This is a genomic window from Solihabitans fulvus, from assembly GCF_008386585.1.
GTDB classification, from domain to species: Bacteria; Actinomycetota; Actinomycetes; order Mycobacteriales; family Pseudonocardiaceae; genus Solihabitans; species Solihabitans fulvus.
Map to the genome: position 1 here is coordinate 404 of NZ_VUOB01000042.1, position 55,190 is coordinate 55,593.

Below are 55,190 nucleotides of genomic sequence, written 5' to 3' on the forward strand. Positions count from 1 at the left end.
GGCCCAATAAACACAGGTAGTCCAGAAACCGGGCAGGGAGCGAAGCGAGTCGCCGGCCAGAGCGTCCCCACCTGCCAAGCGGCCCTAACCGCCTCCACCCATCAAACGGCCAGAGCGTCATACCTATCGACACGACACAGTGGCGCACCACCCACACCGCGTGCTACAACCGTTTACACCGCCGCATCGTCCGATGTTCACCCCCTTGAACAGGGGTGTCACACGCAGGAGGACGTTGTGGATTCACTGTCACTGCGCCACATTCGCTGGCTCCCAGCCGTACTAGGCACCATCCTGCTGGGCAACACACTGCTAGCCAGCCCAACGCTCGCCACACCCCAGAACACCGCGCCCCAAAACACCGCATCCCAGAACGCCACACCACAAGCCCAATGGATTCAGCGTTGGAGTCCGCAAGCGGCCAAGGACGGTCTGGGCGCGTTCGAGGGCGTCGAGGACCACGGCAAGACCAAGGAGATCTACGTCCAGGGCAACAACTATCGGTTCGACATGCTCACGACCGACCGGGACGGCTCCGACCGGCAGCGCAACGAGGTCAAGGGCATGGTGACGGCCGGTCAGCAGCTCACCATCGGCAAGGGTGACACCTGGCGCTTCACCTATTCCATGTATATCCCGAGCACGCTGCGCGCGACCACCTCGTTCACGCACATCATGCAGATGAAGGAGCCTGGCCTCGGATCGGCTCCGATCGTCACGCTCGATCTGCGCAGGCGCGGCAGCGCTAGCTCGCTGGAGCTGGTCGTCAACAAGACGAACACGGTGGTGGGCGGCACCGATCTGCTGCCGCTCCAGAACAAGTGGATCTCCATCGACGTGTCGTTCCGCTACGACAACGCGCCAAACGGCACCGCGCACTTCATCGTCAACGATGGCACCAGAAACGTCGTCGACGCGCAGAAGTCCGGCGTGGACACCTGGCTGGCCGACCGAGTTCGCCCCAAGTGGGGCATCTACCGATCCATCAACGACAAGGCCGATCTGCTGAACACCTACCTCCTGCTGACCAACCTGAAGGCGTATCAGTTGAGCTGACGCCAGCAAGGAACACACCTCGGCCACTCCTGCCCACCGTTTCGTAGGCTGGCGGCGTAGCCCGTGTCGCCAGCCAGAAGGAGTGCCCCCATGTCACTCGACCTCGACCGGTTTCCGCGCGTCAAGCTCGGTACCTGGCCGACCCCACTCGAGGATGCGCCGAGGCTGAGCGAGGCGCTCGGCGGGCCAACGGTCCTGCTCAAGCGCGACGACGTGAACGGGCTCGGGGCCGGCGGCAACAAGCTGCGCAAGCTGGAGTTCCTGCTCGGCGCGGCGCTGGCGGACGGCGCGGACACGGTGGTCACCTTCGGCGCGTTGCAGACCAACCACGGCCGGCAGACCGCGGCCGCATGCGCCCGCCTCGGCCTGCGCTGCGAACTGGTGCTGACCGCGAAGGTGCCGCGCTCCGGCGAGGCGTACGAGCGCTCCGGCAACGTGGCGCTCGACCGCCTCTTCGGCGCGCGCGTGCACGTCTGCGCCAACGCGGACGAGACGGCCGCGACCTACCAGCGGCTGCTCGACGAGGCCGCGGCCGACGGCAGGACCGTGACGACCCTCCCGGTCGGCGGCTCGAACGGCCTCGGCACGCTCGGCTACGTCGCCGCTGCTATCGAGCTGGTCGGGCAGCTGACCGAGCGAGGCATCGAGTCGGCGCGCATCGTCGTGCCGCAGGGCAGCGGGGCGACGGTGGCCGGCCTCGCGCTCGGTACGGCGCTGCTCGGCTGGCCGGGCCGTGTCGAGGCGGCCAGCGTGTCCCACCCAGCCGACGAGGCGCGGGAGGAACTCGGCCGCCTGGCCAGCGACGCGGCGGCCCTGCTCGGCGTCGGCTCCCCGACCCCGAACGACTCCCCCGCCCTGAACGTCCGGGTGCAGGACGGCACCATCGGCCCCGGCTACGGCGTGCCGACCGAGGCCGTCTGGGCCGCGCTGCGGTTGTTCGCCTCGACCGAGGGGGTCGTGCTCGACCCCGTCTACACCGGGAAGGCCGCCGCCGCGCTGGTCGAGTGGGCTGGCCGGGGCGAGTTCGCGCGCGGCGAGCACGTGGTGTTCGTGCACACCGGCGGGCTGCCCGGCCTGTACGGCTACGCGCCCGAGCTGGTCGCCGCCTCGAGCTGAGTCGGTTTGCCGACCATGCCGAGCCTGCGGGTGATCCAGCGCGAGACGGGTCGCGCGAGGATCCCGACGACGGCCGTCACCGTCCACCACCACGGCGCGAAACCCGGGAACACCGTCAGCACAAGGATCACCAACCCGAACCCGACCGCCGCGTAGGCGGGGCCGAGCAGCAGCACGCCGAACCACCAGCCGCCCGAGCCCCGCCGCACGACGCCCTGACGCAGCGCGACGAACCCGATCACGGCCTGTACCAAGAAGATCACGGCGACGAGGCTCGCGTAGACCTTGATGGCCAGCGCCTCCGACTGGCCCTGGCCGAACCGCGACATGAGCGAGGTCGGGAAGGGCAGCACGGCCACCAGGCCGAGGAAAAGCAGGTTGAGCCAGGACACCGGCGAACTGATCCTGCGCAGCAGCCGGAACTGGCGGTGGTGCCCGACCCAGAGGATCGCGATGACGAGATACCCGATCACGTACGCCTGCGCGGTGCCCCGAAACGCTTCGCTGGCAAGGAAGTCGCCGAGGTGGTCGCTGTCGAAGCTCTCTGGCACGCGCAGGTCGAGCGCGAGCAGCGTGCTGGCGATGGCGAACACGCCGTCGGACAGGGCGAACAGCCGTCCCGCGTCGACCTGGCGGCGGGCCGCCGCGGGCTCGGCGACGAAGTCGGCATCGGCGTCGGCGTGCTCGTCGCCTTCGGTGATCTCGTTGGACACCGCGTCATCCTGCTGGGCTGCGGCCCCCGAAGCAATCCACGCGGGCCAGGTATCGAAAAACCTTCGCCGACCATGTCGAGAAGCCGGATTCGGCTCCGACGTCTCTAATGAGAAGCGCCCGAGGGGCGCTGAGAGCACAGGGAGACCATCGTGAGGTACCTGCTGATGATCCACGGCAACCAGGAGGTCTGGGAGGGCGACGGCCTGCCGACCTGGTCCCGTGACGACGTCAAGACGATGATCGACTTCATGCGCGACCTGGACCGGGAGCTGACGGACTCCGGGGAGCTGGTGCGCGCAGAGGGGTTGAGCGGCCCCGCCGACGCCAGGACCGTGTACGCGCGGCCGGGCGAGGAGCCCCTGGTGACCGACGGCCCGTACGCGGAGGTCAAGGAGTTCCTGGCCGGTTTCTGGCTGGTGGAGGTGCCCACCGAGCAGCGGGCGTTCGAGATCGCCGCGCGGATCTCCGCGACGCCGGGGCCCGGCGGGGCGCCGGTGAACCAGCCTGTGGTGGTGCGCCCGATCGGCGAGCCGCCCAAGGTGTGAGGACTCGGCTCGTGCGCCCGCACCACCGAACGAGACCGTCGGTGGTGCGGGCATTCACTCGAACACCTGTTCGATCGACGGTGTAAGCTGCCGATGTGGACGTCGCGTTGCAGGGGTCGCTGCTGGACGGGGTCGAGGTCGGCATCGGGCCGCTCTCGCGCCTCCGGCGCACCGTGCTGCGCGACGGCGCGTGGATCGATGTGCTGCCCGGCTGGCTGCGCGGCGCGGACACCCTGTTCGAACGGCTCGTCACCGGAGTGCCGTGGCAGGCCGAGCGACGGCAGATGTACGACCGGGTGGTCGCGGTGCCGAGGCTGCTCGGCTTCTACCGCGAGGGCGACCGGCTGCCCGATCCGGTGCTGGACGACGCGATGTCCGCGCTGGGCCGGCACTACGCGCCGGAGCTTGGCGAGCCGTTCCGCACCGCCGGCCTGTGTTTCTACCGCGACGGCCGGGACAGCGTCGCCTGGCACGGCGACACCATCGGCCGGGGCGCCACCGAGGACACCATGGTTGCGATCGTCTCCGTCGGCGCGCCGCGCGCCCTGCTGCTGCGCCCAAGGGCCGGTGGGCCGACGATCCGGCATGCCCTCGGGCACGGCGACCTGATCGTGATGGGCGGCTCGTGCCAACGCACCTGGGAGCACGCGATACCCAAGACCGCCAGGCCCGTCGGCCCGCGCATCAGCATCCAGTTCCGGCCGCGCGGCGTCCGCTGACCGGCCACGCCGACGCCGTCCGGTCCCAAGCGCGTCCGCGAGATCGCGAACCCCGTGACCACCCGCTCCAGTCGGAGACCGGATCGCCATCAGTCCACAGTGGACGTTTCGAGGTTTCGCGTAATGGAGGCGTAGAGCGCCGACCGATCACCGAAGAGGCCGGCGATGACGTAGTAAATGTTGGTGATCACCATGACCGCCAACGAGGTCCCGACGTACAGGGCGGTACCCAGCGCGGGCACCGCGTCGACGGGCAGCGTGTAGGCCATGATCACCCTGAGCACGGCGTCCGCCAGCAGCGCCACCGCCCACAGCACGCTGGAGACCCGCCAGATCCGCCGGAAGCCCGGCACCAGCTCCCACAGCTCGTCCCAGGACAGGCCAGGCGGGCCGATCTTGACCCGCCGCTCCAACATGGGACGGCTGAACAGGAACGTCAGCGGGCGCCGCGCCCACACCGAGGCCCCGAACCACAGCCCGGTGACCCCGGTCGCCACCGCCTCCTTGGCCAGCAGGAACCTCTCGTCGCCCGCGACCAGCGAGACGGCGGCCGCCAGCAGCACCATGACGGTCATGTACACCGCCAGTCCGTCGAGGCGGCGCTGCCGCACCAGGCGGTACCCGGCGAACACCGCCGGGACGGCCGCCGTGATCAGCAGCGTGAGGTACACGCTGACGCCGACCGCGCGGAGCACGTAGTAGAGGGCGAGCGGCAGCACGAGATCGCCGAGCACGCGCAGCACGGCGCGGGCTCTCGTCCGCCGGGCGGTCACCCCTGGCTCCTGGTCGCGAGGTCGAACAGCGTCACCAGTTCCTCGGCGTAGCCGCGCAGGTCGAGGTCCGGTTTGGTCTGGAGCAGGAACGGCAGCCCGTCCACCGAACGCTGGATGGTCGCCGCCATGACGAACGTGTCGAACTCGCGGAACTCGCCGCTGGCCTGCCCGGCGCGCAGGATCTCCTGCACGTGCCCGAGCGCGTCGCGGTCGCTGGCCGCGTCGTAGCTGCGGCCGCCGTCCTCGGCGCGGAAGTCGAGGAACACCGCCATCAGCGCCCGCATCTGCGTCGGGTGGCCCGCGATGAACTCGACCACGCCGCTGAGGTAGGCCCGCAGCGCGCCCCTGGCGTCCGTCTGGCCGGCCATCCGCTCCGCCATGAACTGCGCAATGGCGGAGTACACGTCGGCGACGACCGCGCCGATGAGGTCGTCCTTGCCGGCGAAGTGATACGAGATCAGCCGCGTGCTGCTCAGGCCGGCGCGCTCGGCGATCCGACTGAAGGACGCCTGCGCGTACCCCAACTCGGCGATGGTCTCGATGGTCGCGGCCACGATCTGAGCGCGCCGCGCCGCCGAGGTCACCGACAGCCCGTCCCCATCCCCAGTTACTGGCATGAGTAAAAATTAACTCAACCAGGTAAGAAGCGCAACGGTCTCCGCGCTCAAGCGGCGTGCTCGTGCCAGGCGAACGCCTCCAGCTGCGAGTCCAACGGGGCGCCGGTCATCCGGTTGGCCAGCGTGGAGATGGTGTAGGCACCGATGCCCAGCACGACCTCCAGCGCGTTCTGGGTCGTGTAGCCGTGGGCGAGGAAGGCCCTGAGCACGTCGTTGTCGACCGCGCCCGCACTCTCGACGACGGCGATGGTGAACACCCGGATCGCCTCCAGCCGCTCGTCGACCAGCGGCCGGCCGTCGCGCAGCGCGGTGATGAGGTCCGCGTCCGCGTCGAGCTTGGTGAGCTTCCCGGTGTGCATGGCGACGCAGACGTGGCAGCCGTTGCGGGTCGCCATCGTGAGGATCAGGACCTCGCGGGCGAGGACGTCCAGGGTCGTCGACTCGAACAGCGCGCTGGCCTTCAGGAAGCCCTCGAGCAGCTGCGGGGACGGCGCCATGCGCGCGACCGGCGAAGGCAGGTAGCCCAGGTTCTTGGCGACGGCCTCCATCGACCGACGGGCGGCGGGCGGGGCCGACTCGACGGTGTGCTCGACGAACAGGTTCTCCGACAGGTTTTCCGACATGACGCTCCTTGCTCGTGGGCCGCCCTCGTGAGGCGCGGCCGGAAACTCGACAACCCGATTGACCATAACCGTAAACGAGGTTGTCGAACTTGGCAACAGCTCTTCCACGAACGTGTGACGGTCACGTGATTTTGCGACGATTCAACGCAGCTGAGCGTTCACAGGCCACCCGTGCAGGTGGCAAGATGCGGCATTCGGGTGACGCTTGGGCGCGCCCAGCGCGGTGGCAGGAAGGACCCAGGTGGACTCCCACACAGCACAGGTCGACGACCTACGCCTCGTCGCGCTGCCCAACGCGGTGAGCTGCGCCGACATGTTCGTCCGGTTCTCGCTCGCCGAGTGGTCGCTGCGTCTGATGCAGGACGAGGCCATTTACGTGACGTGCCATCTGGTCGCCGCGGTGGTGGACCACAGCGACCCGCGCGCGCCGGGCTTCATCACCGTGCGGCTGCGGCTGCGCGGCGACTGCCTGGTGATCGAGGTCGAGGACGACCATCCGTCGCCGACCATCCCCTCCCCCGTGCTCAACGGCCGGCGGGCCGGCGTGCTGCCGGTGCGGGGACGGGGCACGCTCGTCTGGTGCGAGCTGCCGCTGCCCGCACACCTGACCGCCGCGGCGGTGCCGCTGCCCCAGCGCGAGCCCCGGCGGTCGCCGGCCGCCGAGGCCGAGCGGCTGGCCGGCGAGCCGACCGGCGTCGACCCCGCGATCATGGAGCGCATCCTCTACGGCCTGAGCCGCCCAGCGGGCCATTCGCTGGACTAGGGCGTGACCTGGCGCGCCTGGCCGAACCAGCGGGTCAGCGCCGCGCGGAGTCCGTCGTCCACCTCGGGTCCCACCCAGCAGACGTGGCCGTCCGGACGGACCAACACGGCGTCCGCGCCCTCGGCGTGCGCACCGTCCACGACCGCGTGGTCGACGCGGTCCCGCCACGGCCGCGCCGCATCGCCGAACTCGGGGCGGGGCACCAGAAACAGCCCCCGCCCGGTCGGCAGGTCGATCGCCGGCAGCCGGGATCCGAGCAGTGGGTGCACGGGTGCGTCTGGCATCGGATAGCGGATGTCGAGGCCCGAGATCATGCCGGCGATCCGACGGTTGGCCTCTGGCCCCGTCAGAAGATCGGCCAGGAGCGCCCGCATGGCAAGGACATCCGGGTCCGGAATCATCAGCAGGCCCTGTGCCCTGGTGTTCCGCAACACCGCGGCCCCAACGGGATGCCGCTCGTCGTGGTAGCTGTCCAGCAGCCCGGCCGGGGCCGCGCCCCGCACTTCGGCGGCGAGCTTCCAGCCGAGGTTGAACGCGTCCTGCATACCCAGGTTCAGGCCCTGCCCGCCGGCCGGGAGGTGGATGTGCGCGGCGTCCCCGGCCAGCAGCACCCGGCCCGACCGGTACCGCTCGACCTGCCTGGAGGCGTCGGTGAACCGCGACGCCCAGCGGATCTCGCGCAGCTCCGGTTCGCCGTCCTCGGCCCGCCGCAGCGCCGCGCGGACCTCGTCCTCGGTGACCGGGGCGTCCCGGTCGACGCCCTGTTGGCCCGGCCCGCCGAACAGGATCCGGTGCACCCCGTCGCCCAGCGGCAGCAGGAAGATCGAGCCGCCTTCGTGTGGTTCGAAGGTCGGCAGCCGCCACTCGCCGTCCGTGTCTCCGTTGCGCAGCACCACATCCGCGACCACCATGGACACCCGACCGCCCCGGCCGGGGAACCCGACACCGAGGTGCTTGCGCACCACGCTGCGTCCGCCGTCCGCGCCGACCAGATACGCGGCGCGCAGGTCCCGCACGCCGGCCGGGCCGGCGACCGTCACGGTGACCCCGTCCGCGTCCTGGCGGAACCCGGTCAGCTCGTGCCCGCGCAGCACCGGGACGCCGAACTCGGCGAGGTGACTCTCGAGGAACTCCTCGACGCGGGCCTGCGGAATGCCTACCTGGTAAGGAAAGCGAGTGTCGAGGGCCCGATAGTCCAGTGGCGTCCCGCTGAAGTGTCCTGCCGGCAGCGTGGTGACCGCCCGATCCATGATCGGATCGAGCCAGCCGCGCAGGTCCAGCACCTCGGCGGTGCGCGGCTGGAGGTTCAGCGCCTTGGACTGCCCGGTCCGTACCGGTTGCCGTTCGAGCACGACGACGCGGACGCCGGCCAGGCCGAGTTCGTTGGCGAGCAGCAGCCCGGTTGGGCCGCCGCCGGCCACGATGACGTCGAAGTCCATATCCCGCTACACCTTCAGCCCGTGCCGCGTGACGTACCTCATGTGGAAGACGAGCAGCCCGGCCAGCACCGCCAGCCACTGGGCGGTGCTCACCGCGGGGACGGCGTCGACGGGCAGCGTGTAAGCCAGCACGACGCGAACCCCGGCGTCCAGCGTGAAACCCGCTCCCCACACCGCGGTGATCACTCTGATATGCCGGCGGAACGCGGGTTCGCGGTCCCACCGGGACTCCCATTCGACCGCGCCGGCCTCGCCGATCTTCGCGACGACGACGGACCGCGCGGCGACCAGCATGAACGGTCGCCGGGTCGCCAGCGTGCCGAGCAGCCACAGGCCGAGCACGCCGCCGAGCCAGCTGTCCCTGATCAGCAGCACCCTCGGGTCGCCGGTGACCATGGACATCAGCGCGCCGATCAGCATGATGCTCAGCGTGAACACGCCGAGTACCTCGACCTTGCGCTGTTTGACCATGCCGTGCACGAGCCACGGCACGATCAGCAGGCCGCCCGCCGCGACCGCCAGCCACTCGCTCGCGCCCGCGGCGCGCAGGCCGTAGTAACCGGCCAACGGCACGCCTAACTCGAAGACGAGCTGCCGCGCCAGGTGCTTGCGCATCGCGGCCGTCTTCCGTTGCCGCTCAAGCCTTTCCGCATCCGTCATTGCCTGGTCCGCCTCGATCCGCTTCCCCTGCCGCACCACAGCTGTCCCCCTCATGTCGTGTTCCGTGTCGCGCGGTCGAAGAGGTCCGCGAGTTCCCTGCCGTTGGCCACGAGGTCGAGATCCGGATCCGTTCGCGCGCGCCCGACCACCTCGTCGATGGCGCCCCGGATGGCGTGCACCATGACCGTCACGTCGAACTCCCGGAACTCGCCGGTGCGCTGGGCGTCGCGCATGCGCTCCGCCTGAAAGCTCATGATCGAGTCCATCGAGGCCGCGTAGCCGAACTGGTCGGGGCCCTCGTCCCGGAGGTTGGCCAGCACCTCGACCAGGGCCGCCAGGTGCTTCGGGAAGTCGATCAGCAGCGCGATGTTGGACTCGATGTAGGTCCGCAGCCGGGCGGACGCGTTCGGCTGGGCCTCGATCCTCGGCCGCAGGTGCTCGTCGGCGACGCGCATGACCTCGGCGACGACCGCGCGCATCAGGTCGTCCTTGCCGGCGAAGTGGTAGGAGATCATCCCGGTGCTGCTCAGCCCCGCCTGTTTCGCGATCTTCGCGAACGACGTCTTGGCGTAGCCGAGGTCGGCGATGACCGCGATGGCGGCGTCCACGATCTGCGCCCGGCGGGCGGACTCGGTGAACGTCCTGCGGGGCGGCCCGGCGTCTTGCTCGGTCGAACTGTTTCTTGCTCGCATGAGCAAAACATACCGCGTCTTGCTCAAGTGAGCAAGACTTGGGTCGAGTGAGCAAGATGCGAGCCGCCGAACGACACCGCCCGACGCTGCTCGGCGAGATCCTGTGGACCACGCTCGGCTCGGCCGTCGGCTCGACGGTCATGTACTACCTCGGCGCGCTGCTCGGGCGGGATCGCCTGCGCAGGATGGGCGTCGAGCGGCTTCTCCTTCGGGCCGGGCGACACCAGCGGCGTCGGCATCAGGATCGCGTTCGCCGCAGTCGGCCTCGTGCTGCTGTACCTGGCCGTGTGGGGGCTCGTCGGCGTCGCACATCAACACGATCTTCGACAAGCTCGAACTCGGCGGCACGACCGGCTACAGCCGCCGCGTCCTGGCCATCCTGCGCTACCTAGGCTCCTGATCCGGCGAGGACACCTCCGGCTTGCGAACCAACAGGTGGGCCTGCTGGAACCGCTCGCCCTCGCGCGGCTCGCGCAGCAACCGGGCGACCTCGACGAACCCGGCCTGGCGCAACAGTTCCGCGAGCCTGTCCGGCGACCATCGATAGGCGAGCGAGACCTTGTGGTCGAACTCCTGCGGCAGCGGATCGTCACCGGCGAAGAACCCGAGCAGCAGGTGACCGCCCGGCGCCAGCACCCTGCGGAACTCGGCCAACACGACCGGCAGTTGCTCCGGTCGAGTGTGGATGACGGAGTAGAGCGCGAGAATGCCGCCAAGAACTCCGTCGTCGAGGTCCAGCGCGGTCATCGACCCCTCGTCGAACCGCAGGTCCGGATTAGCCCGGCGGGCCAGGGCAACCATCTCGGAGGACAGGTCGATGCCGAAGGTGGTCGGCCCGAGCCCGTGCAGGTGTGCCGTCACATGACCTGGGCCGCAGCCGATGTCGGCGACCGGCCCGGCGTCGTGGGCCTGCACGAGTTCGGCGAACACTGCCAGCAGCGCACGTTCCAGCGGTAGGACCTCGAGCACGTCGCTGAAGAGCTCGGCGTAGAGGGACGCAACGGCGTCGTAGGCAGCCCTGGTTTCGTGCAGAGCGGATGGCTGGGTCACGACGAAGATCATGCTCGCACGCAGCTCGCCTGGCGCACCGACCCAGCTGGCCGGTAACCGTTGACGGCCGGACGGGCACGGTGTAAACGTTTGTGAGGAAGTTTCAGTGAGCCTGCCGCCGCCGCTCTTCGTCAGTCCTGACGTACGTAGGAGGCAGTGGTGGCAACACTCTCCCGACCAAGACTCGCGATCACCGTCCTGGCGTTGCTTGCCGGGCTCGCGCCCGGCGTGCGAGCGGTGCCTGGTGCGCAGGCGGCGCCCGCGGCCTGCGCCGACCTCGCGCCGATCCGGCTCGCGGCCGACCACTGGATCGCTGGGCACGGCAGCGCGACCGACTCCACCTGGTTCAACGCGCTGTTCATCAAGGGCGACATCGAGACCTACCGGCGCACCGGCGACAGCAAGTACCTGAGCTACGCCACGGCCTGGGCCAACCACAACAACTGGAAGCTGCCGACCAACGCACCCAACTACGACGGGCCGGAGGCCAGCCAGGAGTATCTGGACCTCTACGACCTCGATCCGGCGCACCCCGCCAGGGACATCGCCGACGCACAGGCGTACGTCACCAAGCAGACCGCCAGGGTGCAGGGCGGCAAGGTCAGCGATCTGTCCTATGTGGACGCAGTCCGGCTCGGCGCGCTGTCGGCCTTCGCCCGCCTCGGCGTGCCCAACCACAACCAGGCGGAGATCGACGCCATGGCGAAGATGTTCGCCTACACCGAAGCGCACATCTACGATCGCGCCGCCGCGCTGTGGTGGCGCGACTCCCGGTGGGTCGGCACCACCCAGCACTGGTCCCGGGGCAACGGCTGGATCGTGACCGCGCTGACCGACACCGTCGCGGCGCTGCCGGCCGGCGACCCCAACCGCGCCCACTACGTCAGCCTGCTCCAGGCCATGTTCGCGAAGCTGAAGGCCACCCAGCAGGCCGGCGGCTACTGGACGGCCGACGTCGACCACCCGTCCGCCTATCCCGCCCCGGAGTCCAGCGGCACCTCCATGTACACCTACGGTCTCGCCAGGGGCATCCAGCTCGGCTACCTCGACGCGGCGACCTACACGCCCGTGGCGCAGCGCTCCTGGGCCTGGCTGCGCGACACCGCCCTGCACGCCAACGGGGTGGTCGGCTACGTGCAGGGTCCCGCGTCGCATCCCTCGCAGTACCAACCGATCAGCCCGACGGCCACCAGCAACTACGGCGTCGGCGCGTTCCTGATGGCCGGCGTGGAGGCGTCGAAGTTCACCCCGGGCTGCTGACCGGACCCGGAACGCCCGACGCGGGGCGGCTTTCCTGCCAGGACAGACGGTTCAGTTCGCCGCCGCGTCGGCAAGGTACTGGAGCGTGAGCACCTGCGCCAGCGCCATCCGCTCGACCTCGGCCGGGTCGACGCTCTCGTCGGGCGCGTGGATCCTGGCGTGCGCCAGATCCTCCGCGCCCCACAGGATCACCTCGGCCTTCGGCGCGGCCCGCTTCAGCGTCGCGACCAACGGAATCGACCCGCCAGACCCGATCGTCCCCGAAGGACGGCCGAACGCCGCGCCCAGCGCACGCTGGGCAGCGGCGATCACCGGTCCGGACATATCAACCTCGAAGGGATGGCCCGCCTTGACCTTCGTCACCTCGACATCGACATTCCACGGCGCGGCCCGCCGCAGATGATCCATCAGCAGATCGAGCTCGCGGTCCGCATCGGCTCCGGGGACGATGCGCATGGAGATCTTCGCGGTGGCCTCGGGAACAAGCACGTTCGCCGCCTCCGCCACGGAAGGCGCGTCAATGCCGATCACGCTCACCGCCGGCTTCGACCACAGCCGCGAGGCGACCGTGCCGGTGCCGATCAGCTCGACACCGGGCAGCAGTCCCGCGCTGCTCCTGAAGTCCTCGGCGGGAAAGTCTCCGTCGGACCACGGATAGCTGCGCACCCCGGCCACCGCCACATCGCCCGCCTCATCGTGCAGCGTGGCCAGGATCCTGGCCAGCGCGGTCAACGCGTCGGGAGCGGGCCCGCCGAACAACCCGGAGTGCACCGCCGAGCCGAGGGTGCGGACCCGCACGGTGGCCGACACGTCGCCGCGCAGCGCGGTGGTCAGCGCGGGCTCCCCCACGGTGACGTTGCCCATGTCGGCGATGACGAACGCGTCGCACCGCACCAGTTCCGGGTTCGCCTCGACGAACTCCTCCAGGTGGCTGATCGTCTCCTCCTCGCCCTCGATCAGGATCCTGATGCCGACCGGCGGCGCGCCCTCGAACGCGCGCAGCGTCGCCGCGTGGATGGCGATGCCGCTCTTGTCGTCGGCCACTCCCCTGCCGTACATGCGGCCGTCGTCCTTGGTCACCGCCGTCCACGGATCGCTGTGCCAGCCCTGTTCCTTCGGCGCGGGCTGCACGTCGTAGTGCCCGTACAGCAACACCGTCGGAGCGCCGAGTGGCCCCTTGATGTCGGCGTAGACGGCCGGGTAGCCGCCGGGGATCTCCAGCAGCCGCGCGTCGTCCGCGCCGCAGCGCCGCAGCAGGTCGACGGTCGCGTCGGCCATCCGGTGCACCGGTTCGGCCGGGAATCCGGGAAACGCGACCGACGCGTGTCCGACGAGCGCGCCGAGTTCGCCGATGATCTCCGGCATCATCGCCGACACCCGGTCGCGCGCCGTTGCCTCGTCCATGGGTGATCCTTCCGTCAGACAAAGCGGGATATGACCAGTCCTACCGCCGAGGAGGCCACCCAGGACACCAGCATCGGGATGGTGAAGGAGTGATAGACCACCGCGCGGCCGAGTCGAGTGCTGCCGGTCTTGTCGATGTTGACCGCGGCGATCTGCGCGCCGTTGGCCGGGAACAGCCAGACGCCGATCAGCGAGGGCCACAGCGCGGTGACGGTCGCCGCGCCAAGCGGCCCGAGGCCGAGCGGCACGATGGTGCGGGTGGCGGCCGACTGGCTGGTGGTCACGCCGGTGACGAGGAACAGCGCGACGGCCAGCAGCAGCGGATGCGCCTGCACCAGTTGGCCCAGCGGTCGCACGATCGAGTCCTGGTTGCCGGAGATGAACGTGTCGGCCATCCAGGCGATGCCGAACAGCGCGACGGACGCGACGATGCCCGAGGCGGTCAGCGGCTGCGCGATCACCGACTCCGGCTTGATCCGGTTCCACAGCAGGATGACCAGCGCCGTGCTGAACATGATCAGCTCGATGCACACGGTCATCGACAGCCGTTGGTCCTGGCCGCCGATCGTGACCATCGGCCGCAGCCGGTCGACCAGCCCGAGGACGACGATCAACACCACGGCGACCAGGAAGACGTAGGCGCTGCGCGCCGCCCCGTTGGGCAGTGGCGGCCTAGTGTCGTCGGCGGGCTCGTCACCGGTCGCGGCGGCGGGAACGGGTTCGACCAGCCCTTCCCTGACACGGCGCTGGAACTCGGGGTCGTCGGTCAGCTCGCGGCCGATCCTGGACTGCACCACGGACGTCACCACGCACGCGACGAGCGCGGCCGGCACCGTGATGGTGAGGATCTTGGCCAGCGTGAAGTCCTTGGGCAGCAACGTGACGTAGGCGGCCATCGCGGCGGACACCGGGCTCGCGGTGATGCCAAGCCCCGAGGTGACGGTGGCCGCCGCGAGCGGCCGTTCCGGCCGGATCCCGTTGCGGTAGGCGGTTTCGTAGATGACCGGGATGAGCGTGAAGAAGATGTTCGAGGTGCCGGCGCCCATCGTGAACACGAACGCCACCAGCGGGGCGACGTAGGTGATCCGCCTGGGGTTTCGGCGGATGATCCTGGACGCGACCCCGACCAGGAAGTCCGTGCCGCCGGCCGCCTGCATGGTCGCGGACGCCGTGATGACGGCGACGATGATGAAGAACGCGTCGGTCGGCGGACTGCCAGGGTTCAGGCCGAAGCCGAACACCAGCACCGCGGTGCCCGCAATCCCCCAGAGCCCAAGCCCGATCCCCCCGGTATGCACGCCAAGCCCGATAGCGGCGAGCACAACAAGCGCCTCGGCCACCACCAGCAGCGCGTGCATCCATCCTCCTTCGCCCACCCGCGACCCACCGTCCAGCTTCACCGCCAGACCCAAAACCCGCACGTCGAGCCCCACCCGATCGAGGGACACCGTCACTCGAACACGGCGCAGTGCGCGCAAGTCCCACACCTACGCCCCGCGCCCCACACTCAGCGCTCAGCGCTCGCTTTTTCACTTCGTGACGGTGCGGGGCGTGCGAGTTCGCCGTCGGNNGCGAAGCGAGGCCCAAAAACACAGGTAGCTCAGAAACCGGGCAGCGAGCGAAGCGAGTCGCCGGCCAGAGCGTCGTACTCACCTATCAAACGGCCAGAGCGCCCCCACCTATCAAACGGCCGGGGCGTCAGGCCGGTACCGCAGGTTCACGACCTCCACCGGGTCGACTTCGCCGACTCGACGGAGCCGGATCGGCACACCGTCAGCGTTGTCGTACAACCGAATGCCCTCGCCGAGCAGGACCGGCGCGATGTGCAGGTCGATCTCATCGATCAGTCCCAGTTCGAGAAGCTGCCGGCCGATGGTCGGCGAGAACACCTCGACGTTCTTGCCGCCGGCCGCCGCCAACGCGATCCGGACCGCCTCGGCCGGGTCACAGTTGAGGAACGTGACCCCGTCGACGGGCTCCGCGTCCTCGGGATGGTGGGTGAGCACGAAGAGCGGCCCGGTCCAGGCACCCCCGTACGGCTTGTGGCCCGCAAGATCCCAACCGGCTCGACCGCCCAGCACGGCACCGGTTGTCTCGACGTACTCGCCGATCAGGCCAGGGCGAACCGAGAATCCGGTCATCCAGTCCATACTGTGGTTCGGCCCCGCCACGAAACCGTCCAGCGACATCGTGAAGTGCCAGAGCACCTTCCCGGCTGCGGTCTGCGGTTCCCAGTCCGTCATCGCGTCCCCCTCAATCGTTAAGTCTGTGCCGCAGGATGGACTATTCCCTGCCACCGCGCCAGGTCAGCACTGCCGCGAGCAGAGTGCACACGGCGGCGACCGGTGCCAGCCAGACCGCGCCGAACGCGGTGAGCCCGGCCGCGCCGAGCACGCTGGCCAGCGAGATCGCCAGGTACAGCGAGGACTGGTAAAGCGAGATGACCAGCGAGCGCGATTCTGGTGCGAGCGCGATGATCTGGTGCTGCTGCGGAGTGGTGACAGAGAAGGAGAACAGCCCGGTCACCGCGATCGCGGGCAGCGCCGCCGCGAACGTCCCCCGCACCGAGGGAAGGACCAGGAACACAACCGTCAGCAGCAGCGTCGCCGCGAGGATCACCCTGCGCGGCCCGAGCCGATCGGCCAGGTGCCCCGCGAGGAAGTTCCCGACGGTGCCGGCGACGCCGTACAGCAGGATCAGCAGCGCGAGCCGGTCGCCGTCCCCGCCGGTCGCGTCGGCGAAGATGGCGCTGAGATACGTATAGGGAACATAAATCCCGGTGAACACCACCACGGTACCAACCAGGACCCGCAGCACGCGGCGGTCGCCGAGCGGCAAAAGTCGTTGCCGCAGGCCAACTCTGCCGCTGCCGCCAACCTCGGGCAGCCGAAGCGCGATGAACGGCCCAGCAACCAGCGCAAGCGCCGTAACGAACCACATGGTGGCCCACCAGCCCCAGGCCGCGCCGATCGCGGTGCCCAGTGGCGCGCCGAGCACCAGCGAGGACGTCAGCCCGAGCATGACGATGGCGATCGCGCGGCCGTGCTGCCGGTCGCCGGCGAGGGCGGCCGCCGTTGAGCTGGCGTTCGCCGTGTACAGCGCGGCTCCCGCAGCCGCGACGACCCTGGACGCGAGCACCAGCCCGTAGCCCGGGGTGAGCGCGGTGACCACGTTGCCGAGCGCGAACACCCCGAGGGCGGTGAGCAGCACGGCGCGGCGGGGCCAGCTCGCGGTGAGCGCCGCGAGCACGGGCGCGAGCACGGCGTAGGCGATGGAGAACACCGAGACGAGCTGGCCCGCTGCCGCGACGCCAACGTGCAGCTCGGCGCCGATGGACGGCAGGACGCCGGCGATGACGAAGGCGTCCGTGCCGACGGCGAAGGTCCCCAACGCCAGCACGGCCGCGTGCGGCCGCCAGCGCGTCTCGGCGGCCGGCGCGGTCGTGGTGTGCGTTCCGGTCATGCGCACCTCTTCCAATGATCATCGGAACTTACGAAGTTCATCGTAATAGAACTTCGACGAGTATCGTAAGAGAGGACGACCGTCGAAGGAGCCGAGGCATGACCGACACCACAGACACCTGGCTGCCGCAGCCCGACCTCACCGGGCTGGACGTCGGCGCGGTGCTACAGGCGTTGGCTGACCCCGTGCGGCGGCAGATCGTGCGCCTGCTCGACGAGTGCGGCGAGGCCACGTGCAGCTCCCTCGACCTGCCCGTGAAGGTGTCCACGGTGTCGCACCACATGAAGATCCTGAGGGAGAGCGGCGTGGTGTCGACCAGGCTGGACGGCACCGCCCGGCCGAGCCGGCTGCGCCGCGACGAGCTGGAGCGGCGGTTCCCCGGCCTGCTCGGCTCGATCATCAGCGCCACACCGCCGACGGCCTGAGCGCCGCAGCGCCCACGCCGCACGCCGCACGCCGCAGCGAATTTATTACCTTCGACGTAATCGACCGCGCTACCTGCCCGGTGCCAGGCTCATGCCATCGAAATTCCCCGCTGTTGGAGGAGCGAACGTGAGCGGCGCCGAGACGATTGTGCAGAAATACCTTCCCACCTGGCGGGAACCGGATCCCGAGGTCCGGGCGAAGGCCATCGCCGAACTCTGGTCGACGGACGCCATCTACCGCAACGCGACCACCGAATACGTTGGCCGCCTGGGCATCGAGCACGCAGTGACCGAGGCGTACGAGACCTTCGCCGTGCACGGCTGCACCTTCAGGGTGGACAGTGTGGACACCAACCACGAGGCCATCCGGTACCGGTGGGAGATGCTGCCGCCGGGCGGCGGCGAGCCGACGGCGATCGGCACCCAGGTGGTCGTCCTCGACGCGGACGGCCTGATGGTGCGCGACCATCAGTTCCTCGACAAGGCCCCGACGACCTGACGCCCTAACAATTAACGGCCCAACAGGCCAACGGCCTAACAACCCCGCTGTCTGACACCCGGTGCCGGCGAACCCATCCGCCGGCACCGAGACTTCCAGCGCGCCAAAAACCACGAATCTCTGTCTGGAGAACGAGAATGTCAATCGACACAACCACCCGACCCGCAATTCCGGACAAGGCGCAAGCGGCCAAGCCGGACTCCGACCGGACCGCCCTGGCCAGAATGCTCATCGTGGTCTCGGGCATGTTCATGATCGGGCTGGACTTCTTCGGAGTCAACGTCGCCATCCCTGCCACCCGCGCAGACCTGCACGCCAGCACGGCCGCCGTCCAGTTCATCGTCTCCGGGTTCAGCCTCGCCTACGCGGCCAGCATGCTCACGGCGGGACGACTCGGCGACCTCTACGGCAGGCGCCGCCTGTTTGGGTCGGGCATGGTGCTGTTCACGGTGGCCTCGCTGGCCGCTGGACTCGCCCCGAACTCCGGTGTGCTGATCGCCGCGCGGGTCGCGCAAGGCGTCGGCGCGGCCGTGATGACCCCGCAGATGCTGGCGATCCTGAACACCTCGTTCAGTGGGGCACAGCGGGTTCGCGCGTTCACGGCGTTCGCGCTGTCCATGGGGCTCAGCGCGACGTTCGGTCAGCTCATCGGCGGCGTGCTGATCCACCTGGACGTCGCCGGCCTCGGCTGGCGCGCCATCTTCCTGGTCAACGTGCCGATCGGCGTGGTCGCGCTGGCCGCGATGCGGGCGGTCATCCCAGAATCGCGCGGCACCGGTCGCCAGGGCCTCGACCTGGTCGGCGCGCTGCTCGGTTCCGGCGGTCTGCTCGCCGTGGTCCTGCCGCTGGTGGAGGGTCGGGAGCAGGGCTGGCCGGCGTGGTCCCTGGTGTGCCTTGCCGCCTCGGTCCCGCTGCTCGTCGCCTTCGCCGTGCGGCAGCTGCGACTCGAACGGCACGGCAGGGCGCCGCTGATCTCCCTGCGGCTGTTCCGGGAGCGGGCGTTCGCGGTCGGCATCGTGATGATCCTCGGGTTCTTCGCCGCGATGGCGTCGTTCATGCTGGTGCTCGCGCTCTACCTCCAGGACGGCCGCGGCCTGTCCCCGCTGGCGTCCGGCACGGTGTTCGGCGCGCTCGGGCTCGGCTACATCCCGGCCGCCCTCGCGGCGCCGAGGGTGGCCGCGCGGCTCGGCAGGCACGTGCTCACCGTCGGGGCGCTGGTCGTCGCCGCCGGGTACGGCGTGCTGGTCGGCGCGGTGTCCACGATCGGCGTCGCAGGATCCTCGATGTGGCTGCTGGTGGGGCTGTTCGTGGCCGGCGTCGGCATGGCGTTGTTCATCAACCCCGCGACGCCGACCGTGCTCGCCGGCGTGGCGCCGGCGCAGGCGGCCGCGGCGGCCGGGGTGCTGTCCACCGCGCAGGAAGGCGGCAACGCCCTTGGCGTGGCGGCCATCGGCCTGGTGTTCTTCGGCGCGCTCGGCCACGGCCCCACGAGCGACTACGCGCGGGCGTTCGGCTGGAGCGTCGGGATCCTCGCGGTGATCACGGTCGCCGTAGCGGTCCTCGCGCAGGCGCTGCCGAGGCACGGTTCGCGGGACTGACCGAGGCACGGTTCGCGGGACTGATCGAGGCACGGTTCGCGGGACTGATCGAGTTACGATGCCGGGCGGGTCGACGAGGGGGGATCATGATGACGATGACCGCGCAGCGCACGCAGTCGCTCGGCGACCTGTTGCGGCAGTGGCGCAAGCGCCGCAGGGTCAGCCAGCTCGAACTGGCGACGGGCGCGGAGATCTCCGCCCGGCACCTGAGTTTCGTCGAGAACGGCCGGTCGATGCCGAGCAGGGAGATCGTACTGCGGCTGGCGGAACCGCTCGGCCTGGCGCTGCGGGAGCGCAACCAGCTGCTGATGGCCGCCGGGTACGCGCCGGTCTACGAGGAGAGCGGACTCGACGCGCCGAGGATGGCCGCAGTTCGGGCGATGGTGCGGCGGGTGTTGGCCGCGCACGAGCCGTTTCCGGCCGTGGTGCTGGACCGGTACTGGAACCGGGTGGAGGCGAACGAGCCCGCGCGGCTGTTCAGCGTCGGTGTGGCTGAGGAGTTGTTGCAGGAGCCCGTGAACCTGATGCGGGTGTGCCTGCATCCCGACGGCCTCGCGCCGAGGGTGGTCAATCTCGGCGAGTGGCGGGCGCATCTGCTGAGCCGGTTGCGGCAGCAGGTCGCGACGACGGCGGATCCGGAGCTTTCGGCGCTGTACGAGGAGTTGGCGGGCTATCCGTGTGACCAACCGGAGCCCGAGGTGGAGTTGCCGGGGCCGGGAGCCATTGCGGTCCCGCTGCGGTTGCGGTTCGCCGGGCGGGAACTGGTGTTCTTCAGCACGGTGAGCACGTTCGGCACGCCGCTGGACGTGACCGTCGCCGAGCTGGTGCTGGAGTCGTTCTTCCCGGCGGATGACGAGACGGAAGCGGTGTTGCGCGAGACGACGTGGGGGCCGGACATGGTTGCGGTTGAACGCGAGGCGGTCGAGGTCTAGGTGAAATCGGGGTACCGCAGGGAGTTCCTGCGGTACCCCGATGGGTCTACCTCGGTTCAGTCAGCCGTCGAGACGGCTCGCCTTCACACCGCGCAGAAAGTGGATCAGCGCGGCTTCATCGAAACGCAGGATAGGACCACTGGGGTTCTTGGAGTCACGCACAGCGACCACACCAGGAAGGTGCGCCACCTCAACACAGTTGTTCGCGCCTTGGCCGGAACGGCTGCTCTTGCGCCAGGTCGTAGTGTTCATAGCCCTTCGAGTGCCCTTGTCTGGTGTCGGATCAGCTCCGCTGTGGCACTCTCCGACAGCGCCACGGCGTCAAGTCCATTGAACATGTGGACGTATCGCTGAGTTGCCTCAGCATCCTCCACCCAGGCACCGCCGCCGGCGTGTTCGAGGTACGCGGCGTAGGGATCCTCCAGGTCGTCAAACCCGACGACGGTCACGCCGCCCGACATGGTGCCGTACGCGCCCACACTGACCGGTATCACACGAATCTGGATGTTGTCGTGAGTTCCGATCTCAAGCAGCCGCACCAGTTGTTCGATCATCACGGCAGAGCCACCCACGATGCGACGGATGACCCCCTCATCAAGGAAAGCCCTGAGTCGCAACGGGTTGGCACCGCTCAGGCGATGCTGCCGGTTGAGGCGAGAGGCAACATATCGCTCGACCTCGGCCGGCTTCTCGGCGTACGGAGACGCCGTTGGCAGTTGCACGGCCCGCGCATAGTCGGCGGTCTGGAGGAGACCCGAGACCAAGTACGGGTCCAGCACGTCCAGAGTGGTGGCCTCGGTTTCCGCCTGCAAGAAGTTACGGAAGGCGCTCGAACTCCGCGCAGGGAAGCGGATCTTCGTGGCGTCGTCCTTCGCATCGTCCCACAGCGAGAGAGCCTTCGCGCGTTCCTGCTCGGCGACCTGGTAGTAGCCGAGCATCGCCTGAAGTTCGGCCCGGCGGCACCGCGTGTGCCCGCTCTCGACCCTGTTGATCGTCGGCCGCGAAATGTCGAGAAACGCACCTACGTCCTCAGGCGTGAGGTTGGCACGCTTGCGCAACTCCTGGAGGTACGCACCCAGCTTGCGCCTTCGCCTGGTCTGCGTGTTCGCCATGTCGTCACTCTAGGCGTCTGATCGTTTGCGGGTGAGTCACCCAATCGGAATCCGTGCAAAGCGCACGTGCGCTGCTACCGTTCTCCACGTCGGCGGAGCTGCGACTCCGATCCAGTGCACAGAGCGCTCGGCGATCTGGTGCGCGGCAGCGCTCAGCACCCGCAGCTCCGCTGGCCCACCAATGGAGGTGAGGAATGTCCATCGAAGCAGCACTGCTGCTGATCACTATCGGCTTCGTGGCTCAACTGGCTATCGCCGCCGTCGCCATCGAGTGGATCCATGTCCGCAAGGAGCACCGCATCCGTATCACTGCTTCACAACCCGCGACGGCTTGCGGCCGGCACCGCAAGGTCTGCCGATGATCGCCCGCCACGCCTGGCAGGAGGCCGATGGCCGGCTCCACGCCATCAGTCTCACCCGCTACCCGTTGCCGCCTCGGCCCGACGAACGCATCGAAACCCTGTGCGGCCAGGACATCACGCTCACCCGCGCCGACTTCCGCGTCTTCCCCGAATACCAACCGCACAAAACGACCTGCTGGCACTGCGACGACCAATGGCGCCTGGCCGAGGGCCTACCGGCCCGACCCGTCACCACAATCTCCTGAGAGACAACCCGTGCGCCTCGACCACACCTACCAACAGCGCCAGTTCGGCCGCTCACTCCGCCGACTCCGCGAACAGGCCCGCATCGACACCACCGAGGCCGCCGTCCGCACCAAGATCGACGTCGACAAGCTCAACCGCATCGAACGCGGCCAACCTCCCACCCACCACGAACTCACCGCCATCCTCGACACCTACGGACTGCTCTACGAAGACTGGCAGCCTTACCTCCGCCGCCTCGACCATGCCAGGAAGCGCGGCTGGTGGCGCACTTACGGTCTCCCGCAGAATCACTTCGCCGGCATCGAGGACGACGCCATCCTGGTCCGCGAATTCCAACTCGGCCTCATACCCGAACCACTCCAGACCGGGCCCTACATCCGCACAGTCCTCGCCGCCTCCCGGCGACCGCACCACCCGAACGAACCGGCCGTCCGGCTGCGTCGGCAACAGCGACTCACCGACGACAACCCCCGCCGCTACCACGTGGTCATCGACGAAGCCGCACTCACAACTCCCCTGCCCGACAACGAAATCACGCGCGCGCAACTGCGCCACATCCTGGACATGGCCACCTTGCCGAACATCACCGTCCAGGTGATCACCCGCGCCGCCGGCCCACATCACGGCCGCAAGGGCAGCTTCCAGCTCCTGACCTTCCCCGAACCCGAGACCGACCCGCTGCTCCACGTCCCCCACATCGCCGGCGAGAGCTACGAGAACGACCCGGACGCCACAGGCGCCGCACAACGACTCTTCCGGCAGCTCTCCACGTTGGCGTTGGGCCAGGACGAGTCGTGGCAGTGGATCGCTCAGCTGGCGACCGAGCCACGCTCGGCGAGGTAGCTCCTGCCGACGTCGCGGAGTCGTTGGTGCAGACCGTCGTAGGGGCGCGCGCCGCCGAGGACGGACGTCGGGAGCTTGGCGACCATCGTGTAGTTGGTGTCGACCACGTTCCCGACCGGCGCGAGTCCGGCCTGGCTGACCAGCTGGAGCGCGTCGAGCGGATCCAGGTCGAGCAGGTCCGCCGTCCAGCCGACGAGGTCGTGCTGGCTGATCCGGAACGCGTCCTCCAACGGCCGCACCGAACCGGTGGACATGATGAACTCGTCGTTCTCCAGCCTCGGCCACGCGCGCAGCGCCCCACGGACGACGTCGACGACGATCACCGTCTCCATCGCGGCCTCGACGGCCGTGCCGCACACCTCGCCCTCGCCCTGCCGGCAGTGGCCGTCGCCGATAGCCAGCATCGCGCCGTCCACGTTCACCGGCAGGTACACCGTGGTGCCGGCGCGGAGTTCCGGCGTGTCCATGTTGCCGCCGTGCGCGGACGGGGTGATCGACATGACGACCTCACCGCCGGCCGGCGCTACGCCGACGGTGCCGTGCATGGGATCCAGCGGCAGCTCGACCTCCAGTTCGCTGCGGCGGGCCCGGTAGCGCACGATGCCGCGCTCGACGTCGACGTCGTAGCGCCACACCAGTTCCTCCAGCGGCGCGTGCAGCATGGCGGTGCTGTGCGTGGTGGTGAGCGCGCCGAAGTGCGGGAAGGTCGAGGACACCGCCCAGTCGCGCCTCGGCCGGATGTCCACGAAGTGCACGGCGAGCAGGTCGCCGGGCCGCGCGCCCTCGACGTGGATCGGGCCGGTCACCGGGTTGAGCCTGGGGAACTCGCACACCTGGCTCGGCAGGTCGTCGACTCCGCGCACCCGGCCGCCGAAGCAGTCCTCGGTGGTCAGCTCGATGACGGTGCCCGGCCGCACCCGCAGCAGCGGCTGATGGCCGCCGAACGTGTAGACCAGTTGGTCCGGGGTCGGGTCTAGCCGAACGACTTCGATGGCGCTCACGAGCCCTCCTCGCTGACGCTCGTCGGCCGCGTTCGCGGCGCTGCTGTGCTGACTGGTGAGCTCACAGGTTCGCTCACGTGACAACCTCCTCGTTCGCCGCCACACCGGCGAGGGTCGGCCTGCGGCCGATCAGGGTGAACACGATCAGGACCACCACGCCGATGGCGAGCCAGACGAAGCCGAGCACCTGCGCCGCGACCTTGGCGTTGATCACGACGTAGAGCAGGATCCCGAAGCCGAGAACCGGGAAGACCAGGTGGCGCAACCAGTCCCGGCTCCTGTTGCGGATCACGTAGTGCACGACGACCGACACGTGCAGCACCAGGAACGCCGTCATGGCACCGAAGTTGACCAACGTGCTCATCAGCGTGATGCCGTCGGCGCGGGTCGTCAGGTAGAGGCCTAAGACCAGCGAGACGCCGGCCACCAGCAACGTGGCGTTGACGGGAACCTGGCGGGTGCGGTGCACCCTGGCCAGGAAGGCGGGCAGCTGGCGGTCGCGGGCCATCGCATACAGCAGCCGGGACGTCGCCGCCTGCGCCACCAAAGAGTTCGCGAAGCCCCAGGCGATCGCGGTGGTCAGCGCGGTGACGGCGGCGAGCCAACCGCCGCCCGCGACGCGGGCCGCGTCGTAGAACGCGGTGCCACCCGGGTCGCCCTTCGCGATCAGGCCGTCCGGGTCGGGCACGAGCAGCGACGCGACCCAGGTCTGCACGATGAACAGGCTGCCGGCCAACACCAACGCGGCGATCATGGCCCTGCCGATGGACCGCGCGGAGTCCTTGTTCTCCTCGGCGAGCATGGAGATGCCGTCGAAGCCGAGAAAGGACAGCACGGCTATGGAGACCGCGCCGAACACCACGCCCCAGGAGAAGGTCGCGTTGTTGTACAACGGTTTCAGGCTGAAGCCATGCCCCTTGCCCGAGGCGAGCGCGACCACGCCGACGACGAGGAAGACCACCAGCACGATCAGCTCGCCGAGCAGCATGATCTTGTTGACCTTCGCGGTCATCTCGATGCCGAGGTAGTTCACTCCGGTGTTGAGCACGACGAACGCGATCAGCCACAGCCACACCGGAATCCCCGGCACCAGCGAGTTCATCGCGACGCTGGCGATCAGGTAGAGCAGGCCGGGCACCAGGACGTAGTCAAGAATGATCACCCAGCCGGCCAGGAACCCAACGGGGGCGGCGATTCCCCGGCCCGCGTAGGTGTAGACCGAGCCCGCCATGGGAAACGCGCGGGACATCTGCGCGTAGGAGTTGGCGGTGAACATCATCGCGACCATGCCGACGACGTAGGCGAGCGCCACCATGCCGCCGGAACCCTGGAAGACGCTGCCGAAGATGCCGAACGGCGCGATGGGCACCATGAAGATCAGGCCGTACACCAGGAGGTCGCCGAACCGCAGCGACCGTTTCAGTTCCTGCTTGTAGCCGAACTGTTCAACGCCGTCGACGCTGGTTGCCTCAGCCGCACCCATGTCTCCTCCTTCGCCCCGACAGGGTCGATCTGCGGGAGACTACGAGAAACTTCTTCCATCTGGAAGAAGTAGTTCGCGGAGTGACCACATCGTGACGCAGCAGAGTCGACCGGTTCGGGAAGGCACCGGTTCAGGAAGGCACCGGTTCGGGAAGGCGCTGCGCCAACCGGCTCACGGCACGACGGTGAGCGCCAGTCCGTCCGCTCGCGCCAGGCGCACGCGCGCGGCGGGCGCGGCCCGGCGGTTCGACACGGCACGCGCGGTCAGCGACTCGGCCCGGCCGAGCTCGGCCACGTGCCGGACGCCTTCATAGCAGCCCTGCGCGTACGCGCCGAGCGACGGCGCGGTCGGGCCCCAGCGCTGCTCGTAACGGGCACTGAAGCCGTCCCCGTCCTCGTCCGAGGCGAACCAGCGCATCGCCGCGTACAGCTCGCCGCTGTCGTCGCCGCCCGCCTCAAGCAGCCCGTTCTCCTCCAGCGCACCGGACACCCGCAGCACCGCGCGGTCCAGGCCGGCGTGGTGGAACGCGCGGTTGAAGATGACCAGGTCGCGGCCGACGAGGCTGAGCAGCACGGCCTGCGCGCGGGACCGGCGCACGCGCTCGATCAGCCGCTCCGGCCGCACGCCGCCGAAGGGCACCAACTCGTGCAGCACCACCTCGGCACCGAGCGACCGCAGCATCCGCGCCGCCGTGGTGTGCACGGCCCACGGCCAGATGTAGTCGTTACCCACCAACGCCCAGCGGCGCAGCGACGGCCGCGCGGCGAGCCCTGTCATGACCGGCAACAGCTGTTCGCGCGGGCCCTCGCCGAGCAGCACGACGCCCTCGGCGCGGGTGCCGCCCTCGTGCGGCGGCGTGAAGACGTAGGGCAGCCTGCCGGCCGTCACGGCTTCCAGCCGCCGGTGCACGTCGCTGGTGTGGTAGCCGCAGACGGCGTCGAGCACGCCTGCCCCGACGAGCCTGCCGAGTTCCTCGGCGACCTCGCGCGGCCCGCGGCCCGCATCCACGAGCACGAGTTCGAGCCGTCGCCCGCGCACTCCCCCGGCCGCGTTGACCTCCTCGGCCGCCAGCACCGCGCAGGCCAGCGCGGACGGGCCGGTCAGGCCGAGCGCGCCCGAGGTCGGCACCGCGAGCCCGACGCGCAGGGCGTGCCGGTCGGGACCCTGGAGGAGCGCGTCCAACGGATCGACGAGAACGGCGTCTTCGGTCATAGCCCGCTGAGTATGCTCCCCCGCATAACCCCGGACGAGAGGACTCTGGTGGCCGCCGCCGACGCACGACTGGTCGACGTGCTGACGTCGGCGCAGCGAATCCTGTCCCGCGATCTCGCCGAGCGGCTCGGCGAGGAGGCCGTCAGCGTCGAGCAGTGGCGCGTGTTGCGCACGCTGGCCAACGCCGCAGGGACGTCCATGAGCGAGCTGGCCGAGCAGGTGCAGATCCCCGCGCCCTCGCTGACCCGCCTCGTCGATCTGTTGGTCGATCGGGCGCAGGTCTACCGGCGGCAGTCCGCGCGCGACGGGCGCCGCATCGACGTGCACCTGTCGGAGTCGGGCCGGGAACTGTTGCCTCGCCTGGAGGCCATCGCCGAGGCGCACGAGCGGAACGTCGTGCGGCTGCTTGGCGGGGAGGCCGTCGCGGCGATGCTGGACTCGCTCGAACAGATCGCGCCGCCCGCGTTGCCAAGAGACAGCCCCGTGCACAACTGAGGGCCGCATCCGTTGCGTGGCAAGGGTTTGCGACTGCCGGCTTGACTCTGACACCGGTGTCAGAGTTTAGCGTTGCGGCAGCCAACTGCCACAGATACGGAGCAGCCCCACCATGGCCTTCGACCTGCACGCCCATGTCACCGTCGACGTCCCAGCGCAGCTCGCGCGGGCGCGGCGGGCCGGCGTCACCCGCAGCGTGTTGCTCGGCACGCGCGTCCATCCCGAGGCCGCCAGCACGCTCGACGAGGTGCGGGCCGAGTTCGCTCGGCTCGGCACCGTGATCGGCGGCGTCCAGGCGCCGCTGGCGGACGTCGCCGGGGCGTTCGCCGAGGTGCGCGCCGCCGTGGACGCGCACCCAGAGGAGTTCGTCGGCTTCGCCGGCGTCCCGCTCGGCCTCGGCGCGGACGAGACCTCGGCGTGGCTGGACGACTGCCTCGGCCAACCCGGCATCGTCGGCATCGGCGAGCTGACCCCGGCCCCCGACCGGGCCGAACTGGCCGAGCCCGTGCTGGCCGTCAGCGCGGACCACGGCGGCGTTCCGGTGCTGGTGCACGGGTTCGCCCCCAACACGGCAGCGGATCTGCGCACCTACGCCGACCTCGCCGCGCGGTACCCGACGGTGCCGGTGGTCGTCGGGGCGTTCGGCGGGCTCAACTGGCTGACTCTCGTGGACCTGGCGCTCGCGCGGCCCAACCTGCACATCGACCTGTCCAGCGCCGTCCAGGTCTTCGGGGTGCGGGCCGCGGTCAACGCGCTGCCCGAGCGGTGCCTGTTCGGGTCGAACACGCCCTACGGCGACGTGGTGGCCGCGCGGTCGACCGTCGAGGCCGCCGTCGCCGACCGGGCGGTGCTCGACCAGGTTCTGGCGGGCAACCTGCTTCGGCTGCTTGGCGAGTAGCGGCGTTCCGGCCGTTCCGGAACGCACGCCAGTCAGCGGATCAAACAGAGTCAAACACAATCCCGCGCAGCATTGACGATTGCTGTTCGGAGATGCCTCAATGTGAGCAATGCTGTGTGACATTGCACATAGGAGGATCTCCGTGCGTTCAGTCGCCACACTGACCGTGGCCCTGTTACTCCCCCTGGTCTCGCTCGCCGGAACGGCCACAGCGGCCCCGACCCAGACCGCGAGCCAGACCCCGAGCCAGACCCCGACGGCCGCAGCGCCGAGCACCCTGGCGGCCACCCCGCCGATGGGCTGGAACAGCTGGAACCGCTTCGGCTGTCATATCGACGAGAACCTCATCCGGCAGACCGCCGACAACCTCGTGTCCACCGGCATGCGCGACGCCGGCTACACCTACGTCAACATCGACGACTGCTGGATGGCGCCGGCCAGGGACGCGGCCGGCAAGCTACAGGCCGACCCGACGCGCTTTCCCGGCGGTATCAAGGCATTGGCCGACTACGTGCACGGCAGGGGCCTGAAGCTCGGCATCTACTCCTCGGCCGGCACCGCGACCTGTCAGGGGCTGCCGGCCAGCCTCGACCACGAGCAGGCCGACGCGCAGAGCTTCGCCGACTGGGGCGTCGACTACCTGAAGTACGACAACTGCAACAACCTCGGCCGGCCCGCGCAACCGCGCTACCAGGCCATGTCCGACGCGCTGCGCGCCACCGGGCGGCCGATCGTGCTCAGCCTCTGCGAGTGGGGCGAGAACAAGCCGTGGGAGTGGGGCAAGCAGGTCGGCGGCAACCTGTGGCGCACCACGGGCGACATCTGGGACGCGTGGGGCCGGATGACCGACATCCTCGACCAGCAGGTCGGCCTCGAGAAGTTCTCCGGTCCCGGCGCGTGGAACGACCCCGACATGCTGGAGGTCGGCAACGGCGGCATGACCGACTCCGAGTACCGCGCGCACTTCGCGCTCTGGTCGCTGCTCAACGCGCCGCTCATCGCCGGCAACGACCTCGCCTCGATGGACTACGCGACCAAGCGGATCCTGCTCAACCGCGACGTCATCGCGGTCGACCAGGACTGGGGCGGCGTGCAGGGACACCGCATCGCGCGCACCGGGAACATCGAGGTGTGGGCCAAGTCGATGTCGGACGGCTCGGCCGCCGTCGCGCTGTTCAACCGGGGCGACACCACCGCGTTGGCCAGCACCGACGCGCACGCGCTCGGCCTGCCCGCGACGCGGGACTACGCGGTGCGCGACCTGTGGACGCACGAGGACGCGGAGACCTCGGGCGCGGTCCGCGCCTCGGTGCCCGCGCACAGCGCCTCGGTGTTCCGGGTGTGGCCGAACAAGGGCCACGGACAGACCCCACTGAGCACGTTCTCCTTGCAGGTTCCCGAGTTCACCGAGGTCGGCAAGCCGTTCACCATCACCGGCCAGCTGTACGACGACGGCAGCACCCCGCTGCGCGGCGGGCAGGCGCAGCTCCAGGCCCCCGACGGCTGGGTCGTGGACGGCGGTCCCGTGGTGACCGTGCCGAGGGTCGCCGCAGGGCAGAACTGGTCGCACACCTGGACATTGCGGCCCAGTGCCGCCGCGTTCGCCGCCAACAGCGGCAACGACGTGTCGGTGTCGGCGTCGGCATCCTTCCGCACCATCACCGGTCAGCAGGCGCGACAGCTGGACACGAAGATCGTCGCGGTCACCCTGCCGCCGCGCGGTGACGTGCTGCTCGGCGACCAGCCGTGGATCTCGGCGACCAACGGCTGGGGACCGGTCAAGCGCAACAGCAGCAACGGAGAGCTGGACCCCGGCACCGGCCACACCATCTCGATCGCCGGGGTGAAACACGAGAAGGGCCTCGGCACGCACGCGTTCTCCTCGGTTCGCTTCTACCTCGGCGGGACGTGCACGCAGTTCCACGCCGAGGTCGGCGTCGACGACGAGGCGGGCCCGCAGGGCAGCGTGGACTTCCACGTACTCGGCGACGGCACGGAGCTGGCCGGCACCGGAGTGGTGAAGTCGGGGCAGGCCGCGACCGTCCTCGACGCGCCGACCACCGGGGTGCGGGTGCTCGAACTTCGGGTCAACGACGGCGGCAACGGCAACCGTGACGACCACGCCGACTGGGCGGACGTGTCCGTGCACTGCTGAGGTTGACGGGTCTCGGGGCCGTCGCGGTTGGTCGACCGCGACGGCCCCTGCGTCGTGAAATGGGCGGCCCGGCGCGTCAGACCCGGCGGCGGAAGCGGCGCACCAGGACGAACCCGCCGATCAGCAGCGCGACGGCGAGACAGAGCAGGCCAACCACGGAAACGCCGGTCCAGGCCAGGTCCTCGCCAGGCGGCTGCTCGTAGTCCGGCTCGCCGGGCGGCGGCTCGGTCGTCACGGCGGTCGTCACGGCGGGCGGCTCGGTGGTGCCGGTGACCGGCGGGACGGTGGTCGGCGGAACAGTTGTCGGCGGCGTCGTGGTCGGCGGGGGCGTCGGCGGCGTGGTGGTCGGCGGCACCGGCGGCGGGAGCACCGAGTCGACCACCCAGGGCGCCTCGGTGGCCAGCAGCGGGGTGGTGTCGCCGGTGGACTGGTTCACCCGATCCCCCTGCACGGCAATGCGGTTCCAGGTGCGCTCGCCGCCGACGAAGGCCGCGCCGCCCGGCAGGCGGTCGGGCACCTTCATCGACCAGGTGAACGCGAAGGTCTGGCCGCCGGTGAACACGTGCGCGCCGAAGTCGAAGCGGACGGCGCGGATCGCCGACCAGTCGGTCACCTGCGCGGCCGGCAGGAACGTCGGGTCGACCACGCCGCCGCAGTAGAACGGCGCGGTGTGCGCCGCAGTGTTGTCCATCTCCGGCCGGCACGGATCGACCTTGGTGGAGTAGGTGATCGTCACCGGCGCCCCGCCCGTGCCGATCGGGCCGGTCAGCGTCGGCCGCCACACCGACGGGTTCTTCGAGTTGTCGCCGTAGCGGCCGTCCGTGACGCCGGGCGCCTCGGGGCTGGGCAGCAGGTCGTAGGCGACGAGCTTGGTCAGCGGGGTGTTGCCGAGGTTGCCGAGCTTCACCCGGTAGTCGACCGTGCCGGAGACCGTGGAGCGGCCGACCTTGTCCGCGTTGCCGGGAGTCTCGGCCGAGGGCAGGAAGTCCGCGTCGGAGTCGCCCTTGACCTCCTTGCTGACCGACAGAGCCGAGGAGGAGGCGACCGCGAAGTTGCCGGTCGCGCTGGCCACGCCCTCTGTGGTGTTGCCGTTCTTGTCCACGTCCCGGCCGTCCGGCGTGCGCTTGCCGTAGGAGTCGGGATAGGTGGTGGCGCTCTTGTCGTACAGGTAGGCGACGTTTCCCTTGTACGTCAACGGGTTCGCCGGGTCGCCGCCGTAGGTTCCGCTGGCCGTGCCGGGATTGACGGTGGTCTCGAAGGTGTAGGCGCAGCGCGAGTTCCGCGCCGGGATGGTGGCGCCGTCGGCCGCGACCGCGACCAGCGCGGCGCGGCCGTCCAGGTAGTTCGGCTCGACCCGCACCGCGTACTTGTCGCCGGTCGGGCAGAAGTCGGGCTGCCCGGCCGCCAGCTTCCAGGAACCGGCGACGTAGGTCAGCTCCGGCGGCAGCAGGTCGTAGAACTTCGGCGTCAGCGGGCTCGCGTCGGTGTAGGCGGAGTCGTTGGTGAAGCCGACCGTCCAGGTGAGGGCGTTGCCCGGACCGACGGGCGCGCCGTTGGTGCTCTTGTCCAGGCTCGGCGCGCTGGACCGCTCCGAGACCTGCACGGTGGCGCAGGAGTTCTCGGTGTAGGGCGGCCCGGTTGGGAAGGTCGCCTCGATGGTGGCGCAGTTGGTGAACCGGCCGATCTTGTTGCCCTTGTCGTCGGTGGTGAGGTCGCCGAGCTCGTTGATGTTGGCTCGCCCGGTGACGGTCATGGTGACGCCGCCGCTCGGCACGGTGCCCGGCACGGTCACGACCAGCTTGGTCACCCTGGTGCCGGCCTTGGTGACGTCCACCCGTCCGCCGCTGCTGTCGGCCGGCCAGTTGACCGTGCGGGTGCTGCCGTCGGCGTAGCTGACCAGCACGGTGGCCGCGCCGGTGAGCGGCTGGCCGGTGGCCTGGTCGCCGAGGGACGCCTCGGTCGCGTCGAGGCCGGCCGGCATCGGGTCGGTGATCACGACGTCGGCCGTGGTGTGGCCGGTGTTCTGGGCGTAGATGTCGAAGTAGGTGAGCTGGCCGTGCGCGACGCCGGTGTCGCGGGCCCGCTTGCTGCCCTGGAACCCGGACTCGCCGCCACCGGTGATGATCTCCGTGGAGGCGTCGTCGGTGGCCCAGGTGCGATCGTCGCCGCCGCCGAAGGGCGTGCCGTCGATCCTGGCGTGGTTGACGATGCTGGTGCCGACCAGCGCCGGGTCGGTGACCTTGACGGTGATCGAGTACTGCAACTGCTGGCTGCCGTCGAACTGGTTGCCAGGCCGGTCGGGATTGGTGTCGATGGGCCAGGTCAGCGTCCTGGTCGCCGGGTCGTAGGTGACCCCTGGCGGCGTCGCGGAGACGAACTCGACGCCGGGCGGCAGGGTGTCGACCATCCGCGCGTTCTCCAGCGCCAGCATGCCGGTGCTGGACCCGTCGTGCTGCGCGAAGACCCGGTAGGTGACGTCCGAGCCGAGGGTCGCCCGCGCCGGGCCGTCCTTGCGGATGGTGGGCTTCGGCTTGGCCACCACGTCGATGCTCGCGTTGTCGGTGCTCGGCGTGCCGTCGCCGTTGTCGGTGGTGGCCGTCATGGTGACGGGCTGCTCGCCGGGCTTGGTGTAGTAGTTCGCGGTCGGCCAGGTGACCGACACCTGCGAGCTCTCGCCGACGCCGACGTGGTCGTAGGTGACCACGACGGTGCCGTCCGGCTCGACGACGACGTTCGTCACGCCGGGCGGCAGCGGCCGCACGATCTCGCCCGGCCCGGACATGCCGGGCGGCGGCGTGAACCGCACCTGCACGTTCTGGCAGTCGCCGGGGATCGAGCATTGCAGGAACGCGTCGTAGGTCAGGTTGTCCCCAGCCGACACCTGGTTCGCGGCCGGTTCCAGCCGCACCGACAGCCGAGGGTCGGCCGAGGCCAGCGGCGGCGCGACCCCGCCGGACAGGATGCAGTAGGCGACGACCAGCATCGCCGTGCTGAACCGGATCCAGTGACTACTCCGCCGCATTGATCAACCGCCTCGTTAGTTTGTCAAGGTGTACGTGATCGCGGCGGCCCGAGCCGGGCAGGAACAGGGCAAAATCGGCTAATTCACCCGCTCGGGTGGAGATTGCTGGACAATGGGGCCATGACCGAGCGCAAGCCGGCCGGCGTGACCTTCGAGTCGTGGATCGACCGCCAGGTCCGCGAGGCGGAGGAACGCGGCGAGTTCGAGAACCTGCCTGGCGCGGGGAAGCCCATCCCCGGCCTCGACGCGCCGAGCGACGAGCACTGGTGGCTCAGGCAGAAGATGCGCGCCGAGGGGCTGTCGGCCGACGCGCTGCTGCCGCCGTCGTTGCAGCTGCGCAAGGAGATCGAGGCGCTGCCCGGCGAGGTCCGCGGCCTGGCGACCGAGCAGATGGTGCGGTCCCTTGTCGCGGAGCTGAACGTGCGCGTCGCCGCGTGGCTGCGCATGCCGTCAGGGCCGTGGGCTCCCATCGGCCGGGTGGACGCCGACGAGGTCGTGCGGCAGTGGCGGGCGGATCGCCTGGCCGCGCGCGAGGCGCAGGACGCGCAGGCGCCCGCGAGTCGGCAGCCGGCGCGGCGGGCGCGGCGGTGGCCGTTCTCGCGGCGCGCGTCGAGCTGAGCGGCCGGCCTAGCTGTCGAGCGACGCGCCTGTGGCGCCCGCCCTGCTGAGCGAGGGCGGACGCCACAGAGCGATTAGCCGAGCGCCACGTGGAAGATCTGGTTGTTGCTGTTGTGCGGGATGCTGTCCTTGTCGCCGCCGTTGGATGTCGCCAGCCACATCCCGCCGTCCGGCGCCGGTTCCACGGTGCGGAGCCTGCCGTACGTCCCGCTGAAGAACTGCTGGACGTTCGTGAGGCTGCTGCCGCTGATCACCTCGCGGTACAGCCGCGTGCCGCGCTGGCAGGCGACGTAGAGCACGTCCCGGATGATGGTGATGCCGCTGCACGAACCCTGCGCGACCGGGTAGGTGTGCTTCGGCGCGATGAACCCCGCCGTGCCGCAGGTCCCCGAGGTGCCCTCGCAGGACGGCCAGCCGTAGTTGCCGCCCTTGGTGATCAGGTTCGTCTCGTCCATGATGCTGTTGCCGAATTCCTGCTCCCACAGGCGTCCCTGGGAGTCGAACGCGAGCCCCTGCACGTTGCGGTGGCCGTAGCTCCACACCGCGTTGTGGAACGGGTTGTCCGAAGGAATGCTGCCGTCCGGCTTGATCCGCAGCACCTTTCCGTTGGGGCTGCTGGTGTTCTGGGCGTTGGCGCCGTTCTGGGCGTCGCCGGTGCCGGCGAACAGGTACTGACCGTCGGGGCTGAAGCGCAGCCGACCGCCGTTGTGGAACTTGTTGCGCTGGATGCCGGACAGCAGGACCTGTTCGGTGCCGGTGAGCAGCGTGTCGGCCGCCGGGTCGTACTGGATGCGGACGATCCGGTTGTCGGACGGCGAGGTGTGCATGATGTAGAGCCAGTGGTCGGCGGCGAAGCTCGCCGGGTTGATCTCGAGGCCGGTCAGGCCGCCCTCGCCGTCGGTGCTCTGCGCGTTGGGCACCACGCCGATCGACTTCTTCGCCCCGGTGCGGGGATCCAGGTGGACGATGTCGTGCGCGTCGCGCTCGTTGAACAGGATCGTGCCGTCCGGCAGGGTCACCAGCCCCCACACCACGTCGTCGTCCTTGCCGACCTGGGTCACCGCGCAGACGGGCTGGGTGCAGCCGCCGCCCGAGGTCGTCACGTCCAGCACGGGTGTGCTCGGCGTGCTCTCGTTCTTGTTCGCGTCGGAGGCGGTCACCTGGAGGTGGTAGGTCGTGCTCGGGCTCAGCGCGCTGAGCTGCGCGCTCGGCGTTGCGCCGCTGGACGCGCCGATCCTGGTGGCGGTGCCGTTGACGACGCTGTAGACGGTGTAGCCGGTGACGCCCACGTTGTCCGTCGATGCCTTCCACGCCAGGGCGATGCTGGTGCTGCTCACCGACGTGGCGTGCACGCCGGTCGGGGCGGTCGGCGGCGTCTGGTCGTTGGACGGCTGCGTGGTGACCGGCAGGGTGCCGCTCGGCTGCGAGACGTTGCCGGCCGCGTCGCGCGCGTTGACGTAGAACCCGTAGTTGGTGCTCGGGCTCAGGTTGCCGCAGGTCGCCTTCAGGATGGATCCCTTGACCTGCGCGCACAGTTGGCCGTCGTGGTAGATGTCGTAGCCGGTGACGCCGACGTTGTCGGTCGACTTGGTCCACGAGATCGTCACGCTGGTCGCCGTGTCGCTCACCAGTTTCGGTGTGCCCGGCGGGGTCGGTGGCGTGGTGTCCCGGGCCGCCGCGCCAGGCGGGGAGTCGGCCGCCGACGAGTAGGCGACGGTCCCGCCGAGGAGCGTGAGGACTATCGCCGCACCGCCCATGACCGTGGCCAGGCCACGTGTTCTGACGCCCACCTCATACCTCCAGTTCTGCGAACGCGCACGTCATGACGACGGACTGCAAACGTTTACAGCTGGCGGCGATGACAGGTTAGGAGCCGCACCGACGGCGCGTCAACCGCTGGACGCGGGGGAATTCCCGGCCACGTCAGGCGCGCTTGCCCCTGAACGCGGACACGATGCGCTTGAGCGTCCGGTCGGCCTCGGAGCCGAACGGGTTGTCGTTGACCAGATAGGTCCAGGTGGCCGTCGGCCGCCGCAGCCCGGAGCCTGCGAGGTCGATGCCGTCCTCGGTGATCCGCGCCGTCTCGAAGGTCTCCACCGAGGCGTCCATCGTCTCCGGCAGCAGGTCCTTGAACTCCGCGATCGCAGCGCGGTGGAACTCGGTGAGCGGATGCTCCCTGGCCAGGGCGTGCAGGTGGATGGACTCCCTGAGGTCGGCCAGGTAGGCGAGGTGATCGGTCCAGCGGCGGTCGAGGTGGTGCAGGACGATGAGCCTGGCTGCCTCGACCAGCACCTCCGGCTCGACGTCCGCCAGGAGCGCCTCGTACCGCTCTGGGCACCGGTCCCGCAGCCCCGTGACGGCAAGGTCCGTCCGAAGCACCTCGTCCCGGTGCCGGAGCAGGATGGTCCGCTGCTGTTCGACGAGTTGGTTGTACCGCCAGGTGTTGCGGTGGATGTCCAGATTGACGCCTTCGGCGACGCGCTGGGCGTGACCGAGGGCCGACGCGGGTTTCCTGCTCCGCACCCGGCCGTCCTCGTCGGGGTCCCTGTCGACGACCGCCACCAGCTCCGGCGCGTACCGCAGCACCAGGTCGTCCTCCAGGCTGGTGAAGAACACGCTGCTGCCGGGATCCCCCTGCCGGCCGGCGCGGCCGCGGAGCTGGTCGTCCAGCCTGCTGGTGGTGTGCCGGCCGGTGCCGATCACGCACAGCCCGCCCGTCTCGGCGACCCGGTCCCGGTCCTGCGCGCCCTCGGTGCCGCCGAGCCGGATGTCGGTGCCCCGCCCGGCCATCTGGGTCGACACGGTGATCGCGCCGTACGCGCCAGCCTCGGCCACGATCGCCGCCTCGCGCGCGTCGTGCCTGGCGTTGAGCACCACGCAGGGCAGCTCGGCCTCGGCCAGCCGCGCGGCCAGCCGTTCGGACTCGGCGAGGTCGAGGGTCCCGATCAGGATGGGCCGCCCTGCGGCGTGCGTTTCGGCGATGTACTCGACGATCGCCGCGTCCTTCTGCTCGACCGTGGTGTACACGCGGTCCGGTTCGTCGACCCGGACGCACGGGATGTTCGGCTCGGCCGCCTTGACCGTCAGCCCGTAGAACTCCTGGAGCAGCTCGGCGACGGCCGCGACGGTTCCGGACATCCCGGACACCGTGGTGTAGCGGCCGATCAGCGCCTGGACGGTCATCGAGTCCAGCACCTCGCCTCGGGTGCTGACCGCGAGGGCCTCCTTCAGCTCGACCGCCGCCTGGAGGCCGTCGGGCCACCGTTGCAGCGTCGCGATCCGGCCCCTGGATGCGTTGATCAGCTGCACCTTGCCGTCGCGCACGATGTAGTCGACGTCGCGGTGCAGCAGCGTGTGCGCGTGCAGGCTGATGTTGACCTGGGCCAGCACGCCGCCGGACTCCGCCGCGTACAGGTCGATCCCGCCGAGCGCCAGCTCGACGGCGTCGGCTCCGGCGTCGGTCAGGTAGACGTTGCGGCCCTCGTCGTCGGTCTCGTAGTGCTCGCCGGCCACCAGCGACCCGACGACGGCCGTGATGACCTGGTCGGTGTCGTCCTCGGCGACCGAGCCGGCCAGCACGAGCGGCACCTTGGCCTCGTCGACCAGCACCGAGTCCACCTCGTCCACGATGGCGACGTCGGGCGCCGGCACGATCAGGTCGGCGACTCGGGTGTGCAGCCGGTCGCGCAACACGTCGAACCCGACCTCGTTGGCCGACACGTACGTGACGTCGGCGGCGTAGGCCTCGCGCCGCTGCTCGGGCGTCGAGTGCTGCCCGATCCACCCGACCGAGACGCCGAGCAGGCGGTAAACCGGACCCATCCACTCCGCGTCCCGCCCGGCCAGGTAGTCGTTCACGCTGATCAGGTGCACCTGCCGGCCCTGCGTCGCGTACCCGGCCGCGGCCAGCGCGCCGACCAGCGTCTTTCCCTCACCGGTCGCCATCTGCACGACGTGCCCCGACAGCATCGCCAGCACGGACTGGAGCTGCACGTCGAACGGGCGTTCGCCGAGCGCCCGGTGCGCCGCCTCGCGGCCGAGCGCGCACCACCGGACGCGTTCCTGCTCGGTGAAGGACTCGTCGGCCGCGCGGTCGCGCAGGGCGAGCGCGGCCGAGGTCAGCTCCTCGTCGGTCAGCTCCTGAGTCGTCGGCTCGGCCTTGCCGGCCTGCGCGACCTGGCCCCGAAAGGGCGCCAGCGTGCCGGGGCGCGTCGCGTCGACGACCCTGCCCAGCCCGGCAAGCAAGCGATCCAGTCGCGCACCCATTCGGCTCCCCCGTCGACGACCTGCTCTGGCCCACCCGCAGGGAGCCCAACGTCCCGTCGCCGGGTTTGGTTCCCGCCCGCACCGGGCGCCGAACTCTAAGGCAGCACCTGGATCTTACGGCCCTGGCCCCGGCCGAACTGGTCGAGCGCCTCCGCGTAGCGGTCCAGCGGCAGCCGGTCGCTGATGAACACCTCTGGGTCGACGACCCCCGTGGCGAACAGGGCGGCGGCGCGCTCGAAGCTGTGCAGCACGGCCATCGAGCCGGTGATGGTGATCTCCTCGTTGTAGATGCGGTACGGCTCGATGGTGACGCGGGCGGCGTAGTCGGTCACGCCGAACTGGAGGAACGTGCCGCCCTTGGCGACCCGGCCGAGGCCGTCCTGGATGGCGTTGGCGTTGCCGGTCGCGTCGACCACGACGTCCCAGCCGCCCGGCCGGTCCAGCTCCTCGGCGGCGGTCGCGGTCGCGCTGCACCCCAGCTTCTCGGCGGTGGCCAGCCTGGCCGCGCTGAGGTCGACCACGTCGATGCTCGCCGCGCCGGTCAGCTTGCCGAGCTGCAACATCATCAGGCCCATCGTGCCGGAGCCGTAGATCAGCACGCTGGACGCGAGCCTGGCGCGCAGCACGTCGTAGCCGCGCACCGCGCAGGACAGCGGCTCGATCAGGGCCGCGTCCTCGGTGCGCACGTGCTCGGGCAGGCGCACGCAGTTGGCCGCCGGCGCGACCGCGTACTCGGCCGCGCCGCCGGACGTGGTGACGCCGATGGCGGCCCACCGCTCGCAGAGGTTGTTGCGGCCGTTGCGGCACTGCCGGCACTCGAAGCAGTACAGGGACGGGTCGACGGCCACCCGGTCGCCCACCGCCAGCTCGGTCACGTCCGCGCCGAGCTCGACCACCTCGCCGGCGAACTCGTGGCCGGGTACCACCGGCAGCGTCGGCGCGAACTCTCCCTGGAGGATGTGCAGGTCGGTGCCGCACAGGCCGCAGGCCGACACCCGCACGACGACGTCGCGCCGGCCCGGCGTCGGGTCCGCGACGGTGCCGACCTCGACCTGACCGACCCCGCTGATCACGGCTGCCCTCACTTGACTGCTCCTAGCGACAGGCCCTGGACCAACTTGTCCTGGGCGGCGAATCCGGCGGCGAGCACCGGCAGCGAGACGACCACCGCCGCCGCGCACACCTTGGCCAGGAACAGGCCCTGGCTGGTGACGAAACTGGTCAGGTACACCGGCGCGGTGCCGGCGACGACCCCGGTGAGCACCCTGGCGAACAGCAACTCGTTCCAGCTGAAGATGAAGCAGATCAACGCCGTCGCCGCGATGCCTGGCGCGGCGACCGGCGCGACGACCCTGCGCAGCGTGGTGATCAGCCCGGCGCCGTCCAGCGCGGCGGCCTCCAGGATCTCGGTCGGCACCTCGGCGAGGAACGACCGCATCAGCCACACCGCGATCGGCAGGTTCATCGACGTGTACAGCACCACCAGATAGCTGATGTTGTCGAGCAGGCCGACCTTCTGCGCGAACAGGTACACCGGCAGCAGGCCGGCGACGACGGGCATCATCTTGGTGGACAGGAAGAAGAACATCACGTCCGTCCACTTGCGCACCGGCCGGATGGACAAGGCGTAGGCCGCCGGAACGGCCAGCAGCAACACCAGCACGGTCGAGCCGATGCTGGCGCTGGCCGAGTTGACCAACGGCGGCCAGGAGCTCTGCCCGGTGCTGGCGCCGAAGAACTCCCGGTAGCCCTGGAGGGTCAGCGGCGCGGTCAGCGACGGCGGGTTGGTCGCCGCGTCCGGCTCGCTGTGCAGCGAGGTGAGCACCATCCAGCCGATCGGCAGCGCGAACAGGATGCCCGCGAGCCACGCGAGGGCGCCCCAGGGTTGCCAGGTCCGTTTCATCACGAGGCCTCGTTCCGCAGCAGCGAGGACACCAGGCGCAGCGCGAACGTGGCGATGACGATCGACACGACAACCACGACGACGCCGGCCGCCGAGGCCTGCCCGTAGTCGTGCGCCTGGTAGAAGGTCTGGTAGATCGTGTAGGGCAGGTTCGCGGTGCCGAGCCCGCCCGAGGTGATCGTGAACACCGCGTCGAAGTTCTGCACGATGTAGATCGAGCCGAGCAGGCCGCCGAGCTCCAGGTACCTGCGCAGGTGCGGCAGGGTGAGGTAGCGGAAGACCTGCCAGGCGTTCGCGCCGTCGATCCTGGCGGCCTCGACGGCCTCGATCGGTCTACTTTGCAGGCCGGCCAACAGGATCAGCATCATGAACGGCGTCCACTGCCAGACCAGCGCCGCCTCGACCGCGAGCTTCGGCATGCCGCTGATCCAGTCCGGCTGCGGCGGGTGGTCGCTGCCGAACCACCGCCACACCTCGGTGAGCACGCCGTTGAGCAGCCCGTACTCCGGGTTGTAGAGCACGTGCTTCCACAGCAGCGCCGCGGCGACCGGCACCACCAGGAACGGCGCGATCAGCATCGTCCGCACGACGCCCCTGCCGAGGAACCTGCGGTCCAGCAACAGGGCCAGCAGCAGGCCGAGCACCAGGCTCGCGAGCACCACGGCCACGGTCAGCACGGCGGTGTTGAGCATCGAGGAGCGCAGGTTCGCGTCGGTGACCACGGCGAGATAGTTGCGCAGCCCGGCGAAACCGGTGTTGGTCGGGTCAAGGGCGTTCCACCGCAGCACGGAGATGACCAGTGTCGCCACGAACGGCAGCTGGGTCACCGCGATGAGGAACACCAGCGCCGGCAGCAGCGGGGCCCTGCGGGCCCACTGGCCGGCCAGCCGGGGAGCGTTGGCACGCAACGGAACCGAGCGGTGCTGGGCGGTCGGGGAATGGACGGTCATCGTGGCACTCCTCCTCGGACGCTCACCCGGTCGTCACTTGGCCCGGTACTTGGCCGCGACCTTCTCGGCGAGCTGCTGGCCGCCGTCCAGCGCGGCGTCCACGGTGGTGCTGCCGGCGATCGCGGAGCTGACTTGTTGCGAGACCTGCGTGCCGAGGTCGGTGAACTCGGGGATGTCCACGAACTGGATGCCGATGGTCGGCCTCGGCTGCGTGCCGGGGTTGCGCGGATCGGCTGCGGTGATGGCCTGCTGGGTCTGCCTGGCCGACGGGGTCGCCTTGAGGTAGTCCTGGTTCTCGTAGGTCGAGGCCCGCTTGCCGTCGGGCACCTTCGACCAGCCGAGCTTGCCGCCGACCAGCTTCTCGTAGTCCCTGCCCGACGCCCAGGAGATGAACTTCCATGCGGCGTCGTGCTTCTTGCTCGCCTGCTGCACGCCCCACGCCCACGTGTAGAGCCAGCCCGCGCTCTTCGTCTTGGACACCGGGGCCTGCGCGAAGCCGAGCTTGCCGGCGACCGGCGAGTCGGCGGCGTTGAGCAGCCCGGCGGCCGAGGTGGCGTCGTACCACATGGCGACCTTGCCCTGCTCCATGTTGTTCAGGCACTCGGCGAAGCCGGCCTGCGGCGCGCCCGCCTCGCCGTGCGCGCGGACCAGGTCGACGTAGAACTTGGTGGCCTGCTTGAACTCCGGCGCGTTGACCTGCGGGGTCCAGTCCTTGCCGAACCAGGTGCCGCCGAAGGTGTTGACCACGGTGGTCAGCGGCGCGAACACCTGGCCCCAGCCAGGTTGGCCGCGCAGGCAGATGCCCTTCATGCCGGGCTGCGCCCCGTCGGCCTTCGCGGCGAGGTCGGCGACCTGGTCCCAGGTCGGGTTGTCCGGCACCGTCAGGCTCTTCGCGTCGAGAACGTCCTTGCGGTACATCAGGAACGAGGACTCGCCGTAGAACGGCTCGGCGTACAGCTTGCCGTCCTCGGCCGTCAGCGACTGGCGCATCGACGGCAGCACGTCGTTCTGGTCGAACGCGGTGTCCTTGGCGACGAAGTCGTCCAGCGGGGCGAGCCAGCCGTTCTTGGCGTAGAACGGCACCTCGTAGTTGCTGATGCTGGCGATGTCGTACTGGCCGGCCTGGCTGGAGAACTCCTGGCTGATCTTGTCCCGGACGTCGTTCTCCGGCAGCACGGTGTAGTTGACCTTGATGCCGGTCTGCTTGGTGAAGTTCTCCTCCGTCAGCTTCTGGATGTCGAGCATCTGCGGGTTGTTCACCATGAGCACGTTGATGGCGTTGCCGTCGGCGGCCCCGCCGCCGCCTCCCGCGCCGCTGCACGCCGCGCTGGTGGCCGCCGCGAGCACGACGGCGGCGAGAACTGGTGCGGCTCGACGGAGTTCCACTGTGATCACCATGTCTTTCCTGGGGTGAACCGGCCTTCGCCGATCGAATCCGGGCAGGCCGCGACGGCCGACGGTGCGCCCTGCGGCGATGGTCGGTGCGGTGGCGGCGCGGAAGGTGTTGTCGCGCCTCAGGTCCGGATGACCCGAGGCCCCATGGCTGCGTAGCGGTTGGCCTCCGCGACGGACAACGCGGAGTCGGTGACCAGCGCCTCGAAGTCCGTGACGTCGGCGAACCTGCTGAAACTGGAGACCCCGAACTTGGTGTGCACGCCGACGAAGATCCGCCGTCGGGACACCTTGACCGCCTGGCCCTTGACCGCGCTGACGGCGGGGTCCGGGGTGGTCAGGCCGCGGTCGCGGGAAATGCCGTTGGCGCCGAGGTAGGCGAGGTCGATCACCATGTCGCCGAGCATCTGGACGGCCCAGTGGTCCACGGTGGCCAGGGTGCGGCCGCGGAGCCGTCCGCCGAGCAGCAGCACGGTGGTCGACGGGACGGCAGCGAGCGCCTCCGCGGTCGGCAGCGACGCGGTGATCACGGTGATGGGCCGGTCGGTCGGCAGGGTCTCGGCGACCAGTTGCGGGGTGTAGCCCTCGTCGACGAACACCGTCTCGGCGTCGCCGAGCCGGTCGGCGGCGGCGATCGCGATCCGACGCTTCTCCGGCACGTGCGAGCGCGTCCGGAAGGTCAGCCCCGTCTCGAAACCGGCGCTCTCCACCGGGTACGCACCGCCGTGCGTCCGCCGGACCAGGCCGTGTTCGCCAAGGACCCGCAGGTCGCGCCGGATGGTCTCCGGTGCGACGCTCAACTCGGTCGCGATCTCGCTGACCTCGACCCGCCCGTCGCTGCGCGCCCTGGCCAGGATGCGACGATGACGCTCGTCCGACTGCATCGCACCCTCCCTGTCCGCTCGGTCAGCACGTGCCCGTTCGGGCTGTGCGAACAGGTTTAACACCGTCGCAACATGGTGACCAGCCCCACACCGAATTCGCGGCTGCCCGATCGGTGCCCGGTTTCCTCGACAAAACCGCAGCTCGGCGTGGAGTTCGCCGCCGGAGCGCCGTCCTCGATGCCCGAGTGGGCTCGTGCGGCGGCCCGTTCCCTGGTTTGCCGGCCCGGTCGTGCGGCTGCGCGCACGCCGACGGGCCGAGGAGAACAGCCTCCTCGGCCCGTCGGGGTGGTGCGTTGACCCGGTCAGCAGAAGGACCGGTCAGCGGGACGATCAGAACGTGAAGCAGTCGCTGTACTCGGCGTCACGGGTGAACGCCGACAGGGCGCCGCCAGCGTTGCGCTCGACCTGGGCCGCCTCGGTGGCGTGCGGCGCGGTCGTCTTACAGGAGGTCGGCGAGCTGTGCCCGGACATCAGGTAGTCGCAGCGGCCGTTGCGGTTGTCCGGCAGCCCGAGGATGTGGCCGAACTCGTGCGCGGCGATCCTCGGCGGGTAGAAGCCGTCGTTGACGGCCTGCCGGCCCATGTAGACCGTGCCCCGACCGAAACCGCCGGGATAGGTGCGCGGCCAGCCGTCGTCGGCGTAGACCTTGACTGTGGCCTGGCCGCCGCTGGCGGGCTTGAGCTGCACGTTGTGCACCGCCGCGTTCCAGGCCGCGACCCCGGCCGCGACGGCGGACTTGAACTCCTGCGCGCCGCTGGCGTCGTAGTAGACCGTGCGGACGGAGGGTGCCGCCGGGGCGGCCACCGCGGTGCCGGCGCCGGCCTGCTGCACCAGCGCGAACGACAGCAGCAGCGTGAACGCGACGGCCAGCGAGCGGGCCGTTCGTCGGAGGGTTCCGTTGGTGATCATGCGTCACCGCCCGATCTGCTGGTGGATCCAGGCCGCGTGCTGCGCGATGCCGGTGTACAGGGTGGTGGTGGCGCACTCGCCGTTGTTGTCGCCGGGGCCGTGCGTCTCGCCGACCAGCGTCCACCGGCCGGTCGTGCCGACCAGGGCGGGGCCGCCGGAGTCGCCGTGGCAGGCGGAGTGGGTGCGGTCGCCGGAGACGCAGAGGTCCTGCGCGCCGCCGCCGCCCGCGAAGCAGGAGCTGCTCGGCAGCACGCGCAGGTCGATCTGTTGCAGGATGGCCGGAATCCGGCAGTTCGGCCAGCTGGTGCAGCCCCAGCCGAGCAGCCGCGTCGCGGTGCCGGCGGCCGGGTTGGTCTGCGCGAGCGCCACGGGCGCGTTGCCGACGGCCGCGGACAGGTGCATCAGCGTCAGGTCGGTGCCGGGCTTGGTGATCCGGCGGTCGATCCGGCCGACCACGCCACCGGAGTTCTTGTTGGTGGAGCCGATTCGGCCCTGCGCCGCGCTGCCGCAGTGGTTGGCCGTCACGATCCACTGGGGGGCGACGAGACTGCCGCCGCAGCCGTTGCTCAGCGACACCATGAACGAGTAGGTCTCGGTGGCGTTGCCGCCGCCGATGATGTTGGGCTGGGCGCTGCTGCTCGGCTGGTCATCGTTGGTTGACTGGGCCGCGTTCGCGGACGCCGGTAGGGACAGGGCCAGGACGGCCGCGAATGCTGCGAACGCGGCCAGGAGTACCTTGCGCATCGTCACTCACAATCAGCGGCCATTGGCCGCCGGCAGGGGAAATCAGAGACAGGGGAACGAGCAGGCAGGGACGCGCTCGTCTGATCACACCTGTTGAGGCCGAGCCACCTCCTCACCGCCACCTCGCCCGATCTGTCCGGTCAACCGTGGTGGGGCGACCCGCCCGTCAGCAATGCCGCCGAGTCGACCCGAGGAACGATCCGGGGGCCGGAGCGGAACGCGGAATACCTACTTTCTGCCGGTTTCCGCTGGAAAGACCCATAGCTACCGTGAACGTTCACACCGTGCACATCAGGCAACGGACCACCTGGCGGTGAGCGCATGGCGAGGACGTCGTTGCCGCCCGAGCTGGCCGAGGCGTTGCGGCTGGGGCCATTCGACCTCGCGCTGCGGCTGGCGATCCGGCACCGGGGCCTGTCGCTGGCCAGGGTGCGGGCGCACCTGCGGGGGCTGGGGACGGACCTCGGCCAGTCGACGCTGAGCTATTGGCAGCGCGGGCTGCGCAGGCCGGAGGCCGCCGGGGACACCGTGCGCGCGCTGGAGACCGTGCTGCGCCTGCCGCCGAACTCGTTGGTGGCGCTCGTCGAGGCCGGGCCGTCGCCTCGGCAGGAGTTCGCCGGGGTGTACCCGAAGTGGGAGCGGCACGCCGAGCTGATGCCCAAGTTCGACCTCGACCCGACGCACCGGCCGAACCAGGAGTTGCAGGTGGTGGCGGTGCACGACTTCGTCGAGTTCGGGCGGGACCGGGAGCAGCGCCGCCAGACCACGCGCATGGTGGTGTCGGCGCTGCGGTCCGGGCCGGACCGGTACTTCGCGGTGTTCGTCGGCGATGACGGGTGCCGCATCGAGGACGTGGCGGTCCGCACCGGCGAGGGCTGCCGGGTCGGTCGGGTGCGGCACCTGCCGGCCGACGGGATGCTCGCGGCCGAGCTGCTGTTCGACCGGCGCCTGGTGGTCGGCGAGACGCACGTCTTCCGGTTCTGCGTTGCCGGCGGCGCGGGCGGGCCGTCCACCGGCGTGACGCGGTCGTTCGCGCGGCCGGTCGGCAGCTACCTTGCGCAGCTGGAGTTCCATCGGCGCGCCGTGCCGGCCAGGTGCACGCGGCAGTTCCTCGCGGCGCAGGCACGGGAGCCGATGGGGCGGGAGGACTTGCAGTGCTGCCTCGGGCTGGTGGCCAGCGCGTATTTCGCGGATCTTGGCGCAGGGACGGCGCAGATCGGCTTCGAGTGGAGCTGAGGCCGGTCGGGTGGGTCCCGGTCAGGCCGTCGGGTCGGCGTGCCGGGTTGGGTCGGCGTACCGGGTCGGGTCTCCGTCAGGCGCGGCGCGTTGGCTCGGCGGGACGATCGTGTGCAGGGCGGCACGCGCGTAGGTCGGCGTGCGGCGCGACCGGTTTCGGACGGCCGTCGCGAGGATCCGCGACAGCATCCGTGGGCGCAGCAACGTCTCCGGGCCGGTCAGCATGTTCATGACCTTGATGAAATGCTGGTACATCACCGGATCGCCGGGCAGCGAGCCGAACCAGCTGTCCATGAACCACTGCGTGAACGCGGTGAGCCTGGCCGGTTTCGCGCCCTCCTGCCAACCCCGGTCCACGGCGGTGGCGAGCAGCCACGGCCGGAAGGTGACCTTGGCCTGGCGACGCAGATACCGGCCGGCCAGCCCGGTCAGGTCCGTCCGGCCCCACGCGGCGAGCATGTCGCGGAGCAGGACAGCCTCGAGGCACGCGACGGTCATGCCCTGGCCGTAGATCGGGTTGAAGGTGCAGACCGCGTCGCCGACCACGATCAGCCCGTCCGGCCAGCGCGGCACCCGGTGGTAGGCGACGCGGCGGTTCACCGTGTGCCGGAAGCAGTGGATCGGGGAAATGCTGGTCAGTTGCCGAAGGGCGTCGGCGAACCCGCTGCGCAGCGTGTCCGCGAACGCCAGGAATCCGGCCTCGTCCCCTGGCGGGTACGCGCCGCCTGCGCCCTGCAACGTGAAGACGAGCTGGTCGCCCTCGGTCCGCAGCGCGAAGCAGCCGTGTGGAAGCCCAGGCGCGGCAACGGACTCGACCATCGCGAACCAGTCGAACGGCGGATCCTCGGGGACCCGGTAGACGCGCGTGGCGTAGCCGAGCCTGGCGTCGACGGTGGTCTCGGCCGGGCGGGGCAGGCCGAGCCGCACGAGCCAGTCGGCCAGGTGCGAGGACCGTCCGCTGGCGTCCACCACGAGGTCCGCGTGCAGGGTGACGTCGTCCTGCCGCGCCACGCCGTTCCGGCGCGACCGGAGGGTCAGCCCGGTGACGCGGTTCGCGCCGGGATCGTGCACCAGCCCCGTCGCGTGCCGGCCGTCCAGGACGGTCACGCCAGGCAGGGCCCGCACGCGCGCGTTGAGCCGCGCGTCCAGCAGGTGGCGCGTGAACGTCTGGTTGGGCACTCCCGAGGTGAGCCTGTCGGGCAGGCCGGAGGGGAACAGCATGCGCACGCCCTCGCCGAAGTCGAACACCGGCGCGCCAGCGTCGAGGAGTTCCGCCCACAGGCCGGGCACCAGCTCCTCGATGATCTCCCTTCCCCTGGCGAGCATGCCGTGCGGATGCAGGGCCTGCGGGATACCGCCGCGCTGAGCCCTTTCGCGGTGGGTCCCGTCGCCGTTGGTTCCGTCGCCGTTGCCGTCGTCGCCGTTGCCGTCGTCGCCGTTGCCGTCGTCGCCGTTGGTGAGATCGCGCTCGACGAGCGTGACGCGGCCGAATCTGTCGGCCAGCACCCGCGCGGCGAGCAGTCCCGCGACCCCGGCGCCGATGACGACCGCGTGGCCGAGGTCGCGCGCGCCCGAAGGCGCGACCGGCCGGGCGGCGGCGTCCCGGGTGGGCCGCTCGGCGGTGCTGTCGGTGCTGTCGGCGGCGCGGTCGTCTGGGCGAGCGGGGACGGGCATGGCGGCTCCCGGGTTCGGTCGCGTGACGACCGGCCGTCAGTCGCGCGGCGACGCCCGGAACCCGGATCCAAGTGTCCGTTCCGAATCGACGGAGGACTGTGGACAGTGGTCCCCCGCGATCGGCGTTTGGGCGAACCGCGGTGACCGGCCGTGCTGTGCCGGCGTTGGGTCGAGGCATCGGTCACCAATGTCCGGTGCCCGCAACGGAAGTCCGGCGCACACCAGTGAAACGACCGCCGAGGAATCCGGCAAGGGCCTGCCGAACTAGCACCCGTTTGGTCGAAGGTGCTGCAATATTGCCAAAATACGGGTCGCCGGCGCGGTCAGCCGACGCTGGCCTGGTCGTAGTCGGCCTGCACGGCGAGGATGTCGAACGCGTGGTCCCGGATCCAGCCGAACATCCCGGCCAGCCGTTCGCCGGTGCCCCGTCCCAGCGGCGTCAGCCCGTAGGTCACCTTCGGCGGGGTCGACGGCTCGACGGCACGCCAGATCAGGCCGTCCCGGACGAGCGTGCGCAGGGTCTGCGAGAGCATCTTCTCGCTGACGCCCTCGATCCGCTCGCGCAGCTCGTAGAACCTGAGTTCCTTCTCCTGTAGGGCGATCAACACCCAGATGCCCCACCGGCTGGTGATGTGGTCGAGCACCTGTCGCGCCGGACAGTCGGCGTGAAACACGTCACTCATGTCGTCGGGCGACCACGTTGCGAGCTGCTTTCCGTCTCCCACGTCGTGAGCTTACTTCAAGGTACGTCCTTCCCGAAAGTAAGCCCGCGCTCCTAGCTTTGCGATCACACCGAACGCCTCACCAAGGAGCAGATCATGATCGTCGTCACTGGCGCGACCGGCAACGTCGGACGGACCCTCGTGCACGCACTCGCCGAGGCGGGTGCGCAGGTCACGGCCGTGTCCCGCGGCCCGGCCGACACCGGGTTGCCCAAGGGCGTGCGGCACCGGCAGGCCGACCTGGCCGACCCGGAAAGCCTGCGGCCCGTGCTGGACGGCGCCGACGCGCTGTTCCTCCTCGTCGCCGGCGACAGCCCGCACGGCATCCTCGACGCGGCCAAGGCCGGCGGGGTGCGCCGGGTCGTGCTGTTGTCCTCCCAGGGCGCCGGCACGCGGCCCGAGTCCTACCCGCACCCCCACGCGTTCGAACGCGCCGTCACGGAGTCCGGCCTCGACTGGACGATCCTGCGGCCGAGCGGCTTCGACACCAACGCCTTCGCCTGGGCCGCGCCGATCCACGAGCACCGCACGGCCGCCGCGCCGTTCGGGGACGTCGGGCTGCCGAACATCGACCCGACCGACATCGCCGAGGTGGCTGCCGCCGCACTGCTGGACGACACGCACATCGGCCACACCTACGAACTCACCGGCCCCGAGCTGACCACCCCGCGCGAGCGGGCCGCGGCGATCGGCGACGCGATCGGCGAGCAGGTGCGGTTCGTCGAGCAGAGCAGGGCGGAGGCCAGGGCGCAGCTGCTCACCTTCATGCCGGAGCCGGTCGTCGAGGGCACCCTCGCGATCCTCGGCGAGCCGTCCGCCGCCGAACAGACGGTGAGCCCCGACGTCGAGCGGATCCTCGGCCGCGCGCCGCACACGTTCGCCGAGTGGGCCGCGCGCAACGTCGCCGCCTTCCGCTGAGTCGCCGCCTTTCACTGAGTCACCGCGAGTCGAAGGACCCACGATGTCCCTGTCGTTGCCACTGCCGCTGTCGGCCTCGGTCGAGACCTTCCTGACCGAGCCGCACCTCGCGACTCTCACCACCTTCCGCCCCGACGGCTCCCCGCACGTGGTCGCCGTCCGGTTCACCTGGGACGGCGCGGCCGGGCTGGCCCGCGTGCTGACCGTCGCGTCGTCGCGCAAGGCACGGAACCTGCTGGCCGCCCCCGGCAGCCGCGCCGCGCTCTGCCAGGTGGCCGGCTTCCGTTGGATCACCCTCGAAGGCACCGCGACGGTGTCCGACGATCCGGCCCGCGTCGCCGACGGCGCGCGCCGCTACGCCAGGCGCTATCAGTCCCCGCCGCCCAACCCGCCGGGTCGGGTGGTGGTGGAGATCGCGGTCGACCGCGCGATGAACCTCAACGCCTGACCCGTTTTCACCAGTTCACCAACACAGACAGGCCGGCAATGCCAATCCAGCACGTGCTCGACTCGACGATCCACTACCGCGAGACCGGCGCGGGAACCCCGATGGTGTTCCTGCACGGCAATCCCACCTCGTCCTACCTGTGGCGGCACGTCCTGCCCGCCGTCGGCACGCCCGGCCGGCTCCTCGCCCCCGACCTGATCGGCATGGGCGAGTCCGGCAAGCCGGACATCGGTTACACCTTCGACGACCACTCCCGCTACCTGGACGCGTGGTTCGACGCGCTCGACCTCGACGACGTGGTGCTGGTCGGGCACGACTGGGGCGGCGCGCTCGGCTTCGACTGGGCGGCACGGCATCCCGACCGGGTGCGGGGCGTCGCGTTCACCGAGACGATCGTGAAACCCATGTCCTGGCAGGAGTTTCCCGAGGGCGCGCACCCGATCTTCCGCGCGATCAGGACGCCAGGGGTCGGCGAGACCATGATCCTGGACGACAACGTGTTCCTCACCGAGGGGCTGCCCGGCACCGTCGCCAGTCCGATGGCCAAGGCGGACCTCGACGCGTACCTGGAGCCCTACCCCACCAGGGAAAGCCGGCTGCCGCTGCTCCAGTGGCCGCGCGCGATGCCACTGGACGGCGAGCCGGCCGAGGTGGTGGCCAGGATCGTCGCCTACGACCGGTGGTTGGCGGCCAGCGACGACGTGCCCAAGCTGCTGCTCGCGTTCGAGCCGGGGCCTGGCGCGATGATGACACCCGAGATGATCGACTGGTGCGCGGACACCATCGCCGCCATCGAGATCGAGCGGCACGGCGTGGCCGGCCACCACACGCCGGAGGATCAGCCCGAGGTGATCGGCAGGTCCATCGCCGCGTGGGCCGACCGACACGGCCTGCGCTCCGCGGTCTGACACTCCATTGTGGACCTATGCGGCGCGCACATGTGGCGCGTCAGCCGACCGCTCGCGGCGGAACCTGTTGGATGGGCACGACTTCGCCACCGGGCGGCCTGGCACTCGCGCCGCCCGGCACCGGCCTGACTACCAGCGCGCGCCGGCGATCTGCTTGGTGGTGGCGTTGATGCGGTTGAACAGGTTGGTCACGCCGATCATCAGGACGAGCGCCGCGAGCTGCTGCTCGTCGTAGTGCTCGGCGGCGGCGTCCCAGATCTCGTCCGGCACCGGGTCGGACCGGTCGGCGAGCCGGGTGGCGGCCTCGGCCAGGGCCAGCGCGGCGCGCTCGGCGTCGGAGAAGTAGGGCGCCTCGCGCCAGGCGGCGACCGTGAACAGCTGGTCGTCGGTCACGCCGGCCTTGCGGGCGTTGTGGGCGCCGCCGTCGACGCAGACGCTGCAACCGTTGATCAGGCTCGCGCGCAGGTGCACCAGCTCCATCGTCGACGCCGGCACACCGGCCTTCCCGATGGCCTTGGTCAGGGAGAGGATCGCCGTCATCGCGTCGGGAATGACCTGCGCCGGGTTGTCCATCCGAGCCTTCATGGTCGTTCTCCTTCAGGGTTTTTGTTGGTCGAACACTCCACTGACGGACCGGGTCCGACGAATGTGACCGCCTGAGACCGGCGTCACAGCCGAGCGCGGGAGAAACTTCTCCGTCTGGCCGTAATCCCTGGTCAGGTGCGGCGACCTAGAGTCGTACCGCTCATCCCGGGAGGTTGGATTGCAGACAGACGCGTCGCTGGTGGCCGCCGCCACAGCGGGAGATCGGGCCGCGTTCGAGCGCCTGTACACCCGGTACGCCGCGCCGCTCACGGGTTTCGTGGCCCGCCAGGTCGGCGACCGGCACCTCGCCGAGGACATCGTGCAGGACTGCTTCCTGATCGCCTGGCGCGACCTGGACAGGCTGCGCGACCCCGCCGCGGTGCGGTCGTGGCTGTACGGGATCGCCTACCACCGGGTGCTGGACGAGGGCCGCAGGCCGGGACCGCTGCCCGTGGCCGAGCTGCCGGAGCGCGCGGACCCGGCGGCCAGCCCGGCCGCGGTCGCGGAGCAGCGGGAGGCGGCCGGGCTGGTCTGGGCGGCGGCGCAGGGCCTGGAACCTCGGCAGCGTGCGGTGCTGGAGCTGTCCGTGCGCGCCGGCCTGTCCAGCGCGGAGATCGGCGGGGTGCTCGGCGTCGGCAGGGCGCACGCCTCGGTGCTGGTGCACCGCACCCGCAGCGCGCTGGGCAACGCAGTGCGGACGCTGCTGGTCGCGCGGCAGCGCGGCCGGTGCCAGCAGCTCGACGCGCTGGTCGGCGGGGCGCGCCGGGTGCTGTCGGCCCGGCAGCGGTCCTCGGTCGACCACCACATCCGCCGCTGCGCGCGGTGCCGGCGGCTCGGCGGCCTGGTCGGTCGCTCGGCCCTGCTGGTCGCCGCGTACGCGCTCGCGGACGGGCTGACCGACGGGCTTGGCGGCGACGGCGGTGGGCCGGCAACCACGCCGTTGGCCCTGCGGACCGACCCGCCCGGCCGGCCGAGGGCGCGGCTCGTGCCGGTCGCCGCTGTCGCGCTGGTGCTGGCCACCGGATTCGCGACCTACGCGCTGTGGCCGGAGCCCCCGGGCAACGCCGCCGCCGAGCCGCCCGCCGCTGCGGCCTCGACCAGCGTGCCGGTCCCGGTGACCAGCGCGTCCGCGCCGGTCGTGACCACGTCAACGCCGCCGCCGACCACCAGTTCCTCGCCCGCCCCGACGACCCGGCCCCCCAGCGCCACCACGACGACGCCGGCCACCTCCGCCACCTCGGCCGCCGCCGCGAAGCCCTCGACGAGCGAGGACACCGCGGAGGAGGGCCAGGTGCTCACCATGGTGAACGCCGAGCGGGCCAAGGCGGGCTGCCAGCCGTTGCGGGCCGACGCGCGGCTGCACGCTGCCGCGCTGGCGCACTCCCAGGACATGGCCCGCCGCGACTTCTTCGACCACGTCAACCCCGACGGCGAGCACGCCGACGCGCGGATGGCGCGCGCCGGGTACTCGTGGAGTATGTGGGGCGAGAACATCGCCTACGGGCAGCCGACGGCCAAGGACGTGATGGCGTCCTGGATGAACAGCCCGGCGCACCGGGACAACATCCTCAACTGCGCGTTCACCGACCTCGGCGTCGCGATGGTGTCGAACGGCTCCGGCCGCAGTCCACTGTGGACACAGGTGTTCGGCACGCCGTGACCTGCGCGCCGCCGACCAGGGGCCGGTCCCTACTTCACCAGTACCGGCAGGGATTCCACGCCGTAGACGATCGAGACCTCGCGGAAGGACAGGTCCCCCGGCGGCACGGCGAGCCGCAGCTCCGGGAAGCGGCGGACCAGCGCGGGATAGGCCGCGCGCAGCTCCATCCTGGCCAGCTCCGCGCCGATGCAGCGATGGATGCCGTGCCCGAACGCCAGGTGCGGGGACGGCGGCCGCGCCGGGTCGAAGCCCTCCATGGCCGTGCCGAGCGCCGGGTCGCGGTTCGCGCCGCTCAGCGACACCAGCACGATGTCGCCCTGCTCGATCCGCACCCCGGCGATGTCCAGGTCCTGCGTGGCGAACCTGGGGAAGGCCAGCTGCACGACCGTCAGGTACCGCAACGACTCCTCGACGAACCGGTTGACCGCGGCGTCGTCGTCGCGGATCTGCGCGAACGCGTCGGGATCGCGCAGCAGCAGGAGCGTGCCGAGCGCCAGCATGCTCGCGGTGGTCTCCAGGCCGCCGGTGAGCACGCCGTCGGCGAGTCCGGCGAGCTCCCGGTCGGAGATCTCGTCGCCGTGCTCCCTGATCAGCATGCCAAGCAGCCCGTCGCCAGGAGCCTCGCGCTGCGCCCGCACGATGTCCAGCAGGTAGGACAGCGACTCCGTGATCGCGCCGAGCGAATTCAGCGCGCCCGACACCAGGTCGAAGCGGGCCGTGCTCAACCGCTGGAACCGGTCGCGTTCCTCGTAGGGCACGCCGAGCAGTTCGCAGATGGTGAGGGAGGGAATCGGCAGCGCGAACGCCTCCCACAGGTCCACTGGCCCGTCGGCGCGCGCCATCGCGTCGAGCTGCTCGGTGACGATCTCGTCGATCCTCGGCGTGAGCCTGGCCAGCCGCCGCATGGTGAACTCGGGGGTGAGCAGGCGGCGCAGCCTGGTGTGCACGGGCGGGTCGGCGAAGCCGAGGCCGCCGGGGTTGTCGCCGTCGGTCACCCCGGCGTTGCCGACCAGGTGGGTGAAGTCGCTGCTAAACCCCGTCGCCCTGCCGAGCACGGCCTTCGCCTCGTCGTGCCCGGTGACCAGCCACGCGTTCGCGCCGAAGGGCAGGTCGAGCCGGCTGATCGGGGCCGAGACCCTGGCGTCGGCGAGCGCGGGCACCGGGTCGAGGCCGTCGCGCCGCAGCGGCATCAGCGCGGACTCGGGCAGCGACCGCATGCGCGACAGGTCGATTCCGTTGCGCCGCACCCTCGCCAGGTACCTGCGCCCCATCCAGCCGATGGCGCGGGACCGGACGCGCCGCACGATCGACAGCTCTCTCCTCATGTCCTAATAGTCGCAATTCGAACCTGAGAAGTTCCCGATAGGGGGGTGCAACAACGGTCGGTGACCGCGCGGCTACGGCCCGACCGCGATCACGGCAGGATCTGCACGACGTCGCCGATCTTCAGGAAGTCGTAGAACCGCTGGGAGTCCGCCGCCGCGAGGTGGACGCAGCCGGCGGAGTACCGCTCAAGGCTGCCGGTGTGGAAGGCGTCGCCAGGGTAGAAGAACACCGAGTTGGGCATCGGCGCGTTGAACTCGGTGCTCCAGAAGTCCTTCTGCTTGGACAGCACGTGGAACGTGCCGGTCGGGGTCGCCCGGTCGGCACCGGGTCCGCCGGGCTTGATCTGCACCGGACCGCTCACCACGACGCCGTCCCTGATCAGCCAGGCCTGGTTGGTCGACAGGCTCGCGCAGGCCGAATCCGTTGCGGCGCAGGGAGTTCCGGGGACCAGGCCGGTCGGGGCAGGCTTGACCGGGGCGGCCTTCGCGGCCGGCTTCGGCGTGCTGGGGGTGGTGGCCGGCACATGGGTCGGCGGCGGTGGCGGCGGGGTGGTCGTGGTGCTGATGGGCGGCGGGGTCGTCGTGGTGGTGGTCGGCGGGGCGGTCGAGCTGCTTGCCGAGGTCGCGCTGCTTGCGGTCGCCCCGGTGCCCGAGGCCGCCGCCAGGTGGACGCCCTGGTCGCCGCCCGAGGAGCACGCCGTGAGCAGGGCGGCAGTGCCTACCGTCACCGCGCAGATCGTCTTCTTCGCTCGCACCTGGTCGCTCCCCGACTTTGTTCCGCTCGGCCGCCTTGGCCCTTCAACCGTTTAGACGCCGGCCGGGGGCGATTGGTTGTCCCCGGCCGGCGTCTGCGGTGGATTGTCTGGGGCAGG

Annotated in this window: 54 protein-coding genes and 1 pseudogene; 23 read left to right on the forward strand and 32 right to left on the reverse strand. The window is 70.4% G+C overall.

The genetic code is table 11. The features are described 5' to 3' along the window. Positions 1-237: 237 nt before the first annotated feature. The gene (locus F0L68_RS23850) at positions 238-1,056 is read left to right on the forward strand and encodes a Tat pathway signal sequence domain protein (RefSeq protein ID WP_149851974.1); all 819 of its coding nucleotides are present in this window, start codon (positions 238-240) and stop codon (positions 1,054-1,056) included. Between the two features lie 90 nt (positions 1,057-1,146). Next, the gene (locus tag F0L68_RS23855; protein ID WP_149851976.1) at positions 1,147-2,172 is read left to right on the forward strand and encodes a D-cysteine desulfhydrase family protein; all 1,026 of its coding nucleotides are present in this window, start codon (positions 1,147-1,149) and stop codon (positions 2,170-2,172) included. Here F0L68_RS23855 and F0L68_RS42590 read toward each other — a convergent pair. Beyond that, positions 2,139-2,885: a TMEM175 family protein gene (locus F0L68_RS42590; protein WP_188316778.1), complete on the reverse strand. Its 747-nt coding sequence runs from the start codon at positions 2,883-2,885 to the stop codon at positions 2,139-2,141. The genes F0L68_RS23855 and F0L68_RS42590 overlap by 34 nt on opposite strands. A 150-nt stretch (positions 2,886-3,035) precedes the next feature. Here F0L68_RS42590 and F0L68_RS42595 point away from each other — a divergent pair, with 150 nt between their 5' ends. Together F0L68_RS42595 and F0L68_RS23865 are read left to right on the forward strand one after the other, a co-directional pair. Beyond that, positions 3,036-3,431 (forward strand): YciI family protein, encoded by a 396-nt coding sequence (locus F0L68_RS42595; RefSeq protein ID WP_188316779.1) that lies wholly within the window; start codon positions 3,036-3,038, stop codon positions 3,429-3,431. A gap of 95 nt (positions 3,432-3,526) precedes the next feature. Next, entirely contained in the window at positions 3,527-4,150 is a 624-nt protein-coding gene (locus tag F0L68_RS23865; protein WP_149851979.1) for an alpha-ketoglutarate-dependent dioxygenase AlkB, read from the forward strand. Between the two features lie 89 nt (positions 4,151-4,239). Here F0L68_RS23865 and F0L68_RS23870 read toward each other — a convergent pair whose 3' ends face one another. From F0L68_RS23870 to F0L68_RS23880, 3 genes are read right to left on the reverse strand one after another with little or no spacing between them, the layout of a single operon-like run. Beyond that, positions 4,240-4,923 carry a VC0807 family protein gene (locus F0L68_RS23870; protein ID WP_149851981.1) on the reverse strand — a complete coding sequence of 228 codons (684 nt, stop codon included), beginning with the start codon at positions 4,921-4,923 and terminating at the stop codon, positions 4,240-4,242. Then, positions 4,920-5,540, reverse strand: coding sequence for a TetR/AcrR family transcriptional regulator (locus tag F0L68_RS23875; protein ID WP_223199080.1), 621 nt, complete (start codon positions 5,538-5,540; stop codon positions 4,920-4,922). The genes F0L68_RS23870 and F0L68_RS23875 overlap by 4 nt, the downstream gene beginning before the upstream one ends. Before the next feature lie 47 nt (positions 5,541-5,587). Then, complete coding sequence (locus tag F0L68_RS23880; protein WP_223199095.1) at positions 5,588-6,139, reverse strand: carboxymuconolactone decarboxylase family protein; 552 nt, start codon at positions 6,137-6,139, stop codon at positions 5,588-5,590. 265 nt (positions 6,140-6,404) lie between these two features. On the opposite strand from F0L68_RS23880, the gene F0L68_RS23885 reads away from it, so the two are divergent. After that, positions 6,405-6,926 (forward strand): ATP-binding protein, encoded by a 522-nt coding sequence (locus F0L68_RS23885; protein ID WP_149851984.1) that lies wholly within the window; start codon positions 6,405-6,407, stop codon positions 6,924-6,926. Here F0L68_RS23885 and F0L68_RS23890 read toward each other — a convergent pair. Genes F0L68_RS23890 through F0L68_RS23900 form a run of 3 tightly spaced genes read right to left on the reverse strand, consistent with a single transcriptional unit; the run spans position 6,923 to position 9,717 of the window. Further along, positions 6,923-8,365, reverse strand: coding sequence for an FAD-dependent monooxygenase (locus F0L68_RS23890; protein ID WP_149851985.1), 1,443 nt, complete (start codon positions 8,363-8,365; stop codon positions 6,923-6,925). The two genes, F0L68_RS23885 and F0L68_RS23890, sit on opposite strands and share 4 nt — an antisense overlap. A 6-nt stretch (positions 8,366-8,371) precedes the next feature. Next, on the reverse strand, positions 8,372-9,079 hold the full coding sequence (locus tag F0L68_RS23895; protein ID WP_223199081.1) for a VC0807 family protein: 708 nt from the start codon (positions 9,077-9,079) through the stop codon (positions 8,372-8,374). Next, the gene (locus F0L68_RS23900; protein ID WP_149851989.1) at positions 9,076-9,717 is read right to left on the reverse strand and encodes a TetR family transcriptional regulator; all 642 of its coding nucleotides are present in this window, start codon (positions 9,715-9,717) and stop codon (positions 9,076-9,078) included. The genes F0L68_RS23895 and F0L68_RS23900 overlap by 4 nt, the downstream gene beginning before the upstream one ends. Positions 9,718-10,024: 307 nt before the next feature. Between F0L68_RS23900 and F0L68_RS43635 the strand changes: the two are divergent. Next, a pseudogene (locus F0L68_RS43635) lies at positions 10,025-10,117 on the forward strand (DNA-binding response regulator); the annotation flags it as partial. Here the strand turns inward: F0L68_RS43635 and F0L68_RS23910 are convergent. Then, entirely contained in the window at positions 10,102-10,779 is a 678-nt protein-coding gene (locus F0L68_RS23910) for a class I SAM-dependent DNA methyltransferase (RefSeq protein ID WP_149851990.1), read from the reverse strand. The pseudogene F0L68_RS43635 and the gene F0L68_RS23910 overlap by 16 nt on opposite strands. Before the next feature lie 147 nt (positions 10,780-10,926). Between F0L68_RS23910 and F0L68_RS23915 the strand changes: the two genes are divergently transcribed. Then, a complete protein-coding gene (locus tag F0L68_RS23915) occupies positions 10,927-12,027 on the forward strand; it encodes a glycoside hydrolase family 88 protein (RefSeq protein ID WP_188316780.1) in 1,101 nt (366 codons plus the stop codon). A 51-nt stretch (positions 12,028-12,078) separates the two neighbouring features. Here F0L68_RS23915 and F0L68_RS23920 read toward each other — a convergent pair whose 3' ends face one another. The 4 genes from F0L68_RS23920 to F0L68_RS23935 all read right to left on the reverse strand — a co-directional run bounded on the left by F0L68_RS23920 (position 12,079) and on the right by F0L68_RS23935 (position 16,893). Next, positions 12,079-13,431 (reverse strand): M20/M25/M40 family metallo-hydrolase, encoded by a 1,353-nt coding sequence (locus F0L68_RS23920; protein ID WP_149851994.1) that lies wholly within the window; start codon positions 13,429-13,431, stop codon positions 12,079-12,081. A gap of 14 nt (positions 13,432-13,445) precedes the next feature. Continuing rightward, positions 13,446-14,789, reverse strand: a complete 1,344-nt coding sequence (locus F0L68_RS23925) for an anaerobic C4-dicarboxylate transporter family protein (RefSeq protein ID WP_149851996.1) — start codon at positions 14,787-14,789, stop codon at positions 13,446-13,448. Between the two features lie 324 nt (positions 14,790-15,113). Further along, positions 15,114-15,674 carry a dihydrofolate reductase family protein gene (locus F0L68_RS23930; protein ID WP_149851997.1) on the reverse strand — a complete coding sequence of 187 codons (561 nt, stop codon included), beginning with the start codon at positions 15,672-15,674 and terminating at the stop codon, positions 15,114-15,116. A gap of 40 nt (positions 15,675-15,714) precedes the next feature. Continuing rightward, positions 15,715-16,893 (reverse strand): MFS transporter, encoded by a 1,179-nt coding sequence (locus F0L68_RS23935; RefSeq protein ID WP_149851999.1) that lies wholly within the window; start codon positions 16,891-16,893, stop codon positions 15,715-15,717. Between the two features lie 98 nt (positions 16,894-16,991). Between F0L68_RS23935 and F0L68_RS23940 the strand changes: the two genes are divergently transcribed. From F0L68_RS23940 to F0L68_RS23955, 4 genes are all read left to right on the forward strand, one after another. Then, positions 16,992-17,318: an ArsR/SmtB family transcription factor gene (locus F0L68_RS23940; RefSeq protein ID WP_149852000.1), complete on the forward strand. Its 327-nt coding sequence runs from the start codon at positions 16,992-16,994 to the stop codon at positions 17,316-17,318. Between the two features lie 127 nt (positions 17,319-17,445). Beyond that, the gene (locus F0L68_RS23945) at positions 17,446-17,817 is read left to right on the forward strand and encodes a nuclear transport factor 2 family protein (RefSeq protein ID WP_188316781.1); all 372 of its coding nucleotides are present in this window, start codon (positions 17,446-17,448) and stop codon (positions 17,815-17,817) included. Positions 17,818-17,954: 137 nt separating this feature from the next. Further along, a complete protein-coding gene (locus tag F0L68_RS23950) occupies positions 17,955-19,415 on the forward strand; it encodes an MFS transporter (RefSeq protein WP_149852003.1) in 1,461 nt (486 codons plus the stop codon). A gap of 95 nt (positions 19,416-19,510) precedes the next feature. Beyond that, entirely contained in the window at positions 19,511-20,347 is an 837-nt protein-coding gene (locus F0L68_RS23955) for a helix-turn-helix domain-containing protein (protein ID WP_149852154.1), read from the forward strand. 60 nt (positions 20,348-20,407) lie between these two features. Here the strand turns inward: F0L68_RS23955 and F0L68_RS23960 are convergent, their stop codons facing one another. Together F0L68_RS23960 and F0L68_RS23965 are read right to left on the reverse strand one after the other, a co-directional pair. After that, entirely contained in the window at positions 20,408-20,599 is a 192-nt protein-coding gene (locus tag F0L68_RS23960; RefSeq protein ID WP_149852004.1) for a DUF397 domain-containing protein, read from the reverse strand. Continuing rightward, positions 20,596-21,459, reverse strand: a complete 864-nt coding sequence (locus F0L68_RS23965; RefSeq protein ID WP_149852005.1) for a helix-turn-helix domain-containing protein — start codon at positions 21,457-21,459, stop codon at positions 20,596-20,598. Before F0L68_RS23965 ends, F0L68_RS23960 begins: the two co-directional genes overlap by 4 nt. Positions 21,460-21,653: 194 nt before the next feature. Between F0L68_RS23965 and F0L68_RS42600 the strand changes: the two genes are divergently transcribed. The 3 genes from F0L68_RS42600 to F0L68_RS23975 are packed head-to-tail and all read left to right on the forward strand — an operon-like array spanning position 21,654 to position 22,910. Next, positions 21,654-21,821: a hypothetical protein gene (locus F0L68_RS42600; RefSeq protein ID WP_188316782.1), complete on the forward strand. Its 168-nt coding sequence runs from the start codon at positions 21,654-21,656 to the stop codon at positions 21,819-21,821. Continuing rightward, positions 21,818-22,066 carry an HC3 family zinc finger protein gene (locus F0L68_RS42605; RefSeq protein ID WP_188316783.1) on the forward strand — a complete coding sequence of 83 codons (249 nt, stop codon included), beginning with the start codon at positions 21,818-21,820 and terminating at the stop codon, positions 22,064-22,066. Before F0L68_RS42600 ends, F0L68_RS42605 begins: the two co-directional genes overlap by 4 nt. A 10-nt stretch (positions 22,067-22,076) precedes the next feature. Continuing rightward, positions 22,077-22,910, forward strand: a complete 834-nt coding sequence (locus F0L68_RS23975; RefSeq protein ID WP_149852008.1) for a helix-turn-helix domain-containing protein — start codon at positions 22,077-22,079, stop codon at positions 22,908-22,910. Here F0L68_RS23975 and F0L68_RS23980 read toward each other — a convergent pair. The 3 genes from F0L68_RS23980 to F0L68_RS23990 form a co-directional block, all read right to left on the reverse strand. After that, positions 22,877-23,911 (reverse strand): acetamidase/formamidase family protein, encoded by a 1,035-nt coding sequence (locus F0L68_RS23980; RefSeq protein WP_149852009.1) that lies wholly within the window; start codon positions 23,909-23,911, stop codon positions 22,877-22,879. The genes F0L68_RS23975 and F0L68_RS23980 overlap by 34 nt on opposite strands. A gap of 73 nt (positions 23,912-23,984) precedes the next feature. Beyond that, entirely contained in the window at positions 23,985-25,394 is a 1,410-nt protein-coding gene (locus F0L68_RS23985; RefSeq protein WP_149852011.1) for an APC family permease, read from the reverse strand. 171 nt (positions 25,395-25,565) lie between these two features. Then, positions 25,566-26,606 (reverse strand): substrate-binding domain-containing protein, encoded by a 1,041-nt coding sequence (locus F0L68_RS23990; RefSeq protein WP_149852012.1) that lies wholly within the window; start codon positions 26,604-26,606, stop codon positions 25,566-25,568. Positions 26,607-26,654: 48 nt separating this feature from the next. Between F0L68_RS23990 and F0L68_RS23995 the strand changes: the two genes are divergently transcribed. From F0L68_RS23995 to F0L68_RS24005, 3 genes are all read left to right on the forward strand, one after another. Continuing rightward, positions 26,655-27,101 (forward strand): MarR family winged helix-turn-helix transcriptional regulator, encoded by a 447-nt coding sequence (locus F0L68_RS23995; protein WP_223199082.1) that lies wholly within the window; start codon positions 26,655-26,657, stop codon positions 27,099-27,101. Positions 27,102-27,213: 112 nt separating this feature from the next. Then, positions 27,214-27,999, forward strand: a complete 786-nt coding sequence (locus tag F0L68_RS24000; RefSeq protein WP_149852015.1) for an amidohydrolase family protein — start codon at positions 27,214-27,216, stop codon at positions 27,997-27,999. A 142-nt stretch (positions 28,000-28,141) separates the two neighbouring features. Next, entirely contained in the window at positions 28,142-30,154 is a 2,013-nt protein-coding gene (locus F0L68_RS24005) for an NPCBM/NEW2 domain-containing protein (RefSeq protein ID WP_223199083.1), read from the forward strand. 76 nt (positions 30,155-30,230) lie between these two features. Here F0L68_RS24005 and F0L68_RS24010 read toward each other — a convergent pair whose 3' ends face one another. Next, positions 30,231-33,176 (reverse strand): COG1361 family protein, encoded by a 2,946-nt coding sequence (locus tag F0L68_RS24010; protein WP_149852018.1) that lies wholly within the window; start codon positions 33,174-33,176, stop codon positions 30,231-30,233. A 120-nt stretch (positions 33,177-33,296) separates the two neighbouring features. On the opposite strand from F0L68_RS24010, the gene F0L68_RS24015 reads away from it, so the two are divergent. After that, on the forward strand, positions 33,297-33,794 hold the full coding sequence (locus F0L68_RS24015; protein WP_149852019.1) for a DnaJ family domain-containing protein: 498 nt from the start codon (positions 33,297-33,299) through the stop codon (positions 33,792-33,794). 74 nt (positions 33,795-33,868) lie between these two features. Here F0L68_RS24015 and F0L68_RS24020 read toward each other — a convergent pair whose 3' ends face one another. From F0L68_RS24020 to F0L68_RS24060, 9 genes are all read right to left on the reverse strand, one after another. Beyond that, on the reverse strand, positions 33,869-35,584 hold the full coding sequence (locus F0L68_RS24020; protein ID WP_223199084.1) for a PQQ-dependent sugar dehydrogenase: 1,716 nt from the start codon (positions 35,582-35,584) through the stop codon (positions 33,869-33,871). A gap of 133 nt (positions 35,585-35,717) precedes the next feature. Next, entirely contained in the window at positions 35,718-38,060 is a 2,343-nt protein-coding gene (gene secA2, locus F0L68_RS24025) for an accessory Sec system translocase SecA2 (RefSeq protein WP_149852020.1), read from the reverse strand. Between the two features lie 95 nt (positions 38,061-38,155). Continuing rightward, positions 38,156-39,145, reverse strand: a complete 990-nt coding sequence (locus tag F0L68_RS24030; RefSeq protein WP_149852022.1) for a zinc-dependent alcohol dehydrogenase family protein — start codon at positions 39,143-39,145, stop codon at positions 38,156-38,158. Continuing rightward, complete coding sequence (locus tag F0L68_RS24035; protein WP_149852155.1) at positions 39,142-39,963, reverse strand: carbohydrate ABC transporter permease; 822 nt, start codon at positions 39,961-39,963, stop codon at positions 39,142-39,144. The genes F0L68_RS24030 and F0L68_RS24035 overlap by 4 nt, the downstream gene beginning before the upstream one ends. Then, entirely contained in the window at positions 39,963-40,913 is a 951-nt protein-coding gene (locus F0L68_RS24040; protein ID WP_149852023.1) for a carbohydrate ABC transporter permease, read from the reverse strand. Before F0L68_RS24040 ends, F0L68_RS24035 begins: the two co-directional genes overlap by 1 nt. Positions 40,914-40,946: 33 nt before the next feature. Then, positions 40,947-42,299: an ABC transporter substrate-binding protein gene (locus F0L68_RS24045; protein WP_223199085.1), complete on the reverse strand. Its 1,353-nt coding sequence runs from the start codon at positions 42,297-42,299 to the stop codon at positions 40,947-40,949. 128 nt (positions 42,300-42,427) lie between these two features. Beyond that, entirely contained in the window at positions 42,428-43,189 is a 762-nt protein-coding gene (locus tag F0L68_RS24050) for a DeoR/GlpR family DNA-binding transcription regulator (RefSeq protein ID WP_149852026.1), read from the reverse strand. A 330-nt stretch (positions 43,190-43,519) separates the two neighbouring features. After that, entirely contained in the window at positions 43,520-44,098 is a 579-nt protein-coding gene (locus F0L68_RS24055; protein ID WP_149852028.1) for a snapalysin family zinc-dependent metalloprotease, read from the reverse strand. Between the two features lie 3 nt (positions 44,099-44,101). Beyond that, positions 44,102-44,842: a S1 family peptidase gene (locus F0L68_RS24060; RefSeq protein WP_149852029.1), complete on the reverse strand. Its 741-nt coding sequence runs from the start codon at positions 44,840-44,842 to the stop codon at positions 44,102-44,104. A 321-nt stretch (positions 44,843-45,163) separates the two neighbouring features. On the opposite strand from F0L68_RS24060, the gene F0L68_RS24065 reads away from it, so the two are divergent. Next, positions 45,164-46,078, forward strand: coding sequence for a hypothetical protein (locus F0L68_RS24065; RefSeq protein ID WP_149852031.1), 915 nt, complete (start codon positions 45,164-45,166; stop codon positions 46,076-46,078). Between the two features lie 21 nt (positions 46,079-46,099). Here F0L68_RS24065 and F0L68_RS24070 read toward each other — a convergent pair whose 3' ends face one another. After that, positions 46,100-47,752, reverse strand: coding sequence for an NAD(P)/FAD-dependent oxidoreductase (locus F0L68_RS24070; RefSeq protein WP_149852032.1), 1,653 nt, complete (start codon positions 47,750-47,752; stop codon positions 46,100-46,102). A gap of 323 nt (positions 47,753-48,075) precedes the next feature. Continuing rightward, positions 48,076-48,435, reverse strand: a complete 360-nt coding sequence (locus F0L68_RS24075; RefSeq protein ID WP_149852033.1) for a winged helix-turn-helix transcriptional regulator — start codon at positions 48,433-48,435, stop codon at positions 48,076-48,078. A 135-nt stretch (positions 48,436-48,570) separates the two neighbouring features. Between F0L68_RS24075 and F0L68_RS24080 the strand changes: the two genes are divergently transcribed. Genes F0L68_RS24080 through F0L68_RS24090 form a run of 3 tightly spaced genes read left to right on the forward strand, consistent with a single transcriptional unit; the run spans position 48,571 to position 50,748 of the window. Beyond that, positions 48,571-49,392: an NAD(P)H-binding protein gene (locus tag F0L68_RS24080; RefSeq protein WP_149852035.1), complete on the forward strand. Its 822-nt coding sequence runs from the start codon at positions 48,571-48,573 to the stop codon at positions 49,390-49,392. A gap of 43 nt (positions 49,393-49,435) precedes the next feature. Continuing rightward, entirely contained in the window at positions 49,436-49,840 is a 405-nt protein-coding gene (locus F0L68_RS24085; RefSeq protein WP_149852036.1) for a pyridoxamine 5'-phosphate oxidase family protein, read from the forward strand. Beyond that, positions 49,837-50,748: a haloalkane dehalogenase gene (locus tag F0L68_RS24090; protein ID WP_276313899.1), complete on the forward strand. Its 912-nt coding sequence runs from the start codon at positions 49,837-49,839 to the stop codon at positions 50,746-50,748. The genes F0L68_RS24085 and F0L68_RS24090 overlap by 4 nt, the downstream gene beginning before the upstream one ends. Before the next feature lie 129 nt (positions 50,749-50,877). Here F0L68_RS24090 and F0L68_RS24095 read toward each other — a convergent pair whose 3' ends face one another. Beyond that, positions 50,878-51,333: a carboxymuconolactone decarboxylase family protein gene (locus F0L68_RS24095; RefSeq protein ID WP_149852039.1), complete on the reverse strand. Its 456-nt coding sequence runs from the start codon at positions 51,331-51,333 to the stop codon at positions 50,878-50,880. Positions 51,334-51,511: 178 nt separating this feature from the next. On the opposite strand from F0L68_RS24095, the gene F0L68_RS24100 reads away from it, so the two are divergent. Then, a complete protein-coding gene (locus F0L68_RS24100; protein WP_149852041.1) occupies positions 51,512-52,993 on the forward strand; it encodes a sigma-70 family RNA polymerase sigma factor in 1,482 nt (493 codons plus the stop codon). Positions 52,994-53,022: 29 nt separating this feature from the next. Here F0L68_RS24100 and F0L68_RS24105 read toward each other — a convergent pair whose 3' ends face one another. After that, the gene (locus tag F0L68_RS24105) at positions 53,023-54,318 is read right to left on the reverse strand and encodes a cytochrome P450 (RefSeq protein ID WP_438672312.1); all 1,296 of its coding nucleotides are present in this window, start codon (positions 54,316-54,318) and stop codon (positions 53,023-53,025) included. 89 nt (positions 54,319-54,407) lie between these two features. Next, entirely contained in the window at positions 54,408-55,073 is a 666-nt protein-coding gene (locus tag F0L68_RS24110) for a L,D-transpeptidase (RefSeq protein ID WP_188316784.1), read from the reverse strand. Positions 55,074-55,190: the final 117 nt, after the last annotated feature.

What these genes read in the sequence shown, in the direction of transcription:
- F0L68_RS23855 (WP_149851976.1), top strand. Translation starts at nt 1,147, where the DNA reads ATGTCACTCGACCTCGACCGGTTTCCGCGCGTCAAGCTCGGTACCTGG.
- F0L68_RS23875 (WP_223199080.1), bottom strand. Translation starts at nt 5,540, where the DNA reads ATGCCAGTAACTGGGGATGGGGACGGGCTGTCGGTGACCTCGGCGGCG.
- F0L68_RS23890 (WP_149851985.1), bottom strand. Translation starts at nt 8,365, where the DNA reads ATGGACTTCGACGTCATCGTGGCCGGCGGCGGCCCAACCGGGCTGCTG.
- F0L68_RS23895 (WP_223199081.1), bottom strand. Translation starts at nt 9,079, where the DNA reads ATGAGGGGGACAGCTGTGGTGCGGCAGGGGAAGCGGATCGAGGCGGAC.
- F0L68_RS23900 (WP_149851989.1), bottom strand. Translation starts at nt 9,717, where the DNA reads ATGCGAGCAAGAAACAGTTCGACCGAGCAAGACGCCGGGCCGCCCCGC.
- F0L68_RS23910 (WP_149851990.1), bottom strand. Translation starts at nt 10,779, where the DNA reads ATGATCTTCGTCGTGACCCAGCCATCCGCTCTGCACGAAACCAGGGCT.
- F0L68_RS23920 (WP_149851994.1), bottom strand. Translation starts at nt 13,431, where the DNA reads ATGGACGAGGCAACGGCGCGCGACCGGGTGTCGGCGATGATGCCGGAG.
- F0L68_RS23925 (WP_149851996.1), bottom strand. Translation starts at nt 14,789, where the DNA reads ATGCACGCGCTGCTGGTGGTGGCCGAGGCGCTTGTTGTGCTCGCCGCT.
- F0L68_RS23930 (WP_149851997.1), bottom strand. Translation starts at nt 15,674, where the DNA reads ATGACGGACTGGGAACCGCAGACCGCAGCCGGGAAGGTGCTCTGGCAC.
- F0L68_RS23935 (WP_149851999.1), bottom strand. Translation starts at nt 16,893, where the DNA reads ATGACCGGAACGCACACCACGACCGCGCCGGCCGCCGAGACGCGCTGG.
- F0L68_RS23940 (WP_149852000.1), top strand. Translation starts at nt 16,992, where the DNA reads ATGACCGACACCACAGACACCTGGCTGCCGCAGCCCGACCTCACCGGG.
- F0L68_RS23950 (WP_149852003.1), top strand. Translation starts at nt 17,955, where the DNA reads ATGTCAATCGACACAACCACCCGACCCGCAATTCCGGACAAGGCGCAA.
- F0L68_RS23955 (WP_149852154.1), top strand. Translation starts at nt 19,511, where the DNA reads ATGACCGCGCAGCGCACGCAGTCGCTCGGCGACCTGTTGCGGCAGTGG.
- F0L68_RS23960 (WP_149852004.1), bottom strand. Translation starts at nt 20,599, where the DNA reads ATGAACACTACGACCTGGCGCAAGAGCAGCCGTTCCGGCCAAGGCGCG.
- F0L68_RS23965 (WP_149852005.1), bottom strand. Translation starts at nt 21,459, where the DNA reads ATGGCGAACACGCAGACCAGGCGAAGGCGCAAGCTGGGTGCGTACCTC.
- F0L68_RS42600 (WP_188316782.1), top strand. Translation starts at nt 21,654, where the DNA reads ATGTCCATCGAAGCAGCACTGCTGCTGATCACTATCGGCTTCGTGGCT.
- F0L68_RS42605 (WP_188316783.1), top strand. Translation starts at nt 21,818, where the DNA reads ATGATCGCCCGCCACGCCTGGCAGGAGGCCGATGGCCGGCTCCACGCC.
- F0L68_RS23985 (WP_149852011.1), bottom strand. Translation starts at nt 25,394, where the DNA reads ATGGGTGCGGCTGAGGCAACCAGCGTCGACGGCGTTGAACAGTTCGGC.
- F0L68_RS23990 (WP_149852012.1), bottom strand. Translation starts at nt 26,606, where the DNA reads ATGACCGAAGACGCCGTTCTCGTCGATCCGTTGGACGCGCTCCTCCAG.
- F0L68_RS24000 (WP_149852015.1), top strand. Translation starts at nt 27,214, where the DNA reads ATGGCCTTCGACCTGCACGCCCATGTCACCGTCGACGTCCCAGCGCAG.
- F0L68_RS24010 (WP_149852018.1), bottom strand. Translation starts at nt 33,176, where the DNA reads ATGCGGCGGAGTAGTCACTGGATCCGGTTCAGCACGGCGATGCTGGTC.
- F0L68_RS24015 (WP_149852019.1), top strand. Translation starts at nt 33,297, where the DNA reads ATGACCGAGCGCAAGCCGGCCGGCGTGACCTTCGAGTCGTGGATCGAC.
- secA2 (WP_149852020.1), bottom strand. Translation starts at nt 38,060, where the DNA reads ATGGGTGCGCGACTGGATCGCTTGCTTGCCGGGCTGGGCAGGGTCGTC.
- F0L68_RS24035 (WP_149852155.1), bottom strand. Translation starts at nt 39,963, where the DNA reads ATGAAACGGACCTGGCAACCCTGGGGCGCCCTCGCGTGGCTCGCGGGC.
- F0L68_RS24040 (WP_149852023.1), bottom strand. Translation starts at nt 40,913, where the DNA reads ATGACCGTCCATTCCCCGACCGCCCAGCACCGCTCGGTTCCGTTGCGT.
- F0L68_RS24050 (WP_149852026.1), bottom strand. Translation starts at nt 43,189, where the DNA reads ATGCAGTCGGACGAGCGTCATCGTCGCATCCTGGCCAGGGCGCGCAGC.
- F0L68_RS24055 (WP_149852028.1), bottom strand. Translation starts at nt 44,098, where the DNA reads ATGATCACCAACGGAACCCTCCGACGAACGGCCCGCTCGCTGGCCGTC.
- F0L68_RS24060 (WP_149852029.1), bottom strand. Translation starts at nt 44,842, where the DNA reads ATGCGCAAGGTACTCCTGGCCGCGTTCGCAGCATTCGCGGCCGTCCTG.
- F0L68_RS24065 (WP_149852031.1), top strand. Translation starts at nt 45,164, where the DNA reads ATGGCGAGGACGTCGTTGCCGCCCGAGCTGGCCGAGGCGTTGCGGCTG.
- F0L68_RS24070 (WP_149852032.1), bottom strand. Translation starts at nt 47,752, where the DNA reads ATGCCCGTCCCCGCTCGCCCAGACGACCGCGCCGCCGACAGCACCGAC.
- F0L68_RS24075 (WP_149852033.1), bottom strand. Translation starts at nt 48,435, where the DNA reads ATGAGTGACGTGTTTCACGCCGACTGTCCGGCGCGACAGGTGCTCGAC.
- F0L68_RS24080 (WP_149852035.1), top strand. Translation starts at nt 48,571, where the DNA reads ATGATCGTCGTCACTGGCGCGACCGGCAACGTCGGACGGACCCTCGTG.
- F0L68_RS24085 (WP_149852036.1), top strand. Translation starts at nt 49,436, where the DNA reads ATGTCCCTGTCGTTGCCACTGCCGCTGTCGGCCTCGGTCGAGACCTTC.
- F0L68_RS24095 (WP_149852039.1), bottom strand. Translation starts at nt 51,333, where the DNA reads ATGAAGGCTCGGATGGACAACCCGGCGCAGGTCATTCCCGACGCGATG.
- F0L68_RS24105 (WP_438672312.1), bottom strand. Translation starts at nt 54,318, where the DNA reads ATGAGGAGAGAGCTGTCGATCGTGCGGCGCGTCCGGTCCCGCGCCATC.